This is a genomic window from Paenibacillus sp. FSL E2-0178, assembly GCF_038593005.1.
Lineage (GTDB): Bacteria > Bacillota > Bacilli > Paenibacillales > Paenibacillaceae > Paenibacillus_AQ > Paenibacillus_AQ phytohabitans.
The window spans coordinates 5989462-6047132 of sequence record NZ_CP151953.1 but is presented as its reverse complement, the minus strand read 5'-3'; the positions used below and the strand labels follow the sequence as shown (position 1 = coordinate 6047132).

Genomic DNA, 57671 nt, shown 5'->3' with positions numbered 1-57671 from the left:
TGGATTCAGCCGGAATATGCTCGAACAGCAGTCTGTACAGGCTGATGGCAAAAGCACCGACCATCGGCTGATAGACCGAACCGAGCATTCGTCCATCCACATGGCTTAGACCGAATTCGCGGGAAACGCAGTACCGATGATGTTCGGTGAAATGATGCAGGTTGCTCATACGCATCTGCGGAAAACCTCCCCCTCTTCTATACGAATTCATATAGATTTCTATTCTATCACAAAACACCCGGCCGGAAATGTAAAAAAAGGCCCAAAAAAGCTGCTTTTCCCCCTATTATCGACAGCTTTGTAACACTTGCTGATTCTAGCGGAAAAGATAAGAAAAAACGGCTTCCCCTTAGTTTTGAAGGAGATCAGCCGTTTGTTGTCTTGCCTGCTCTGCACATTCCTCAGAACATTTTGTATCCGCCCAGCCGCAGCTTCTGAATGGTCCAGCCGCTCAGTACAGCACCGGCAAGTCCGGCTATACCGGTCAGATAGTCGACTACATGAAAGGTAGAGAGATGCTCCCATAACGACATGGAGCTCCGGTCCCAGATGGAGTAGACCACTACGGGAAGAATAACGATTACGAACAGGTATGCGGGAAACCAGGTAGTCTTCATTAACATGTTAAGGATAAAGCCAATGCCAAACATCATGACAAAGAACAAAACGGCCAGAACAAACACTGGAATAAATCCCATCGTACCGCCATCCCCTCTCTCTATAAAGAACCGCACACCAAACCTTATTTAATAGTAAGTTTACTAGAAAAAATGTAGCGAAGCAATGAACATTATCGTCCAGTGGTTTGCGATCAGCGCAAATGGCCGCTGTAGAGTTTGCTCTTGGCCGTTCGCATGCGATACAATGCAAATAGCAAATGGAAACGGCTGCAGCGTCTTCATAAGAACGGTGCACGTTTCTTTTCGGAAATATGTTTGTACATATTAAACGTATGCAAATTTTAAAGGAGTGAGAACATGAACGAAGCCGCTTTGACACTGGAAGGCTGGTATGCCCTGCATGACTTCCGCTCTCTCAATTGGACTGCCTGGACGGCAGCCGATGATGAAGAACGCGCCGTTGCCCTGGAGGAGCTGCATGCTTTCATGCAGGAATGGGGGCCCGTGGAAGAAGCCAAGGAAGGCAGCTCCACCGTGTATTCCATCGTTGGCCAGAAAGCTGATTTCGTGATGATGTTTCTGCGGGAAAGCCTGGAAGCATTGAATGCGCTTGAGACTGCTTTTAACAAAATTGCCTTTGCCCAATATACTACCAAAGCCTATTCATATGTAAGTATTGTTGAACTCAGCAACTATGCCGCAGGAGGAACTGCGGGAGACGGCAGCGATCCGATGCTGAATCCGCATGTTGCCGCCCGGCTGAAGCCTATTCTGCCGCAAGCGAAGCATATCTGCTTCTATCCGATGAACAAGAAACGCGAGCTTGCGGACAACTGGTACATGCTCGACATGGACAAACGCCGTGAGCTGATGCATTCCCATGGCCTGATCGGCCGCGGATATGCCGGCAAGGTGAAGCAGATCATCTCCGGCTCCGTCGGATTCGATGACTGGGAATGGGGCGTGACCCTGTTCGCTGAAGATGCCCTGCAGTTCAAGAAGCTGGTCTATGAGATGCGCTTTGATGAAGTGAGTGCCCGCTACGGCGAGTTCGGTCCCTTCTATGTCGGCAATCTGCTGACTGAGGAATCGTTCGAAGAGATGCTGAAGCTCTAAAACAGAGAATAACCAACAGTATTTAAAGGGAAGTCTTCCTTACAGGAAAGCTTCCCTTTATTGGACTTTTGCTATAGTAACAAGAAACTTGCTTATGACGCTGCTGTCCAATATACGCAAATAGACCGCCCCCTCGCGAAGGTATGCGGTCTATTTGTCGTGTCATATTCACAAATCTATATCCTTCAATCGGACGGATTCTTACCATCAGCCTCTTCGTCCTCATCATCCTCGTCCCCATCCCGCAGACTCTCCAGATATTCAGCCGTCGCCCGGTCACGCGCGCGGCCCTTATCCTTCAGGCGCTCTATGGCCGGGAGAATGAGAATGTCGATTTCCTTCTGGATATTGTAAGCCAGATCATATCGTGTCTGATCCTCAAGATAGGAACCAACCTCAATTAGAGCATTGTAGCGGTCCAGCTCCTCACGCGTGAGCAGTCCGCGAACTTGTACGCTGCAATGGCGCATCTTAGAGGAATCTTCCCTTCTTGAGTACCAGCGGAATGCCGCCGATAATGAGCAGGTAGCGCATGTCTACAACCTTCTTCAGCTGCGCCGCTGTCCAGCCCTTATAGGTCTTATCGCCCACTACTGCAATCCCCTGGCCTTTGCCCAGCGAGGCTACGGTGCCCTTGTTGCTGAACGCAAACTTCTTCGGCTGCTGGCTGCGGATGGCCGCTACAAGATTATGCGCACAGCATTCTCCCTGCTGCATAGCAATCTGTGCCGTTGGAGGGTAAGGACGCCCTTCCGGATTAATCATAAGGGAACCGTCACCAATGATGAAGATATTCTCATGTCCTGGAGCACGCAGGTATTCGTCTACCTTCACACGTCCGCGCATGGCTTCGAAGCCGGCAGCTTCAATCAGACGGTTGCCGCGGATACCGCCGGTCCATACGATCGTGGAAGCTTTGATTTCTTCACCGGTTGCAAGGATGACACCGCCAGGCAGGCATTCCTTGATCGCCACGCCGAACTTGAAGGTTACCCCCTTCTTCGTAAGCACTGTCATGGCATGCTCGACAAGCTCCGGAGCAAAGCCAGGCAGCGCTGTAGGAGCAGCTTCAACATTATAGATGTTGACCATACTTGGATCGACATCATATTCTTTGCAGAGCGCCGGAATCCGGTCTGCCAGTTCAGCCACAAACTCAATGCCGCTGAAGCCCGCGCCGCCGACAACAAAGTTGATATGCTCTTGTGCATTATTCTCATTCTTGTATTTGGCAAATTGATACTCAATATGTTCACGGATCAGCCGCACGGAGTTAATACTGCGGATGGTCAGCGCATATTTGTCGAGTCCCGGGATTCCGAAGGTCTCAGGCTCGCCGCCAAGTGCGATTACGAGATAATCATACGAGAGGGTTCCGTCTTCCAGAATAACCTTCTTCTGCTGGGTACGGATCTCCTGTACGGAAGATTTAACAAGATCAATTTTGAATTCATCGATAAGCTTGGAGATGGATACGCGGGTATGCTCGATGCTGTCCGTTCCGGCTGCTGGCATATGCAGATGGGTCGTGAAATAATGATACTCATGGCGGTTCACCAGGGTTACATCCGCTTCATTATAATTCAAAGCTTTCTGCAGCCGCTGGGCGGTCAAGATACCTCCATATCCCGCGCCTAGGATAACAATTTTGGGAATACTGCTCATGTTCCGGCTCCTTCCAACAGGTGAATCTGTCTATGTGTTATTTTTTGTAAAAAAATTAGGTTTCTTTTGTGAATTTATACACTTAAATTCAGAAGAATTTCCAATTAAACTTAAAGGATTTCTAAAATAACCATATCCATTGTAAACCTTAGTATCGTTTTAATCAAATACAATCATACAACAAAATGTCACATTTTTCAGTGAAATCAAAGGCTTTGCAGCGGGGTGCCACAATGTTTATAATGAGTAGGTACGCAAGTATGGCAATTTGAAACTATCAACTCGGAGGTGTAATATTACGTGACACTAGAGCAATCCGTTCCTATGAGTGATCTCATCATCATAGGCGGGGGACCAGCCGGTATGTTTGCCGCTTTTTACGGCGGTATGCGCCAGGCTTCGGTAACACTTATTGAAAGTATGCCCCAATTGGGGGGGCAGCTTGCTGCTCTTTATCCCGAAAAATATATTTACGACGTAGCCGGTTTTCCCAAGATCACCGGACAGGAGCTGGTGGATAACCTTTCACGGCAGATGGAGCTCTTCCAGTCTGATATCCGTCTGGAGGAGAAGGTTGTATCTGTTGTGAAGCAGGACGAGCGCCACTTCATCGTCACCACCGATAAAGCTGAATATCACAGCAAAGCTATTATTGTCACAGCAGGTGTAGGCGCATTCGAGCCGCGGCGCCTGGAAGTACCTGATGCGCAGCGTTTCGAGAAAGCCAATCTGCATTATTTTGTAAGCGATCTGAATGCATATAAAGACAAGAAAGTGCTGATCAGCGGCGGCGGCGATTCTGCCGTAGACTGGGCACTTATGCTTGAGCCTATCGCGGAGCAGGTAACTCTGATTCACCGCCGGGATAAATTCCGCGCGCATGAGCACAGTGTCGAGAATCTGATGGCCTCCAAGGTTAATGTTATTACGCCATCCGAGATCACTGAGCTGCATGGTGAAGAGTTCATCACCAAGGTAACCCTGTCTCATATCAAGACCAAAGAAACGCAGGAAATCGAAGTAGACAGTGTCATTGTCAATTTCGGCTTTGTTTCCTCACTGGGACCGATTGCGGAATGGGGAATTGAAATCGACGGTAACTCTATTGTGGTTGACTCCCGCATGGAGACCAGCATTCCGGGTATCTTCGCCGCAGGCGATATCACCACGTATCCGGGCAAGCTGAAGCTGATTGCTGTAGGCTTCGGAGAAGCGCCGACTGCTGTGAATAACGCCAAGGTATATATTGATCCGGAAGCGAAGCTGTCCCCGGGACACAGCAGTAATCTCAAACTCTAGGATTGCGTATAACCTAAAACCTACAATAAAAGGGTATCCTTTCAGGTTGATTCCACCTCAACTTGAAAAGATACCCTATTCTGTGTTACTTGCGGTTTGATTAATTCTGGGTGCTGTAAAGGTATGCTCTGATCTTTAGTGAAGAACCGCATGAACTGGAGAGTGTAAGTTCCGTTTGCGAATTTCAGCGAGTAGCAGAGCGATGAAATCATGCTCCAATTGCAGCTCTATCGCTCTATGATAAGAGTCCAGCAGCATCTCATCCGACAATTCAACCATAACGTTCACCTACCTTTCCTTTATTTGGATCTGAATCTATCATAGCAAACTATCATTATTCGAACAAGCGTTCTCATTATCCACAAGCTACTGTGGAGATCCTGTGCATAATATGTTAGTAAGGGTTGTAATGTCAGGTACTGCACGGTGGACTATGGGGATAATAGTTATGCACAGGGCAGATATCCCGCTTATCCTTAAAAATAATTTTTAGAATGTTCATAATTGGCTGGGATATTTATGTTCATATTACCTCGGAATTGACACGACTAAACGCAATATTAGCTTATTAATGTATTTATCGTCAATTATTAAAATTTTCTTAATCAATTTCCGGTTATTTTGGTCTTGTATTTACTTCCAGAATCCATATTTTCCCCCGCTGATCCACAGCATAATCGAACCCCAGCTCACCGATGCCGGGGAAATGCCGCTCCAGCAGCTCAATGCAGACTAAAGTCAGCCGGCGCATCTCCGCTTTCTTGGCGGAGGTCCGGATTCTCGGCAGCGATCTGTTCAGTCCCTGACGGCAGCTGAGCATCGTTCCCCCTTTACAGAGATTAGTAACGAACAATCCCGGCCGGGCTACTCTGCCTACCATGGAGCGGAATTCCCAGTGATCGCCGTTCTTCACCACTTTGACCCGGTAATCAATCGGACGCCCGGAAATCCGGGCAAGGGAAATGCCTTGCTGGATCAAATATCTCCGCTTTACCTTGAAGCGGTCCAGTGCGTACCTCATCGAAGCAAAATCACGATATATACGTGTATTATGCATATACGTGAAGCCGTAACCCCGGTGATCCCGGAACACCTTGATCACCCCGTAGCCTCCGCCGCCGACAACCGGCTTAATCACAACATTCCCGTATCTTCCCAGCATCGCCAACAGTCCGGCAGCACTATATTCCCGTGTTCTCGGAATGTAACCGGCAACCCGTGAATCGCTAAGCAACGCCGCGGTCTTCAGCAACTTGCTTGCCAGTTCTCTCCCCGCCATTTTTTCGCCCTCTCCTTTCGAATTCCCAGCCTACCCTATAGATTACTCACGAAAGACCGCACCCTCCTGTATGATTGTCCGTGGTAAGGGAGTCAACAGCAAAAAAGGGCATATAGCCGCAAGGGCCGTATGTCCCGGTGTTCCGTTTATTCCAGAGCTGGAATATTCTTAAAATTCGTTGTATTATAGCCTGGAGGGGAGGGTTTCCTAATGGCACAGTTTTTTGAAATCCTGTATTGGTTTGCGATGATCGGTATGTCTGTTGTACTGGCAGGAACCACAATACTCGTCTGCGCGCTGGGCTTCAAGTTCATCAAAGACCGCCGCAGGGTTCTGGGCGCCGGCTGTATCGCCTTTTCCCTGGGGGCCGCTGCCCTGATCGTGTTCATGATTAATTTCAAATTCATCCTTCCGGCCTGAAGCAAAGCTCCCGGCAGCTATGACAAAAGACATCCGTAGAGCAGACTGCCTTTTATCATCGCTGCCTTTGAGCGGAATTACGGTTGTAAGATTCATAGATTCGCCTTCGCCTGAGATACTATATTCTATGAAACCGTGAAGGGTTGGCCTGTGCCGATGGACAGCTCCATTAGCTGAATCTCTCAAGCCTTGCAGCACCTCCGGTAACACGCCACACCTGAATTCAATTCTTGCCGTCAAAATACACCGCCAACTGCCTCGTTACCGATTCTCTCACCTCTTCGCCGGACCGTTCCAGCTCCTCTTCCTCCACATTTCCAAAGTACTCGAACACTCATATCCATCCATAATTTCACATTATCATCATTTTACACAATATACCTTATATGGTTCTATGTTAGAATTAGTAGCGTGAATACTCGAAAAAAGGAGAATATAACGTGTCGAAACCTGTATACGGCAAACAAGCGGATCCGTCCAAAATGATCGAAAAGAATTCCGGACCCGCATGGGCGCTCTGCATTGCCTTCATCCTGTTCCTGGGGTGGACCCCCTTCCAGGTTGGATTGTTCAACGGAATGAGAGTGGAATTCGAGAAGCCCATTTATGTCGCTGCCTTGCTGAGCGGTCTACTCCTGCTGGTCTGCGCTGTCCTGTACTTCAAGACCTTCAGGCTGGACGGGCAGCGCGATCTGCTTACCCTCGCCGCAATCCTGCTCCCGTTAACGTACGCCCTGTCACTGTTTGGCGCTGCCTCGCATTATATGGCTATGAACATGCTGTTCACCCAATTTACTTATGTGGCGGTCTTCATTACCAGCGTGTATCTGCTCCGCCAGAGGCAGCTCAATAATGTTATTCAGCTGGGTATCCTCGCAATCGCTTATCTGATCGTCGGTTTCGGTCTATTGAACTGGCTCGGAAGCTGGAAGCTTGCCGGCAGTCTTGTAGGCTGGTTCTCGGATACTGTGGTCAACGGCAAGTACACTGAAGCGGTGATGACCGATTCGAACGGGCTTCGCCTGACTTCCATTTTCCAGTATGCCAATACATATGCAGCGTTCCTGATGGCTTTTCTGTTCGTCGCCTTATTCGCGCTGATCCGCTCCCGGAAATGGTACGGACAGCTGATGCACGGATTTATGCTGGTTCCCTTCATTGTCTCGCTGCTGCTTACCTTATCCCGCGGCGGTCTGGTCCTGCTGCCTGTGGTATTCATTATTCTGCTGCTCTTCCTGAAGCCTGTGCAGCAGATACTCTGGATTATTAATCTCGCCATTGCCGGCGTATTGTCTCTGCTGATTACGAATCCGGTAACCAGGCTGGGCCTGGAGCTGAATACAGCCTTCACTTCCTCTGCTGCCCTTGAGGGCTGGGGATACCTGCTGGGTGCATCATTCTGCGCCGCCGCTCTTTGCTGGGTTGTCCAGCATTACTTTGCCCCTTGGCTGAGCCGCAAGCTCGGCAGCACAGAATCACGCCGCTGGAGCGGAGTATGGATTCCTGTGGTATCCGTTGCCGGTGTGTTGATTATCGCCTTCCTGTTTATCGGAACCCGTGCGCGTAATATTCTGCCGGAGAATATCGGAACACGGCTGGAGAATATCAACTTCAAGCAGCATAGTGTACTTGAACGCTTCACCTTTTACAAAGATGCCATGAAGGTGGTCAAAGATTATCCGGTACTGGGGACCGGAGGCGGGGGCTGGGCGTCACTCTATGAGCACTACCAGAACAACCCTTACCTGAGCCGCCAGGTCCACAACTTTTTCCTGCAGTACCTGATTGAAGTGGGCATTCTCGGCTTTATCGTGTTCATGGGCTTCATCCTGTTCATTTTCTGCAAGTATGTAAGAGGATACCTGAAACGCGACAAAGACGATTACAATAATGGGTTCTTCTATCTCATTATCGCGTTGTCAATTCTTGTTCACAGCCTGCTTGATTTCAATATGAGCTATGCGTTCATGGGGATTCTGGTCTTCCTCGCTCTGGGAGGGATGACCGTTGTCATGGAGAGCAGACCGCTCCGTCTCAAGTGGAACAAGCTTTGGATCAGAGCCGGGTATTTCGGGCTGCTGGGAATCGGCACCGGGTATCTGCTGTTCCTGTCTCTGGGGTATATCAGTTCCAGCTCTGAAGCCTATACCGCCAAGAAGCTGGTCAACGTCAGCCAATCCTATGAAGAGATCAAGGCCCCTCTGGTAAAAGCACTCAAAACCCGCCCGAATCATCCCGAATCGGCGGCTTATCTATCCATGCTGGATCAGCAGGTATTTACCCAAACACAGAATACACAGTTTCTGGACGAATCCTATACGGTGTTAACCCGCGCACTTGAAGGTGAGCCCTATAACAAAGATCTGCTATCCCAGCTGGCGAAATACTATGATCTGAAGGGCCAGAGTGAAGAGTCTTACCGGGTGTATCTCGATAATGCGGACAAGTTCATGTGGGATATTAACTGGTATGATCATCTGATCAGCCGGACCTCGCTCCTTGGGCTGCAGGCCTATGCGAAGCGAGATGAAGCAGGGGAACAGAAGTATTTCAACAGTGCGCTGGCTTCCTACAAGCATGTAACGGACGGCATTGAGCATTTGAAGACTCTTCCACCCGAGCAGCTTCAGGGCCGTGAATTCTTCGTTACCTCAACGATTGCTCTGAATGCAGGGCGAATCCAATCCATGTCCGGAGACGAGGAAGCTGCTGGGGCAACGGTGAAGCAAGGCTTCATCAATGGTTACGAAGACTTGACGGATACCGCTACACTCTGGACTACAGACTGGTACAGCGGAGTGATCAGCCGTTCCCAGGAGCTGGGAGCTGCAGCCTTGAAGCGGGCACTGGATGCTTATGCACTGGGCCAGACGGATCTGGGGGATCAGGAGACGGTTAATAAGGAACGGTATTTCAAAACCGGTCTGGACGCTTATGCCCATGCGGCTGCGGATGAAGAATGGTTCAGTACCCTTCCGGCTGAAGATCAGCAGGGACGGGGATCGATGATTACTTCGGCTATGCTGCTGAACACCGGTAAGATCCAATATTTGTCGAAACAATTCCAGGCCGCCGCTGCCACACTGCAGCAAGGGCTGAATGAGGATTATAACGATGCCGTCAACCGGGAAACGGCCCGCTGGTATCTCGCTGTACAGCAGAGAACACAGAGTGCCCAGGATCAGGCAGTGTATGACAAGCTGATTGCAGCTGATCCGGAAGAAGCAGTCAAGATTAACGAAGTTGCCGCTATGCCGCTCTAACTGTACTATTGCCAGACTAGAGAACAGCAAAAAGAGGCTGTCCCAAAAGCCATGAAACGGCTTCTGGGACGCCTTCTTTTTTTGCTTAAGATCAACGTGTATACTTGAATGGACGCTCCGCGAACGGGTTGTTGTTCCAATTCAGCCGCGTGCCGCCATATACTCGTCCTTCAGGATAGAGTATTGGTAAGAGTCCAGCCACTTCCCCTTATGGCGCATATGTTCTCTCAGATGTCCTTCGTATACCATTCCTATGTGTTGCATGACTCTGGCAGAGCCGATATTCTCCGGGCGGCAGGTCGCGTAGATCCGGTGAAGATCAAGGCCATTGAAGCCCCATTCCAGCAGCACGGCGGCGGCCTCACTTGCAATACCCTGTCCCCAATACAACCGGTTATAGCAATAACCGATTTCTCCCTGCCCTTCTCCGCTGATATGTATCCCGCAGCCGCCCACAAGTACATTCTCCTGCTTCAGAACGACTGCGTACTCGAACCCCTGGCGCGGCTCCTGCTGCTGCATATCCAGGGTCAGCCGGATGTAGCTCCGGGTATCCTCCAGGGAATTGGGTCCCCAAATCATATACTTGGCCACTGCCGGATCGGAGGCATACTCATGCACCTGCTGGACATCCTCAGACCTGAATTCCCGGATCAGCAGCCGGTTTGTTTCAAACTGCATGCTTGGTCACATCCTTATGCTTACTGTTGTAATCCGGGGAGGCTTCATGGCTCAGCAAGTTCAATTCTTGCATATTGTTCTGTGAAATCTTCCCCTTGGTTCAACGCTTGGATTAACTTGAGAAGCCCCTCTTCTCCTGCACGAGAGAACCACCGCGTAACTTCATAACAAGCCAAATTGTAATTCTCCCAGGCTTCCGGAGTTCCATAATTGAAGGCATCATACGAGTCTAAAAGGCCGTAATCCACAGGCTTCTTACCTTTATCCGTTACCTGTTCCCATGCCACTGTGCTATTAGACAATCTCCCGTCTACCATTGAAGCCAGACCTTCATCAAACCACACAGGTACTACATTGCGGTTGCGCAGTCGTTCCCTCAATTCAGCATGTGTGAATTCATGCGAAATCACATTTTCATTAAACCCGTCCGGGCCGATCACAATATAGTTATTCCAGGGCAGGTAATAGGTTTGTCCGGTCGGATTTTCAGTGTATTTCCCCAGACTCCTGGAAGTTAGCGCCACAATCAAATACGGAGTTGAAGTTCGCTCACCAAAAATAGCCGTGACCTTCTCTTGGGCAAGCTCAACGTAATATAGCAGCTGATCCTGCAGTTCCTTTGACATATCCGGCTCTATATAAACATCCGGTGCCACTTCAACCATGCTAGAGTAATTGACCAAGGCAGCATGCACCGGCTTGGCATAGACTCCCCAAGAGATCATCAGCAGTGCTATTAACAATATACCTGACGCAGCTATTACCTTCATTTTCCGGGTCAATTTCAGCATTTAGTTAAACAGTCCTCTGCCAATAAAGTTAGCCGTAACCGGCGGCTTCCCGATCTCCCGTGACCATACAGACAATTGACCGGTGTGATGGATCTCGTGGGCAATCAGATGCCGCATAACCTCGCCGTATTTGTGGGGTTCGTGTTCCCCTTCATCCGTGATATCAATCATGATCCGGTCTTCCAGGCTGTCATTCCAGCCGTACACGAATGGAGCCAGCTCCTCATGGCACCGCGCGGATAAATCCTTGACCTGCTGCAAGCTGGCCACTTCCTCGAATGAAGGAATCTCAATCTCCTTCTCTTGTATCCCGCCACAGATCCAGCCATACTCGACGGTCACAATGTGATAGAGCGTAGGAAGAATGTATCCTATGCCTCCAGTGCGTAATTTCATCAGCTCTTCCCCGTCCACCGTCTCACACCAGTCGAACCAGTCTTTGCGCACCTGCCAATTATACTCGAATAGCTTCAACATGCCGCTGCCTCCAATACTCGTAAATTTAATTATGCCTACTATTCATGATTCGCGATATATCCCTGTTATCCTCCCCTCGTAAACCAAGTGTCATTAACTCACATCCTTCCTCTAATTCCTTATATACTGCGGTTTGTGAAGTATTGATTATAGCTGTACTTTTCACACGTAACGTATAATCTCGTAGATCAGACTTTTACATTGATCAAATCGTTCCAATAAGGAGAGGTTTTAATCATTGTGAGAAAATCAAAACGCTTGTCAGCTATGTTTGTAATTTTCCTGCTCCTGTTCTCGTCTATTCCACTATCTCTGTCTGCAGAGGAAGTACGCCAAGAAGAACAGGTGGATCTGGGACCTTGGGCGTTCAGCGCCTTCGGACCGGGTACAGTACCAGCTACGAACCCCGAACCTATTGTTCAAGATCCAAATACAGTAATAATGAGTACGTACGGCGGAAAGATTGCTTCTGGAGAGGAGGGACTTTCCTTTTATTACAAAGAACTTCCCGTTGACACGAACTTTGAGCTCCAAGCCAAAGCTACAGTGAATTTATTTAACAGCAGATCCAGCGTCAGCACGCCTAATCAGAAATCCTTCGGACTTATGCTCAGGGATACTGTTGGAACAAATGGAGATGACAGCAAAAACATTTCTAATTATGCTGCAGTCGGTGCGTTGGATCAGGTAATGAAAGGATTTTATAAAAAAACCTCACAAATAAAGCTTCCTGCATTTAGCGGAATCAATGCCCCTGCTGCAGGCGAAGCCTATGATCTTAGCATTAAAAAATCAGGCAATACTTATCTGCTAAGCATCGGTGAGCAGACTCAAATCGTAACACTCGACGATACATTCACGGAGACGATCTTTGCCGGAATCTATGTAGCAAGAGATGCGGAAGTAACCTTCAGTGAACTAGACATCAAGGTCGAGACCAAAAGCGTATCCAGCCTAATTGCTGATACAAGCGGGATGACCAAAACCTCCTATCTGGTGGGTGAACCTCTTGATCTGACCGGACTGGCCGTTAAGGCTGTCTTTTCTGATAACAGTGAGGCCGTGTTGTCTTCCGCTGATTATATTGTTACCGGCTTTGACAGCACTAAGGCTGGAGAGAATACGATCAAGATTAATTATAACGGCGCTTCGGCAACCATCCCGCTGCAAATCATCCCGCTGACAGTGACCTCCTTATCGGTAAAATATGAGCCGGCCAAAACGGTCTATTATCCGGGAGATACGTTTGATCCGGAGGGACTTGTGGTCGTTGCTGACTATAATGATCATTACCTGATCACAGAACTGGACCGCAGTCTCTATTCGCTCTCCATCGGCGGACAGCCCGTTACTGATACATCACCGCATGTGTTTACGGATTCAGGTCCATATGAAATCCATATCACCTCCACAGAGACTCCATCCATGGCGGCTGCCTTTAACGTTGAAGTCATTGACGCTGCCCTGTCCAAGCTGGAGATTAGACATGAACCCAAACAAACCGTCTATTACATCGGTGATTCCATCCAATTAGAAGGATTAGCAGTTTATGCCCATTATTCTGATGGCACTCAGATCCGCCTGACCAAAGATGAATATACCGTCTCTCCCCTCAACACCTCGGTACCAGGAGATAAAGAAATCACAGTAACTCATAAAGCATCAACAGCAACCTTCCACGTTAAGGTCCAAATTAAAGAGCTAACCGGTATCGAAGTAACAGGCTATCCGGCAACGACCTTTTTTATAGGCGATAACTTTAACAGCGATCATCTGATCGTATCGAAAGTCTATGACAACTTGGACCGGGAAGTCCTAAGCGATTTCATCCTGGACAGCTCCAAGTTTGATAACCAAAGGGCCGGAGTATATGACATCGGGATCATCCCTGCGGATACATCCATTCAGCCGATTACGTATTCAGTCACGGTAAAAGAGAAGCTTGAACCCGTCTGGCGCAGCATTCAATTCGGCCAATCCACATCCGCTGCAAATAACAAGATGCTTCTACAAGAGGACGGAACAGTAGAGCTGATTGCCCTGGAAGGCGGCGGCAAGGTGACTGAAGACCACGATGGCATTACCTTCTATTACACAGAGCTTGATGCGTCAGAAGATAATTTCATGCTGTCTGCGGATATCTCCGTGTCGGCTTTTGCCAAAACTCCATATGACGGACAAGAGTCATTCGGCATCATGGCACGGGATGCTATTGGGACGCCTGGAAATTCCAGCGTATTCGCCTCGAATATCGCTGCTATCGGCGGCTACAGCGGCGGTACCAAAAGCGCGATCGGCACCCAGCTGTTTGTCCGGTCCGGTATTTTGAAGTCTGACGGAACCGGAAGTAAAGGCATTCAGACCATCATGCTGAGGAATGAACGGCCTGCCCCCGGCAACACGGCTCCTGCAGCTCCTTATCGTCTAACGCTCTCCAAGACGAATAGCGGCTTTAGCGGCCAGCTTAACAATGATCAGGAAGCTATCATTTTTGAGCCGGATATTCTTAACGTACAAGATTCCAAAATGTATGTCGGATTCTATGCGGCACGTCTCGCCACGATTAATATCCGCAATATCCAGTTGACGGTGACGTCAGCAGCTACAGATTCTCCTAAGGTTGAACCACCGGCAGCTCCGGTTGCCCCAAGCTTAAGCATCCTATCTCTAAGCAGGACCTCTACACCACAATATCAAATGATTGTTCGTCCTAATGTCAACGGAACCGTAACGGTAAAGCAAGGCTCTAAGGTCATCGCCCAGGATATCGAGGCTAAGGCCGATAAGCGACTTGCGGTTCCGGCGCTACTCGGTGATCAGGGGGATACGAACTTCAGCATTACTTTTGTACCAGATGATACCCAGTATTTGACCTCTTACGATAAAATCGTCCATAACTTCACAGTAACCATGAGCAGCTATGGGGAGGGAGAAAATATCTATGTATCTCCTGCGGGAACAAGTGCCGGGGATGGTACGGCTGATCTCCCGCTTGATCTCGACACCGCCATTGAATATGTCAGACCAGGTCAGCATATTATCGTGCTAGACGGCACTTATGTGCGGAAATCACCGCTTGTCATTCAGAGGTACAATGATGGAACCGCAGCCGCTAAGAAGTACCTGGAGGCAGCACCAGGGGCAAGACCCGTCATCGATTTTGACAAAAAAACAGAAGGCGTGCTGCTCAGCGGGAACTATTGGCATGTGAAGGGGCTTGATTTCACCCGGTCGGCCGGGAATACAAAGGGCTTTACGGTTGGGGGTAACTATAACATCGTAGAGAATAGCCGCTTCTACGCTAACGGGGATACGGGTCTTCAAATCAGCCGTACAGACGGAACGGCACAAGAACTCGACGAATGGCCATCCTACAACTTGATTCTGAACAGCACCTCCTTCGATAACCGCGATCCGGCAGACAATAATGCAGATGGCTTTGCCGCGAAATTAACTTCAGGTATTGGAAATATTTTCAGAGGATGCCTGGCACATAATAATATTGACGATGGCTGGGACCTGTACACCAAGGCAGGCTCAGGCGCGATCGGTCCAGTATTAATCGAGAATAGTGCAGCCTTCAATAACGGATATTTAACAGACGGAACGGTTGGCGCCGGTGATAAGAACGGATTCAAGCTGGGGGGAGAAGGCATCCACGTCCCTCATACCATCCGCAATTCCATTGCCTTCGGAAATGGCGCATATGGTTTCACCAGTAACAGTAATCCGGGTGTGATTGCTATTAACAATATCGGATTTAATAATACGCGCGGAAATATGAGCTTCACCACTTATGACCAAATCACTGCAGACTTTAGGATCGACGGCTTTGTATCCTACCAGACGGGCAGCATCGGGAAAGACCAGTATCCAGCTGCTTTGGCTGCCGACAATAACTTCATGTACGATGGTACAGCGTCAGTCAATAAGTCAGGCAAGCAGCTGACAGATGCTAACTTTGCTAGTTTGAATCCAGTAAACTCTTATACGAGGGATGCGGAGGGAAATATCATCTGGGGTGACTTCCTGAAGTTCATTCCCTTTGAGGAGCCGGGACCGGGAACTCAGCCAGAGCCAGAGCCAGAACCGGAACCAGAGATAAACCCGACACCAAGTCCTTCGGCTACTCCGGCTCCTTCTGCCACACCGGGTCCTACGGCTACACCTAGTCCCACGTCTACACCAAGTCCCGCTGCTGTACCAAACACCGGCGGTTCCGGGTCAGCCATTGGAGATTCTTCTACGACCGTACTCCTGCTGGATGGCAGCGTCAGAATTGAACTGCCCATAACGGTTGATGCAGGGAAAGCCAGCGCCTTACTGATGGATTCCTCCCTGCAAAAGATAATTGCTTTGGCCAAAGCGGATTCAACCGGTATTAAAACTATCCGGATTCCGCTTACTGTTGATCCGGCCAAGGACATCAAGGAATATGAGTTACACTTACCTGCTTCAGCATTTCGCTCAGGAGCTTCTGCCTTGCAGATAGAGGTCAGCTCGTCACTGGCCACGATTATGTTACCAGACAGTCTCTTCCCTGCAGCAATCCTCGACGGCGTGAAGACTGTAACTTTACTAGTAAGAACAGTCGATACGGAAGGAACGCTTAAAGGGAAGTTAGGAGACAGCCCGCTAATCGGGTATGAGCTTCGTTTGGATGGGATAAAGCTTCAAGCAGACAGCCTGCAATCAGCCATACAGATCGGACTTCCGCATTCACCAGCCGTTCCTGCAGCGGGCAATGCCTTTATTGTTGTGTGGCATGTCAATGACAAGGGAATCATCCAGCCTGTAGTCAGCGGGGATTATAATGCAGAGAGGCAGCAAGCGGTTTTCTCAACCACTTTCTCCTCCGGCCACTATGCAGCAGTCTATAATCACAAGACATTCCAGGATATCTCCCAATCGCATTGGGCAAAGTTTGTAGTTGAGGTCCTCACCTCCAAAGGCGTAATTAACGGTGTGTCAGCCACCGAATTCAGACCGGAGCAGGCCGTTACACATGCGGATTTCGCACTTTTACTGGTTCGGGCTTTGGGACTGAGTGGAGCAGAAGGGGACGGCTTCGCAGAGGTGTCATCCAATCCTCCGAATGAACCGCTATCCAGACAAGAGATGTTTGTCATGGCGGCTAGAGCCCTAAAGGCTACAGAAGTTTGGAATCCGGGTACGATACCTGCCTCCGGTTTAGACGGCTTTACAGATCGCCACCTAATCACCATTGATGCGGCCGATGATATTGCAGCACTGGCAGCAGCTGGTCTCATTAAGGGAGACGGCCGGCAGCAGCTCAAGCCCACTGCAAATTCCACGCGTGCCGAAGCGGCGGTGCTAATTTACCGAATTCTTATGCGCAAATAAAAGAGACCCCCAAAACCATGTTGATGTGGTTTTGGGGGTCTTTTATGCCTGAACCTTCTGCTAAGGTCATGTTTCACTTGGGTACTCCCACAATTCATAGCAGACATCTATACAACACATAATATTCAGTTTCTCTCTTATTATTTAATCCGGTAATCACCAGACCTACATTGGTTCTCCATCAAAATATATTATTTCCCCACTCAACAATACATCTTCTTTGCATCCATTTTCGAACCAATTAACGTTTCCTTTTATAATATACGCTCCCTTATTACTAAAATAGCAGATATCTTCACCTCCAGGACCGAAGAGTATGGCAATGCAATCCAAGTACTCAACTATTTCAAAAACCATTACATACATTATCCTGTTTTGAGATAAAGTATCTTCATAAAATTTATCATGCCTAAAAGTAATCCTATAGTCGTAAATAAACTCGTCTTTCAAAAATATTGTATCTATGGCATTCGCTGGATGTTCAGCGGGATACTCTCCCTTTTCTCTTACAGTAATTTGAAGTCCAATTTCCGGTTTAAAATTAGTTAGTTGATAATTTATTTCTTGATTATCACTAGTGGAAATAATCTCAATGCCTTCTTTAGAGAATAAATCCTTTACCTCTTTCAAAGTAATTTTTCTTCCTTTAATATATAAACTATATTCTACTGCCACTTATTAATCCTCCTCACTACGATTTAGGGGAAAATAGTTAAGATCGAACCATTCTTATTAATAATCATTGCTTCCTCTAAACCTTCTATTTTCCATTCCTTAAATTGATAGATTAAATCATCTATATTCCCTTCCCAATCAGCTAAGTTAATAACTACTCTTTTCGTTTGAAGATCTTCTATTTTATTTCTAATTTCACTCCAAACTCCCCTCACACTTTTCGCAGGACTTGGAGAATAACAATCAAATATTGTACCCCCTATACTAAAATCAGGTTTCTTATCCAAACCTATACCATCAGCTGGTCCTATCTTTGGATTCTGTTCAATATCATACCCATATTCCGCTAATTTTTTTGCAGCCTCGTTTTCTCTTTCTAATGCCCTGATTTTTTCTGGACTTGCATTTTTCTCGATTTTAGCCGGGTTTCCTTTGGGTACAGCATTCGCATCTGGGAGTTTATTAGGTATAGTTCGTTTAAACCCGCTGCCAGTCCCATTCGCACCGCCACCCATCTCATCCATCGCATCCATATACTGCTGCTGCACCGGCGTCCTCGGCAGTGAAGGTCCATCGGGTATCTCACCTGCCTTGAAGGCAAGCCCTTCCGGTGTCTGTAAGACCGGACCCAGCTCCGGAAGCTTCGACCTGATTCCTTTCAGGGCATCCTTCGCCGCCTGGCTGACAACGTCTTCCACCCCGCTGAACACTTTCCCGGCTTTGCCGATTTTGGTGACCTGCATTCCCGGGACAAGGAGGGAAGCTACCGAACCCAGCATCGCTGCCTTCTCTTCCGGCGTTCCTTCGTCAAATTGATGATAAGCCATCTTGGCCGCTTCCACCAGTACTTCCGGATGCTCCATGATATAAACCGCTTGATCCTTCATTTCTGTCGTTGTTTTGACCGGGTCGACCACAAGCTTGAAGGCAACCGTAGCCGTATCTGCCACGCCCATCACTACCTCTTTCACCAAGCCTTCGGTAAAGGCCAGCACCACCGCATCTGCCTGATGAACTCTTTTCTCCCATTTCGTTAACCCGTATGTATCATCCAGCCACCCCAGGTAGCTGGTATACATCGGTGTGAAATCATTAGGCACATAGACTTTGTCCACATAAAAAGCCAGCGTCGTCTCATTTTCCTTGTTGCCTGCCGTTATCGGAGTGCCATCCGGCAGTTCCAGCGGCGGACCGTTCAGCCGTCTTGCTGCTTCTATCTGCTCCTGGACCTGCCTCACAGCCTCAGCGATCCTGATCTCCTCCCGCTTCACCTCCAGCTGGCTTCGCGCGTAGTTCCCAGCAGCACTCTTCTCCATCGCCAGCCGCAGCAGCAGGAGATATTCTTCGTTATGTATCAGCGGTACACTCTCCGCCGTGATCGATGGATCATAATTGCAGGCCTTAACAGCCGGCTGCTTGAAATAGCCGCTTAGATCCTTCCCTGCTTCATATTGGACCTTGGCTACACCCAGCGAAGCCAGCTTCTGGCGTGCTTCCTCAGCCTGCGCGTGGACGGCCTCCATCTGCGTCTTGTTCCCGAACGCTTCATAGACCTTGAAGGCCATCTGCGCCTTCGCGATCCCATCCCGCGCCGCGAAGATATCCTTCAGCTTGCTTAGGGCCGCAATACCCTCTACGGTCAAAAGCCCGGACGTTTGGATGATATTCCGCAGCTTCTGCACTGCCGGATCGTTATTCAGCTCATCCTTTCCCAGCAGGACGGTAACAGAAGTGATCAGATACGCTACACTCTTCTGCACAATGGCAGGAATGGAAATCCGCCCGGCAGGACCTTGTGTCCCAAAGCTTCCGAATACACCCGCGAGAAGACTAAACTGCTGCGTGAGCTTGTCGGCCTGCCGTTTATTCTCCTCCTGGAGTCCTGCAACCCCCTTCAGGGCGGTCCGGATAATATCCTCCAATTTCTCCGCTTCTACGGTTAATTCGTTGATCATGACCTGAGCCTTCACGAGGTGGTCTCCCATGGGAATTCCGCCCCAGCCGCTGGACTGGCCCTTCAGCTGCAAATACAGCCGGTTAGTGTCCTGGCTTACCTGGCCTATTTTGGTCTGCAGGCGCTGGACTTCATCCTCGTTAAATATAAGCTTCGTTGACGCCATGTCCACCCTCCCGCTTTGTCCGCACAGCAATATTTCCTATGTAATTTATAATTAAATATATAGGATATTCTTTTTTATTATCGGATTATTTTTCCTTGAATTCTCCCCCACTTAGCTAACGCTTGAAGTGGCGGATTCTTGCGAACAGAAGAGTACCCTCTTCTTATGGAGCAAGCGATCCCTGCGTTCCCGCAGTTTTACATTTTTGACGCAAGTGAAATGTTGAATTCTATCGTTTGGTTAGGTGGCGGTTAAACCGCTACTTGTTCAATATTGTGAGCGGCGTTTTCGTCACGGTCATGGATCGTCCCGCAGGCCGTACACGTCTATTCCCGAACGGACAGGTTCTTCACCTCGGGGTGGATCGTGCCACACACATGGCAACGCTGACTGGTCGGCTCAAACGTGTCGGCGATCCGAAGATTTCGTCCATACCATTTCGCTTTATACGTCAGCTGTCGCACCCACTCGCCCCAAGACGCATCAGCAATGGATTTTGAAAGCTTGGGGTTCTGAATCATATTCGCCACACGCAGATGTTCGATACTAATCGTTTGGTTTTCACGAATCAGTCTCGTGGTCAGCTTGTGGAGGAAGTCATTTCGTTTATTGGCAATGCGTTCGTGAATACGAGCGATATGCTGCCTTGCTTTCTTCCAGTTGGAGCCGCCCGGAGTACGCCGAGCCATCCGCCGCTGCCAAAGCGCCAGCTTGTTCTCGTATTGACGGTAAAAGCGAGGATTGGCGATATGTTCCCCGTTTGAGCATACTGCATATTCTTTCAAGCCTAAGTCGATGCCAATAGGTGTATCCACTTGGGGCAGAGGGTTCTTTTGAACTTCGCAAACGAGCGAAACGAAAAATTTCCCGCTGGCGTTTTTACGAACGGTAGCGGACAATATCCGGCCTTCCAGCTTCCGGGAGTTTGCAAAACGTATCCAGCCGACTTTTGGGAGCTTCAAGCGACTGCCCTCCATGGCGATATTCCCGTTGGTGAATTTGGTCGTGTAACTTTGAATCGGATGCTTTCGGCTCTTGAAGCGTGGCGCTTGATTTTGCTTCTTAAAAAAACGATCAAAGCTATCCGCCACATGACGAGCAGCCGACTGCAAAGCGATGCTATCGACTTCTTTCAGCCAGTCGTATTGTGCTTTTAAACCGGGGAGTTGTGTTGCACAAGCGTGATAAGACAAGCCTTTTCCCGTTTCCGCATACCTTTGATTCCAAGCTCCCAAGAAGTAATTGAACACAAAACGGCAGCAGCCAAACATTCGACGAATGAGTTGCTGTTGCTCTGTATTGGGGTAGATCCGATATTTATAGGCTTGATGAACCAGGGGTTTCGAAGAAACCTCCTGCGCAGACACGAGCATGTGCAACACCTCCTTTTAGTGATCTCATTCATATTATAGCACATACGTTCGTTTCGAAATCGAAAACCGCTGATTTATCCCCACCCTATCGAGGGTGGAGTATTCTCAGCTTTTTTAGATAAATTTTATAGTTATCCATCCCTCCGGCATTTCCTTTAACCTTGATCCGTTGTCATTCCAATCTTCTTCTGCTTTTTGGCCAAATAAAAAACCTCCTGAAAAGTGTAAAGTACTTCTTACACAATTCAAGAGGTTGGGAAGCCGTGATTAACGGCTGCATATTCAGCTGTCTATATTAGATTCCAGTGCTACATCCCATCATTTACCCGTCTTAGCAAGGCTCAGCCGCCGGCTTGCCTGCATCTTCCTTCGTACGGAAAGAAGATCCGCAGCCGCACGTAGCAGTGGCGTTCGGATTGTTAATGGTGAAGCCGCCAAGACCAAGACCAGAACCAAAAACGTTGATTTATCAAGGTTTTTTGGACTTTTTGGGTATTGTTGATTGTAAAGTAGATTATGGATTGCATCTCTCCTAAATTGTGGATGATGCTAAACGGATTATACCCAAAGTCCGGGTTGTTGTAAACTGGTTTTTCATTATTTTACATTTAAAACCATATTACAATTCATTTCCTCCTTACAGAAGCGGTGCAGTTTTTCCCTAATATATGAGCTTAATACCTCACTTCATAATACAAGAGCCATAGGGAACCCCCATGACTCTTATGCATCAGCAAGAGTATCAATAAGTTATATCAGTGATTTTCATATTTTTACCATAATCATCATTTTCTAAAGTAAAATATGCTCTCTTCATTACAGATTCACCAAGTCCATTGATCGCTTGTAGATCATATAGCAACGTTAACTCATCATGTTGCAATCCCGTTTTTATGGTCATTGTATCATCATCTTCAGCAATTACCTTGCCCCCTACTCCCGCAGCTTCATATGCATGCCGATAATATTCTTTCTCCTTTTCATATGTTTTCTCTATGGTTCGTCCAACGAAAAAGTCCTTGTCCCAGTCATCCCTATCTAAATGAATAATAGTTTCAACTTTCGTTTTCGAAGCTTTTATAAATTTATAGTCAGTAACGTTGTAAAAATCGTCCACATCAATCGACCTAAAATCATATGTGGTATCTCCATTTTGGATAGCCTTTATGTAATTTGCCACCACTGATTTGGCTTCTCCTTCAAGAGTGAAGTATCTGTCATAAATGTATAGAGCGCCAAAACCCAGGATAACCAATGCAATGATGGAGATAACCCACTTAGATTTGATAAATCTTATTAAGTTGTTGTTTTCTGAAGCCTTCAAGGAAGGAGTGGGTACATCCTTTCTTTCAATATGTGAAGAGTCATGTGCTGGTGTCTCTTTATGTAATGCCTTACCACATGAATTGCAAAATTTACTCCCTGCGATTACTTCACTCCCACATTCTCTACAATATTCCATTAATATTACCTCCATAGTATTCATTGTATTCTTCAGAAAATTATTAATGATAAATTCTTGCTCGCTTTAGTAACAATATGACTATTTATCCCTCCCTTGAGTTTAGGATAGCCAAATAGTACCATAAAATGACTACTATATGTATCATTTTATATATTTTTTGACCGATAAATACGTATGTTTTGTCAGTGTTTTCTTGTCTACACTTTTAGTTGAGGTGTAGCTGATGGTAACCGCTTTGGATAAGTTGGGAAAACGTATAAGGGAAATACGTAAGGGTCGTGGACTTTCACAAGAGGCTCTTGGAGAAAAATGTGGCTTTTCTTTTTCATATATTGGTGGAATCGAAAGAGGAGAGAACAATGTATCCATTAAGAATCTTGAAAAGATAGCTGACGCTTTAAATGTGGACCTATATGAATTTTTCATTGATCATAAGGCTGAAAGACAAATCTCAAAAAAACTAGACGAATTTGATGATGTCTTGGACCTGTTACTGTCTTTGGACAGTAAGGAATTGAAAAGGGCTAGGACTATATTGAATGAGGTTTTTAAAAGCAAATAAGCAACGCAATAATCAAAGCGGTATGAAGTATCCCTAGTATTAAGTGGGAAATTCATACCGCTTCTTTTGACTGCGCTCGTTTGCAGTACTCAGGGGTATGTGGAACAAAATAATCTTTGCAGGTTTAAAATCAGCCCCTTTATGATTTTGGAAAGAACCTTCACTAGAAAGATGTCGAAAGAAAATAAAAGTATCCGACTCACAACGCCCCATTAAATAATGTGCAGGATAATTGACCTTACGGTACACAAAAAGGATAAAATTGTATAAGTAACGAATGTAGGTAAAAGACTGCGTTTATAATAGGAGGTGTATAAATGAAGACATATGAATTAATTCGAGATGACTACGAACTAATCGAAATGGCAATGAAAGTACTAGAAAAAAACTTTGATGACGGGGTTTACAACCATACAGTTGGAGGGGCTATCCGCTGTAAAAATGGCAATGTATATCTGGGCGTTAATTGTGATGGGATTCACGGCTCATGTGCGGAGTACATAGCAATCGGTGCAGCTATCACTGCTGGTGAAAGAGATTTTGATACCATAGTCGCTACTCACGATAAGGCTCATAACTATTTAGTACCTCCATGCGGGAACTGTCGCCAGATGCTCATTAATTATTGCCCTGATATCAAAGTCATCCTAAACGATGAGGAAGGAAATCCAGTAAAAGTTGATGTAAAAGATTTGTTGCCCCTTTCTTATAAACGTATAGTAGTAATGGATTGAATGATAAATTGTTAGTCAGTAAACTTGATCTACAAAAGAGAAAGGACCATCCCATGTGGTACTTTTCCAAATTTGCCGTTTAGGCAGCGCGGTGTAACGCAACATATGAGTGTGAATACGTTGAACTAACGGTAATACGTTAGTTCAACAACACCGCAGCAGGACAGAAGGCTCTTGCATCCAAATTATACGATTATGCTCTTTTCATAGTCACTTACTCTTCGGTAGAAGGTATTTGGCTTCATGTCCACTCTGCGCATTGCATCAACAGCCGTAATCCCTCCAGACTTCCACTCGTTGTACGCCTTGATAAAATCATCGTTGATTTCTTGCTTCGGTCTTCCAAACTTAACTCCCTGGCTTAAAGCAACTTCAATTCCTTCTGCCTGCCTTTGCTTCGACTTCTTCCGTTCTTGTTCCGCTACATAGCTAAGTAAGCTCAAGAATTGATCTTCCATCAATCGTCCTAAGTCACCCATGTCCTTAAACTTGCGACTATCAAATAGCGTTTCATTTTCAAGCACTACGATATCCGCATTGACTTCACGTGTGATGTACTTCCATTCCCGAATGATTCCTTCGTAGTCTCTACCTAACCTATCTAATGCGTCTATGTATATTAAATCGCCCTCACGAATCACAAGCCTCAACGCTTGATATTGAGGTCGGTTAAAATCCTTACCACTTGCCTTGTCGATAAACGTATACCGTTCCTCAATGCCCAACTCCTTCATCTTAATAATTTGACGTTGAGTGTTTTGGTCTTTTGTGGAGACTCGGACATATCCAATCTTCATTTCATCATCCTCCTTGACATAAACTATGTGTCAAATAGTATATCACAACAATGAAATGTTTCAAAACTATTTTATGTATATTTTGACATGCTTCTGAGAAGCAATATAAGACCGAACAAAAAGTATGGGTTTTGACATTGAAATCATTCAACAATTTAAATTATTCGCTTCAAAAAAAACACAAATTTTACTCAATAAAATTTTATCATCTACACTATTATTCTACACCTTTTTCAAGAAAGGGCTTAAAATAAATTGAAAAATATGTAACAATAAAGAAAATACCACAATTACAAATAGGATGGTGTAAGGTGAAGCTAAATCGAGTAGAAATAAAAAATTTTCGTTCAATTGAAAATATTACAATTACTTTCGAGCCTTCATGTAGAGTTCTTGTAGGAAAAAACGAAGTGGGCAAGTCAAATATATTAAAAGCCTTATCAATGCTTGAAAATAATAAATCTCTTGATAAAACTGACCTAAGAGAAGGTTTACCTAGTGAAGAGTTAGTCACCGAAGGTGAAATCTCCTTCGCATTCACATTAGATTTAAAAGATAGAAAAGAAATTTTCAATTCGCTAAAAAGTGAGATGTTGTCAACAAATATTCCTATACTATTAAGTAACTCAAAGGGAGAAATGACTTTAGAACAATATATTGATTCTTATTTTACAGAAGGCTTTTACCAAGTAATGATTCCAGGAAAAAAATATTCTACTTATTGGTCAACGGATGACAAAATTAGTGTTAAAGCAAGTTTAAAAAAACCAATATCTAACATTGAAGCTAAAATAAAAATAAATAATATAGATACTTCTATTTCAAAATTCAAATTAATAGATCTCGATTCTTATTCTGAGATACCAGTTGAATACCTTCAAGATGTTTCGTTTCAAGATATTGAAGATTACATTGGTAGCAAGGTATGTGATTGGGTAGATACTAATAAACCAGAAACCCTTTTATGGCAGTACAACGATAAATACCTTTTACCATCCAACATTGAAATTGACGAATTTATAGAAAACCCTGATCATTGCCTTGCTTTAAAATCTATGTTTGAATTAGCAGGAATAAATGATATTCCTGAAGCAATAAACCAAGCAACTAGCAAAAATAGACATGGTTTAAGAAATTTGCTGGAAAGGGTAGCTAAGCGAACCACTGAACATTTTAGAACAGTTTGGAATGAATATAATAATGTTGAATTTGCTTTAAGTCCAAATGGTATATGTATAGATGCAGGTATTAAGGATACCTTTAACAATTATGAGCTTTCTCAACGAAGTGATGGATTCAAACGGTTTGTTAGCTTTTTACTTTTCATTTCTGCAAAAGTAGAAAGTAAGCAGATGAAAAACACACTATTATTGTTTGATGAGCCTGATCTAGCTCTTCATCCTTCTGGACAAAAATACTTACGTGAAGAAATATTCAAAATATCTAAAAACAATTATATTGTATATAGCACTCATTCTATTTTCATGATTGACAAAAATAATATTTCAAGACATTTAATCGTTGATAAAAAAAATGAAAGAACAACTTTAACTCAAGTTGATGAATCTAACTTTGTTGATGAAGAAGTAATTTTTAATGCACTAGGGTTTTCCGTTTTTGAAACGCTTAAAAACAGTAATATAATTTTCGAGGGTTGGAAAGATAAAAAAATATTTAATCTTGCCTTATCAAGGATACCAGAAAAGTATAAAGAAATTCGAAAGCTAAAGCACATTGGGAATTGTCACGCAAGAGGAGTAAAAGATATAAAACATATTGCAAACATTTTAGAACTAGCTGGGCGGAACTATATAATTCTAAGCGATAATGATAATCCAGCAAGAGAAAAACAAGAAGAATTTGTGGAATTAAGAAAAAGTGGTGTTTGGAAAAGATATGATGAATTAGTAGATGGAATAATTGTATATACTGTAGAAGATTTTATAAAACCACGTTGTTTTGTGAAGGCAATAGATAATTTGAATAAGGAGTACTCTAATCTCCCCCTCATTAAGGAAGATTCATTTAAGAATTCGTCTAAAACTATTTTGACCACAATAAATGAAGAGTTAGTCAAAGTTTTCAAAGATAGCACAGAGCGAAAAAAAATCATAGAACACATTAAAAATGAAGTTTTTGACAATTTAAAACAAAATGATATAGAAGAAACCTATTATATGATGATCTCAAACCTAAACAAATTGATTGAGTAAAACACCAAATTATGTAGATAAAACTTGAATTTTATCTATGGCTGCGCTTCTTGTAATCCCTTATTCTTCGCTGGATTTGATTTATGAAAAAAAGTACCATTCCGTTTGTCAAAGCCTACACAATCGTTGGTGATGCTCGTTTTGTTAATTTAACGGAAACACATTATATTATTTGGTTAATTATGCTGAAAATCTCTGTAACTTCAACATTCTATGGGATTACTCTGCTTCCTTTTTGCATTGAATAGAACATATCTACCGTTAACGTATTTTGGCGAAAACGTTAAAACAAATGAAAGAGGATTTAACCGTTGAAGGATCTGAGTGTTACATTAGTGGTTTAAGTACACGGAGTCTTGCAATACATATCTGAAATATCGAAGCCGCGCTAAGTTGCAGTGCCCATGGGGTACAGAGAAACGAAAGCAGTTTTCCATGTTATAACCTACCCCCGGTATGTCGTGGAATTAGCGTTCCGCGACATGCCGAGGTGACAACATAAAACATAACTTATTTACGTTGTTTTAATGCTTATTTGTACCGACACAAAATTTTATACATATTATGTATTTTCTAAAAAAATTTCCACCTTTTACAGGTGCGATGTAGTTAATTCTATTTAACGGCGCTATATAACACCATACACATTGTTGAACACAACTTAGACTCCCCTCTCCGCTCTAGTCCATTCACTTAGCTTACCTATTCCTCTACACTTTCCAATTGCATCAACACCGAGATATCATCTATTTCTAACGCTCCAGCTATGCGCTCTAGGATTCCGATATTCAATTCCTTTAACTTATTGTTACATATATTGGATATTTTGGCTTGTGCAACATTGGACAATTCCGATAATTGCATCTGAGTCATCTTTCGCTCTTTCATTATTGATCCAAGCTTAATATGTATTTTCATCATCTGAAATCCCTCCAAAAATATTATTGACTTTATAACGATATCGTTATAAGCTGCTTTCCAGCCCCAGTATACACTATTTATTTACATTTAATCAAAATACAGGCGAATAAAAGTTTATATCGGGAGTATATAATAAGAATAGAGGGTATAAAATTGATTAATAACGAAACAAAGCTAAATATGACGTTTAAATTTCACAACGCAAGTACAGCCTATGCTTATGAAGGACTGTTGTTATACAACATAAAGAATGGAACATGGTACAAGTCTAAGCGTCTAAACATCACATTTGATAAGCAGGAAGCACTACAACATCCCAACTATCGTCTAGCTAATAGTGATGAAGTATTATGGTGGGCAGGTGCAAGTGATTGTGAAATGCCGGAGATAATTGAATGCGTGGATGGTCTATTTCGATGGATTGAGCCTGGATTTGACATTGAGGAGAGCGGATTGTTCAAAGTATAGTTTATACAAAAAGTCCGTTAACATCTTGCATAGGTTAACGGACTTAAATTTAAAAAACCATTATTTAATCAATTCACTTTTTATTTTATCATACTTTCTAACTTCACTTAAAATATAAGGAAATTGCATTGATTTATCAACGGATGTGATAGCTGAACAACACCCTCGAACAGAGTTACACAACTTATCGATTTTTTTATATCTAGCTTTTTCTAAATCAAGACTGGTTAATTGGTTAAACCTATCCATCATTTTTTTATGTAATTTATTAGGAGCTAATAACCGATTTTCTTTCAAAATAACTCCAGTGATTTTAACTCCATTAACGTTTCTCTTTAATCTGGTTTTTTTCTTATTAACTTTCAATCTATATTGTTCAACAATTTTTTCGACATCTCTTCTAAAGCTCTTGTTTATTTTAGTATCTGAAGAAAAAGTTAAGTCATCATAATAGCAAGAGAATTTAATACCATGGTCTTCTGCATATTTGTTAATTTCTTGAAACATATCTACATAGCATAAATAACTTAACACTGGGCTAGTTGGAAATCCCTGGGGCAAGCTTCTAATTTCGCTATTTTCTTTATTAGGTTCCGTCACTAATAATGTCATAACCTTAGAGATATCTACCGACATCCCCATCTTATTTCTAAAGAAGTTAAATACATAGTAGTCATTAGTTGAAGGAAAAAAATTTTCCAGATCTAAAGTCAAATAAAATAATCCATTTATATGAAATTCCGCATTTTGAACATAACTCTTTCCTTTTAATCCTCCAAACACATAATTGGGAAACTCAATTCTTTGCAAATCCCTACAAATCCTATTTAAAACTAATTTATATTCTTTGTTAGGATTATACAAAACTCTATCTTTACCTTTAGAGTCTCTCTGAGTAAATGAAGGAGAAACAAAAAATTCATCAACATTCCGAAATTTATAGGTATCAACTTTCAAAAAAAGTGACAATCTTTTTTTACTACTAAATCCATTTAATCGACATAAAGCATAATTTAACATTTAATGCTCCTATCTTGGTGGTAAAAGCGGATAGAGTTGATGAAATCTGCAATTTTGTCAAGGTATCCATTGAACGTATTAGAGTTGTGGATGAACAAATATTGCACCCAAGATACAGGTATATATTTCAATCCTTTAACAACTGCACGTCCAATTTTACGATTTCTCGCGATTCTCCTCTTCTTTCTTGCTTTTTCCAAACGATTCTTACGAGTGTCCATTTGTTTATCCCCCTATTATTATTGGTAGGCATAAATGCCCCCTCTGCATCAATAAAAAATAGTTAGTAGGGTATGGACTTTGGGACAGAATCGAATCAACTCTAACCCTTTTAGACCTCTGCTCAATCTTCAGTGAGCATTATCGCCGCGACATCAGAGGAAAATCGAATATCGGGCAGTCAACTTCTCGCCACTAGGGCAATATTGCTATTACAGAGGATGTTTCCCAATCTCGCATCTATAATATATCATTATTATACATTCTTTGACAAGAAAATTATCAATTCGCTAATTTCTAAATTAGCTACTTTACTATGGGATAAATTGAAATGTGGTATTTTTGTCTAAGTTCGCCTTTACCATCAGTTTAATCAACCAACGCAAAATTGAGTTTAGCAAACAAGGGCATCATTCCAACATACCTCCTTCGAAATTCAGGACCACAATCAATATTTTTGATTGTATATCCTATGACCAGGAATTCAAATCCATCTTGTATGATATAATCCTTTGGTAATTCCTTGTTTTGTTTACTCAGATATGAGGAGGGTCCAAAATTGGACTCTCTAAATTCATGACTACATTTAAGAGAACCCAATACGTCATTAAGATATTGGGTTTCTCTTTAATCACTGTGTAAGCTTATTTTGTTCTGCGAGTCTAAGCAGCTCCTTATCAGCCTTTACCTTAGTAAAATACGCAATAATTCTATCTTCTTCGGACATAGACAAATATTCATTTGTTTGAGCATTATAACTTCCGCTTTTACGAATAGAAGGTATAACTTCTTTGGTAATCCACTTACGAAATGTCTTAGCCACTGGTTTTTTTGACTCCAATATCACATCGTATAATCCATTTTCATTGATGGTAATCATTCGCTGCATGCCACCTGCAGTTTGAAGGGTCTCGATTGAATAATCATCGTCGTCTAGTCTACCTTTTACATCACTGGGATTTCCAATTCCTAACACTTTGCATACGTCACTCAATACAAACCACGGTTCATTATCAACCAGAATGGCTCTTACGTTATACTCTTCATTCGAAAAAATATTAGCCAGGGCTTTTGTCAACGGATTTTGAATTTGGTTATTTTTTATATTTATTTTTACATTCGCACTATTTTTCACAATTTATCATCCTTTATATATTTACAAGCTTCTCACCTTGTTTTATTACATCGCTGTCTTAAAATCCTTTGCCAATCCTTAGCCTGCCTACGGCAGGCTGGCGAAACTGGAAAGAAGGTTCAGTCACCTTGCTGCACCAATTGTTCATTCCAATCCTTTAAATCACCTGTAGGATAAAATTCATGAACAGAGTAACCTACACTCTTTTTCTCAATAAAACCAGCAATAGCTTTTCTTGCGGGTTCATCATTGTCCAAAGCCATCCATATTTCTGTAACCTCTCTGTTCTCCTCCAAGAAAGTCTCTAATGTTTCCATATCTAAACCACCTAAAGCAAGAACGTGATGTGATCTGGCTTTTGGGTAGAGTTGTAAGAAGGACATAGCATCAATCGGCGCCTCAAAAACAATCACTTTGTCTGAGGAATTGACCGGACGTATGACCCAGCCGTATTTCCCATCACTACCTTCTGCCTTGCCTTTGTAAATCTTGTCTTTATTGGTTCCTCGAATGATTGCTCCTCTCGCCTCATCTATCTTGTCATAACATGGAAATACACAGTTTGCATTTTCATCCTGGTATAGTAGCTTAAGATTAATCATCTCTCGTACTATTTTCATGGGGATTTTTCGATGCTTAGTTAGGTAGACAACACTCGCACCTATTGGAGCCTTACCCGGCAGCTCAAACCTTCTTTCCTGTTTCGCCTTCACACGCCGAAGGCGGGTGACTTCCTGTTGGTCAGCATCAAGTTCCGAACACATGAGTAACTCCTCCACAGCATCGACAAAGGGCATCCCCAATATCTTCATGCAAAAATCTATGGCACTACCTTGTTCTCCCGTTGCATTCCAGTAATAAAAATTGTCTTTGATTATCAACCCACCATATTTCGGCACTCTATAGTTGTCATAACCTTCAGCTTGAAGCATTATCCCTTGTCTTTCGCATAGCTCGACTAAACTTGACTGTCTTGCTCGTTTCTTCTGTTCCTTTGTATAGACTCTGATTTCTCCTCTCATAATAGTTCAATATCAAAGTGGGGTGTTTTTTCCCTGTGATAGTAGTAAAACACCCCACTTCTAAATTCAACTAAATTCCATATTATTCATTATATTCAATCATTTTATATCCATTGCTGGCTACTCTTATCTTTACTCCTTTATTCTCAAACGCCTCAATGATTTTCTCTCTCTTAATCTCATCGTTCCAGTTTGACTTCATCCACTCTTTTAATTTTTTTCCACCTATTGCTGATGAGTAAACACTAACTCCAAAAGGGGTATTATTTACTTTCAGTTCAGCTTTGCAATATTCAAGGCTTTTCACAGCCCATGTCTCGCAATCATTTTTAAACTTCTCCTGCACTTTGCTTCTAAGTTGAACCTTCGTCATGTTACGATTCGGTAATCCAAAATGCTCTTGTAATCGCTCAACCCATCTTTTTTGATTTGTGTACAAGAAAATGTGAACTGGCGTAGTCTCATTTATATTACGCAGCGCACATCTATGAATGATCTGTACGATATCTGCCATGAACATTTCCTCATATAAACCTTGAACCACTTCATCTTCAAACCAATTCGAAAAGTTTCCATCATTGATTCTAATGTTGGTTTCGGTTCCGAACAAAGCTATTGCATATTTCTTATAAGAAGATGGGTGTCTTATAGGCAGGTTCAATAAAGCAAGCGAATCAAAGTCACTCAATACATTTTTGCCTACCGTATTAAAAATATTTAATGGCATTTCACTGTGAGATTCCGTAAAATCACGAATCGTCTTTGTCTCAAAGAGTGAGATTTGATTCTCAGCAAAGACCTTCATATCAATGTATCTTTGGACATCACTTTTAGCCATCAAAGGCAAAACCTTACCATACTTCGTACGAAGCATAATCACATCTTCGGATATCAATTCTATGGTCTCAGGAGTTCTGCTTGAAGCCGATGTACTTATTGCTCTATGATGAAGATTGAGTCTACCCTTGTAATTATGATAATTCTTAACCTCTTTCATAATGTAGCCGCTATAGAAGCTAGGCATGAGATAACTCGTACCATCTAAAATGAGAATATTACCCATTGGTTTATAATCTATAGCCTCTGCACACATAATCTTAGTACCATACTTCGATCTTTCGAGTACTCCCACATTATCTTGTCGCAATAACTTAAGAAACCATTTGTACTTATCAACATGCTCCCGCTTTGCAGTATCCAATTTAAGCTTACTCAATATCTCATTCAGCCTAACTCCAGACTCTCCACCCTCAATATATCTGAATAAATTTTTCGTGATCTGCTCCCCACTTTCCATCTCCTTTGCAATAAGTTTGTTAATAAGAATTCTCCCGAAGTGCATATCTTCTTCGTCTAAAGAACTAACATCTCCCAAGTGGTCAAACCAATCAACTGCATTATCTTTACTTGAGATATCAAAGTCGGCATCGTTCATGAAAACGGGCGTTTCATCAATGATAAGCAATCGTTCTCTAGCTCGTTGTCCTTCTTTCGCCTCATACATAATTTTGCAAGAGTCACCATAGCCAAGACGAAGATCACGTAACCGCTGCTGAGTGATGCAGAGAACTTGATATTGATCGACTTCATCATAGACCCTAGTAAAATTATCCTCATTCAAGTATTGAATCAGGAACGGTCTGTGATGCTTACGTGCAAATTCACTAATCTCCTCGTAATAGCTATTCATGGTGTCCTTGTTATTGAACACTATGAGTAGTGGGTTTGCCGCTCGCTTCAAAGCCATTTCCTTTGTCAGTGCTTTTAATGCAGTCGTTTTCCCTTGCCCTGGTGCAGAATCGCACACCCAATGAACATCTTTTTGCTTGTTACACGCAGTCACATAACTCTTAAGTACATTTAATGTGTCCTCGTAAGCTATAGGGTGGAGGCTGCTCAGCACAGCCTCTGCCCTCTGCATTTCATGGTTGTTCAGATTGTTCAAATAATTTCCTCGCTTTCAATTTGTTTTATTTTGCACTTGAAAAAAACTATATAATTAAACTTAGTCTTTCTTCATTAAATTTATCAAACTTTGTAGAGTCTACCCTTTTCAAGAGACCTAATAATCTACATATTTCAAAATTATTCAATGTAAATGACATCATTATTTTGTTACATTCAAGTTGGTCATAAGCTACATTATGATCATCATAATAATCATGGCTATTAAATTTAATGACCCTCTCCAACTCATCATTTATGTCTTTTTTTAAATCATTCATCTCAGGAATTAATTTCCTGTTTTTTTTAATCAGTTTTTTAATTTTCTTGGCAATCTTTTTAATGCTAACATCATATTCCTCATCATCAAATGCCTCTGGATCGAAAGAGTCATACATAGAAAAATCAATTACATCGTTCATTAACACATCTCCTCTTTTTATTTTATATTGCATTTATGCAAAACAACTAAGACTAATTTCCATATAGTTGTTTTATACTTTCTTCATTTACAATTGTTTTTACCATATGCAAAGACTTAACTTTAAACTTTTCAGCTACTAATAAAAGTTGCTCTTTTCCTAATTGTCCTTGCTCTTCCCTCAAGCATTTCCCATAATAAATCATCCCACTTCTTACTATATTCTTAATATTCAGTTCAGTAAGTCCAAAGCACTCTGCTATTATTGCGACTCGTCTATATATCACGTATTTGTTAACGGGTCCTAATTCAAATGTTTTAGTTATAGAAGAACGAATTACATAATCATTATCAATCAAATCAGTATGATCTCTAACATTATCCGTCTGTATCATCATTCCATTTTTCTTTATATATATTTTTTGCTTCGATGCACTTATCGCTTCTTTAATACATTTATCTGAGAGTTTAATCGTTCTTTGGCTTCCATCCGCATCTGTTAAAAGTATTGTGTTATCTTCAACATTCAAATCAGATTTTTTAATGTTCCGCATTTCAGCATTTTCTCGTCCTGTAACTCCTTCAAAGGCAAACAATAAAATCACACCATCTTGAGCATTTTCGCACATATCACATATTCTAATAATATCACTATATGTCCATCTTATCGGAATTTTACTACTATCGATAAATTGCTCAAACCATTCTGTTTTGTACTCACTAAGCGGATTAGGACCTTCTATAATATTATGATCAATACACCAATTAATGTATGAAGAAATTATCGTACCGTAAGATCGCGCAACACCAACATATATAATAGAAAAACTTCTCATTAGCTCTTCGATGTCATTAATATCAAACTTATTCAAGTCCTTACCTTTTATTAATTCCATCGTTGAGACTTTTTCAAAAAAGTGTTTATAAACTATTTGTGTAGATACGGGATAGTTATTAAGAAAAGAGACTTTTATTTTATTTAATGAGTCTTTCGTCATAAATAACATCCTTTTAATTTATTTTACACTTGTTAAGATGTCGTTATTATACAATAAAATTTCTTAATTGTCAACATATTATTAATTAGCACTCCCCCCCCTACACCGTTACCATGAAGTTCTACGCTCCTAGAACATTTAAAAAAAGGCTCAATTTCTGAGCCTTTTACTTCATCCGCAATATCCTTTTTTTAGTTTCGATTTAGTTCATCGTATGGAACCCCGACCATGTAAATCTTAGCGACTTACTATATTTTCTCTCTCCCTTCCTACACCATTTTCATTAATATATCAATGAACTCAATCGTAGCTTTGACCACTTTAGGGTGCAACGCCTCATCCAGCAGCACTTTCTCGTCCTTAATTATTCTAATGATATGTTGGCAGGTCTTACGCTGCCATTCCATATCATCCAAGCCTAGTTTATCCCCTCGCTCCATGTTCTTCGCCTCACTTCATTTAAATGCCACTCTGACGCAACCAGATGTACCTAGTAGAGCCTTGTCGTGTTCTAGGCACAATTCCTTACTCCTTACTAATCGGGCTTGTTATAGCCTTATACTCGTCCTTTTGCCCCTACCAGCTTATTTATTGGTGAATGATCATCATGACTCTTCCTGATATCGCTAGTATCCATTTGAATGTAGCGCCGCACAGTACGAATATCTGACCAGCCCCCCATCTTTTGAAGTGAAAACGGGTCTGCACCAGATAAAGTCATGTTTTTAGCCCAAGTATGTCTATATACATGAGCTGTCATCTTCTTACCGCTAACCCCAGCCTTTTCACCATAGTATTTCAAGCGCTTATTGAATTGATTTGCTCCCAAGGGTTGACCAAAACATGATAAGAAAACGCGATCCGTGCTGAAGTGTTGTTTGTTCTCCGAGATCAATTGGAGCAGCAATTTAGAAGTGTAGCTGGAGAAAGGGATTAAGCGTGGCTTTCTGTTCTTGCTCACTTCCCCAACTATTGTGAAGAACCTTGCCTGGAAATCAATATCTCCCGCCCTTAGACTCAATAATTCCTGAATCCGTAATCCAGAATCAAGCATAGTCACCATTCCAACGTAATCCCTGAACCCTACAAAATCACGTTGGTTAGGTTGATTCAATATGGCTTTGACCTCTTCATCTGCAAGACAGTTTGTTAAATCAATGTCCTGACGAAGCAAGTTGACGGATTCAAAGGGATTAATTTCAATAAGTTTGTCCCTACGAAGTTGGTTGAAAATCGCCTTTAATGTCCTAAGACGAATATTGACCGTAGTATCAGATAATCCAATTGTCTGTTTTTCCGAATTAATGTACTTATGCTTAGCGTATCGCTTGGCATCGTATCTCATATAGTTGATGTGGTCACGGATAATGGTAGGTGTAAGTTCATCGATGAATTGCATTTCGGAGTAACTTTCGGTTAGCCATGTAAAAAAATACCCAAAGTGCTTATTGTAGTCCTTTAGCGTTCGATCTCTAAGCCCCTCCGCTCGTTTGGCATTAATCGCATAATCAAGTCCTTGCAAAAAACCAATCCTTGGAAACTCCTCTTGGTCAGGTCGTCTTCCAATGGGCGCTCTCCTTTGTTTCTTGGTCAACATAAAAAAACCTCCTGAAAGTGTAGTTTGCATTATACACAATTCAAGAGGTTTCGGAAGCCGCAATCCTCGCAAGATCATTTTAGGGTTGTTAACACACAAAATGATAATTGCGGTGTGCTTAATTTCCTATGCAATTCACAACCTACGCTTACTTTACCAACAAGTTCATCCCAAAAGCATCGGTTTAGCTCATTAAGCTAAAAACCAGTGCTACATCCCATCATTTACCCGTCTTAGCAAGGCTCAGCCGCCGGCTTGCCTGCATCTTCCTTCGTACGGAAAGAAGATCCGCAGCCGCACGTAGCAGTGGCGTTCGGATTGTTAATGGTGAAGCCGCCGGTCATGCCGGATTCTTCGAAGTCGATCTCCAGGCCGTCGAGGTAACGGATATCGTCTTTGCTTACGACTACCTTCAAGCCCTCAATGTCCATATACACGTCTTGCTCGCTTTCGTTATCATCGAAGCCCATGGCGTAAGAGAATCCGCTGCAGCCCCCGGGTGTTACGCCCAGACGGAGAAACATATCAGGTACCTCCTGCTCAGCAAGCATGGTCTTCAATTGGCCTGCTGCTAATTCACTAATGTTAATCATAACTTTAACCTCCCAAAAGTTTTGTGAGCATACTTCTGCAATAGCTTTTATCAACCAGCCCTAAGGCCTCAGGTAATGTTCAAATAATTTGCACTTCTATAATTTAAATTAAGTATACTCCACTATTCTCTTAGCCTCAAGTCGCAAACGTACCGCAGTTATGCATTTCATGCCGGGTTCCCTTAAGTTTTCTGGCGGTTGCTCCCCCTCCGGGAGAGGTTTATAATAGGAAAAGCGATATACGTAAAAATTCGGAAATTTGTCACGAGGTTACATCTAACCTCTATTTCATGCCGGTCTGCTGCCGGCTCATTTCATTAGCTCACGATTCTGCGATGCAGTTGCCTCGCCAACCTTCAGGAGGAAATTATATGTCTACCCTTATAACACCCCACATGGATGCCCGGATGGCGAACATCATTGAGAAGGTCCGCGGCGGAGAAAGATTAAATTTGGAAGATGGCGTTTATTTATATGAGAGCAATGATTTATTAACGATCGGGCAATTAGCCAATGAGGTTAACCAGCGAAAAAACGGGAATAAAGTATATTTTATCGAAAACATGAGTCTATATTTCACCAATGTCTGCGAATCCCGCTGCGCATTCTGCAATTTCCGCAAGGATGAGGGAGAAGACGGCGCTTATACCCTTTCCGGCGAGGAAATGGTGCAATATGTGCAGCAGCATATCCATCCCGGCGTACGCGAGTTCCACATTGTCGGAGGCCATAATGATAACGTACCCTTCCAGTACTATGTTGATTCGCTAAAAGCTTTGAACGAGCACTTCCCTGACGTCACTCTCAAGGCCTACACCGCAGCAGAGATTGACTTCTTCACCCGCATCAGCGGCCTTAGCATCCGTGAAGTACTGGAGCAACTGCGCGCCGCCGGACTGAAGACCCTTACCGGGGGAGGGGCAGAGATTCTGTCCGACCAGTACCGCAAAAAAATGCGTGTGGACAAAGCCAATGTTGAGGAATATCTGGAGGTTCACCGCACTGCTCATAATATCGGTATGAGAACACATACGACTATGCTGTACGGCTCCATTGAGTCCCGCGAGGACCGCATCCGCCACATGCTGCAAATCCGCGAGCTGCAGGACGAAACGGGCGGATTCATGGTGTTCATTCCGCTCTCCATGCAGCCTAAGAACAAGAATGCTGGCATTATGCGCCGGAACTCTGCTTACGAGGATCTTAAGACGATTGCAGTAAGCCGTCTGATGCTGGATAACTTTGACCATATCAAAGCCTACTTCATTAATATCGGGGCACAGCTGACCCAGGTCGCCCTCAGCTTCGGAGCTTCAGATGTACATGGCACGATTCTCAAAGAACGGATCAGCCATGCTGCAGGCGCATTGACCCCGGAAGGTCTGACACGTGAAGAGCTGATCTGGCTCGTCAAAGGGGCCGGACGGATTCCGGTTGAACGGGATACTTTCTACAACGAGATTAAAGTATACGAGTAACAACTAACCGCACCAGCCTATAATCCTGCGGAACTGCCTTGCCCATCTCGCACCATACCTGAAAGGAAGATCGGTTCGCATGAGAACTCTACTTGTCCTGGGCGGCGGCTACGGCGGTCTTGCCCTCATTCAGCAGCTACTTAACAACCATCTCCCCCATGATGTGGAAATCGTCCTGGTTGACCGGATGCCGTATCAGGGAATTAAGACGGAATATTATGCACTGGCCGCAGGAACTGTAACGGATTATCATCTGCGGATTCAATTCCCGGTTCATCCCCGCTTAACGATCCGCTATGGTCAGGTGGGCTCCATCGATCTGGAGAGCCGGGTGATATTCCTCGATACCGGGGAGCCGATATCTTATGATATTCTCGCGATAGCGCTCGGCTGCACCGATAATTACCATAACATTCCCGGAGCCGAGCACTATGCCTGCAGTATTCAGAGCTTTGCCGGGACCCGCGAAACCTACCGCCGGCTGAACGATGTGAAGCCTTACGGAACGGTCAACATTGTAGGCGGAGGACTGAGCGGAGTTGAGATTGCCTCAGAACTGCGGGAGAGCCGGCCTGATCTGAACATCTCCATTCTGGACCGCGGGGAACGGGTATTGTCTTCTTTCCCGGCCAAGCTGTCACAGTATGTGGAGGAATGGTTTAATGAGCATCATGTGGAGACCATAGGACGGGTATCCGTCTCCCATGTAGAAAAGGATGCCATCTTCAATGGCACCCAGGCAATTCCTGCTGATGTTACGGTCTGGACTGCCGGCATTCAGCCGGTGCAGGTGGTCCAGCAGCTTGAACTCCCCAAAGACCGTGGAGGACGGATCATTGTGGGCAATTATTACAATGTGGCCGACTATCCGGAGGTATACGTGATTGGGGATTGCGCCAGCCTGCCCTTCGCACCAAGCGCACAAGCCGCAGGTGCCCAGGGAGAACAGGTGGGGCAGATTATTCAGGCCCTATGGCGGGGTGAGACGCCGAAGCTGCACAAGATCAAGCTTAAGGGCACTCTCGGTTCACTGGGTAAAAATGCCGGCTTCGGCCTGATGGGCCGCCGCTCCGTCATGGGCCGTGTTCCGCGCCTGCTCAAAAGCGGTGTGCTCTGGATGTCTAAGCGCCATTTCGGGTAGGACAACCAAACCACGGCTGCGGTTTAGTCGATTTCAAGGCTATCCCATGCCTCAGCCTCTTTAATGGCTGCCTCAATCGCCTCTTCAAGTCCGTCGGCGGATTCGGCTTCAATAATCTCCCCGTCGACCATGGCGAAGGGCTGCAGATAACATTGTCCGCAGTTGTTCAGACAGCCGTACTCCACCACATCGTATTCGGGGTTTTGCTCCAGCTTATTTTTGAGCTTTTCTGTACCATGTCCGATATTACTGGCACAAAATTCTATAATTGGTCTCATGATGATCTCCCTATTCTGCGCTAACCATTTTATTTTTTAACTTTTTGTACTATAATAAACATACGAAAGGAGTGATTGAGAAATGAGTGAGAATGTACAAAGTGCAACCATGTACGATGAAGTATTGGAAGTGCTCGATAAACTTCGTCCGTTCCTGCAGCGCGATGGCGGTGACGTCGAACTGATCGATGTAGAAGACGGCATCGTTAAGTTGAAGCTTATGGGTGCCTGCGGCAGTTGCCCAAGCTCCACGATCACGCTGAAAGCCGGGATCGAACGCGCTCTTGTTGAAGAAGTAGAAGGCGTGGAAGAAGTTATTCAAGTATTCTAATCCCGTATCATAGATCATCCCGGCCTCCGTTGAGAAGGCCGGGATTTTTTTTATTATAGTGGATTTCACAGGCAGGATCAACCCGCCGCGTTCCCGGTAAACTTACCCATCCCTCCCAAAGGCCAGAAATGCCCTGTTAACCGTTCCCGGCTGACAGGGCATTTCTGGTCTTCTCTTTAGTTGTTCAGCTTAAGTTTTAGGCTTAGAATGCAGGAATAATTGCACCTTCATATTTCTCTTCGATGAAGGCTTTGGCTTCAGCAGAGTTCAGGGCCGCAGCCAGCTTCTGGATCGCATCGGAATCTTTGTTGTCCGGACGGGCTACCAGCAGGTTGGCGTAAGGGGAATCTGCTCCCTCGATGAACAAAGCATCCTTGGTTGGAACCAGGCCGGCTTCCAGCGCATAGTTGGTGTTAATCAGCGCCAGATCTACCTCGTCCAGCTGACGCGGCAGCATTGCTGCATCCAGCTCAATGATTTCAAGCTTCTTAGTGTTCTCAGTGATATCAGCTTTGGTGGAAGTGATGTTGGTGTCATCCTTCAGTTTGATCAGACCGTTCTTAGCCAGCAGGATCAATGCGCGTCCGCCGTTGGTGGCATCATTCGGGATAGCAACCTTGGCACCGTCAGCCAGTTCGCTGATCGCTTTGATCTTTTTGGAATACGCGCCGAAAGGCTCAACGTGAACCGCGGTTACAGATACAAGATCCGTGCCGTTCTTGGCATTCTGGTCATCCAGGTAAGGTTTGTGCTGGAAGAAGTTCGCATCCAGCCCCTTCTCGGCAAGCTGTGTATTCGGAAGGATATAGTCCGTGAATTCTTTGATCTCAAGCGTAATGCCTTGTGCTTCAAGCAGCGGAGCAATAGCTTTCAGAATTTCCGCATGCGGTACAGGAGAAGCTCCAATGACCAGGGTTACCGGTTCTGCAGCAGGTTCAGTGGTCGGTTCTGCAGCAGCAGCTTCCGTTGGCGCCGTTGTAGCCGCAGAGTTTGCCGCGTTATTCGCAGCGTTATTGTTGCCGCAAGCTGCAAGCACCAATATCATGGTCAAGCTGAAGAATGTGAGCAGTACTTTTTTCATCTGTAAATCCCCCTCTAATCAATAATTTGTATGAATAAGGCTCTATATGGACATACCTTATTTCCGTGTAAAATGTCTTACCAGCCGGTCACCGGCCATTTGCAGCAGCTGCACCAGAATAACCATCAGGGCCACCGAGATAATCATGACTTCCTTCTCATAACGGTAATAGCCGTAACGGATCGCCAGGTCACCCAGACCGCCGCCGCCTATCATCCCCGACATTGCGGTATACGAGACGAGGGTAACAATCGTAATCGTAACACCGGCCAGCAGACCCGGACGAGCCTCCGGCAGCAACACACGCATTACAATCTGTCCCGTGGATGCTCCCATACCCTGCGCCGCTTCGATGATCCCACGGTCAACCTCCCGCAGTGCGGTCTCTACCAGTCTGGCGAAGAATGGAGCCGCGCCGATCACCAGCGCCGGAATCGTTCCAAGTACGCCTATCGAGGTACCCATAATCGACTTGCTGAACGGAATCAGGGCAACCATCAGAATAATAAAGGGAACCGAACGCAGAATATTTACGACGAATGATAATACCGAGTAAACAACCCTGATAATAGTGTTATTAGACTTGCCCCATAAATATAACACAATTCCGAGCGGTAAACCAAGGATAATTGTGAATATTCCTGAAAAAGCTAACATTTTTAAAGTTGCGACCGTAGCATCAAGCATTTCTTCCCAGTTAATCGCGCTAAAATCCAGTCCGCCCATTAAGAAATCACCTCCACATCAAGGCCTTCAGCCGCAAGCTCGGAAAGTGTTGCTTCCACGGCTTCGGATGGCCCTTCAAACCGGACGATCAGCTGACCATACGGGACGTCCTTGATAGTAGAAATGGTTCCCTGCAGAATGGCGAAGTTAACTCCGGTTCCCTGAGCCACATGGGAAAGGGTCGATTCGTACGTCTTTTGCCCGAGAAAAGTAATTTTGACCGCCTTAGTATATCCGGCATGTACAGCATCAATCGCTTGCCGCAGCGGTCCGTCTGCCTGAGTTTCACTGCGGATGAATTCTTTCGTAACCTCATGCCTCGGTTTCAGAAAAACCTGGGCAACGTCGCCCTGCTCCACAATCCCGCCCCCATGAATGACAGCCACCCGGTCGCAAATGCTCTGAATAACATGCATCTCATGCGTAATCAGCACAATCGTCAAGTGAAATTTCCGGTTAATATCCAGCAGCAGGCGCAGAATTGAGTCCGTTGTCTGCGGGTCCAGCGCTGAAGTCGCTTCATCGCACAGCAGAACATCAGGATCGCTCGCCAGAGCACGGGCGATTCCGACCCGCTGTTTCTGGCCTCCGGACAGCTGAGCCGGATATTTGTTCCGGTGCTCCTCAAGTCCTACTAGAGCCAGCAGATCCTGAACCTTCCGCTCAATCTCCGTCTTGGAGGTTCCGGCCAGCCGCAGCGGAAAGGCGATATTGTCATAGACGGTTGCGGAGGAGAGCAGATTGAAATGCTGAAAGATCATCCCGATCTTGCGCCGCTGCTCCTGCAGCTGTCCCTGGCTGAGTGCGGTCAATTCCACCCCATCCACCCATACTTCACCCTCGCTCGGACGTTCCAGCAGATTAATGCAGCGGATCAGCGTGCTTTTGCCGGCACCGGAGTGGCCGATCACACCGAATATCTCCCCCTTCTTAATCGACAGGCTTAGTCCGGAAAGCGCCGTTGCGGCCTTGCTTCCCTTACCGTATACTTTCGTTAAATCTTTCAGCTCTATCAATCGCCCCGTCCTCCTTCTTCCATGCAATTTATAACAAAAAAAGACCTCTTACGATCCGTGCAGATCGGAAGAGGCCGTGTGTGTGAAGTAAACAATGCCGTCTCATCTGCCAAGACCGCAAACCTAGCGGCATTGTAGGAATTAGCACCATGACATTTGCAGCCAGCAGCTAAGCTGTGTACAAATCGGTTGCCGGGCTTCATCGGGCCTATCCCTCCGCCGCTCTCGATAAGATTATAGTATGAAGTTATATATGCCGTTTCATGTTAGAAGTAAATACTTGCATAAGTATATTAAGTTTCCGGTTCTTTGTCAAAGGTAAGTTTTTACGGCTGTCGGTGCTCTGAACGCTGGCTGGATGCAGCTTTATTCTTGTGCCACTGCTCATTGCTGTACCTGAAGGCTGCCGCCAAAGATTTGCACACCATCTCCAGGCTCTGCCTCAAATCCTCCAGATGGCTGTCGAGATCCTCCAGTTGGATTTTGTCATGCAGCCCCTGATGGCGCTGCCAGAGATCATCCGTCATCTCAGCGTTCATGTAGTGAATCTCGGCATTGCGCCGTTTGCGCAGATTCTCCACCGGTTCGCGGTAAGAGCTCCTGATCTTCTCCAGCTCATGGGCCAGCGGGTTGTGCGCCTGAAGCAGTTGAAATTGGCGAAGCACTGTGAAGTAAGAGAAATGTGCTTTGACTTTACCTGTATTCAGATCATACAGACTGTTCAGGACCGTACCCAGCTTGTCCAGCAGGGAGAACACCCGGATGAAGCCATCCTTATAGAAATACACATACCTGGCGTACTCTCCCTGCTCCGTGGGCGACATATCATCCATATAACCGGCAACCACCGACTTCCGGTAAAAGGCGGCGGCGAACCAGCTCTGCTCCAGCTCGTCCAGCGATGAGATCAGACCGCGTGTCCATATCTCCAGCTTGCGGTATTCATGGTCACGGTCTTGATGTGTGTTCATCTCCTTGCGCAGCATGGAGGCAACCTTCGCCATATTGTCCATGGCTTCGGCCAGTACCCCACTGTTCTCGCGGGGCGGCTCTCCCAGTAATGTCCGCAGCATATTTGTCCTCCTCAGAATACTTAAGATCTATACAAGAGGGAAATAACGGTTCCAGTTCCGGTTCACCAGTTCAACCGTGTCCTCATGCGGAACCAGCTCCTCCGGGTACCCCGGCTTCATCCGGGCATCTATTACAATCGGCAGGGAATAGCTGATTGCGTTACGCAGTACATGGGTCTCCGCATAGATATCATCCGCCGGATTAAACCGGGTGAACACTGTCCACAGGAAGGAGGTTTGTGTGCGCACCGCTTCTGCAGTATCGTCCACCAGAACAATCAGCGGCCAGGCTGTACTCTTCTCCTTGAAGGAAGCGGCCAGCCTGACGGGAAGCTCAGGGTCTTCTATATAGGATGCTCCGGAAACGGCTAAACATCCGCCGCAATAGGGCACGGCGCCGGTGATTGCTGGAAGCAGGCCCTCCGTATAGGTTCTGGGCAGCTCACGCACCGGGTTGCCGGTGCCCATCATCACAGCCTTACTACCATGATTCAGCTTACGGCCGGTATAATCAAGGGTATCCATGGAGGTGTTAGCGAAGATCACCAGATCGGATGCCGGATTAAAGCGTTCAAGCACGGTTTCCAGCAGTTTGGGGAAATCCGTAAGCTCAACCGGTTCATTCGTCAGGAGCAGGAATTTCGTTAAGGAGAGCTGGCCTTCCCCCAGGATACGGAAAGCCGAAGCCAGTCCCTCACGCGGATAGCTCTCCCTGACAACAGCCGAAGCCAAGGCGTTTGAGCCGGATTCGGAGTACGCCCACAGAGCTTTTACTGAAGGCATCATCAGCGGATAGGCCGGAGCCAGCAGCCGCTGCAGATAATCCTTCAGATAATAATCCTCCTGGCGGGGTTTACCGGTAATCGTGGCCGGAAATATCGCGTCCTTGCGGTGCCACATCCGCTGCACATGCATCACAGGAAAATCATGCTGCAGCGAATAATAGCCGGATTGACTGCCATAAGGGCCTTCCGGTCTCCGCTCAAACGGAGACACCCGCCCGCGGATGGAGAATTCGGCTTCTGATGGAATGCGGTGACCGCCCAGCGGGTCCTGCACCATAGGAAGCTTACCGCCCAGCATAAGGGATGCCAGCATCAATTCAGGAAGCCGCTCTGAAACCGGGGCAACAGCAGCTGCAATCAGGGCAGGAGGCCCGCCGATAAAGACAGAGACCGGAAGGGTCTCCCCTAGCAGTTCAGCCTGGCGGTGATGGAAGCCGCCCCCTTTATGGATTTGCCAATGAATGCCGGTCGTGCTGTCATCATGAATCTGGACCCGGTACATCCCGAGATTATGGTCTTTGGGGTTGGTTATGCTCTCTGTATAGACCAGAGGAAGGGTGATGAACGGCCCTCCGTCCTTAGGCCAGCTGGTAATTCGGGGTAATTCCTGTAGCGGATTACTGCTGCGGCAGATGCCTAGTACCGGTGCTTCACCTTGCGGTATATTCTTGGTTCCTGCTCGGATCAGGTCAAGCAGCAGGCCCTTTTCTCTCCATAGTCCGGCAGCTGATGGCGGAATCATCGTTTCCATAGCTGCCGTCATGGATTTCACTAACTGTTCCGGGCGGGTCCCGAAGGCCTTGTTCACCCGGCGGACAGTACCGAACAGATTGGTTGCAACCGGGAACGGCGTTCCTTGTACATTAGTAAACAGCAGCGCCGGGCCTTCCTCACCGGCCACCCGGCGGTGAATCTCGGCCAGCTCCAGATGCGGATCAACCGGAGCATCAATCACAGCAAGATCCTTGTCTCTGCGGAGCTGTTCGATCCATTGTCGCAAATTACCGTATCCCACTAAGCGTTCCTCCTCGAACCGGGCCCGAACCTTGTCCCCATGCCCTTAACGGTAATCTTATCGCTTCTTGTCCGTTCCGCTTAACTGCCAGACACGGACACTCATATAACATAGAACCCCAAACAAACCGGCAATCAGCAAAATATGCGACAACGCGGTAAATATGTACAGTCGTTCATTATACAGCGTATGAACCACAGCAGCTCCACTGAATACCTGCATCAGGCAGAGCAGCACTGCAGCAAGACCCAGAGCCCTCAGCTCCAGCAGCTCTTTGTATTTCCAGAAAGCCAGATGTCCCAGAATAGCAGTCAGCAGGAACAGCAGCGCCGCTGCAACCCGGTGTATGAACACAATGCCCACCCCGCCAGACAGCTCGGGAATCCATTCCCCGTTGCACAGCGGCCAGCCTGAACAGCCCCCCTGTGAATCGGTATGACTTACATAAGCTCCAATATACACGACCATATAAGAATATAACGCAGTAAACCAGGTTAAGTTACGGAAGCCCCTGCTAACTTTCGATTCTGCAGTGCTATTCTCTTCCCCAGAAAGGTAGATCCGTCTGGCTCCAAGCGCAAGCATCAGTGAGCTGGCGAACGCAATCAGCGAGAATCCCATATGTAGAGCCATTACTGCAGCAGACTGCGACTTGATTACCGCAAGCGCTCCCATTCCGCCTTGCACCACTACGAATATAAGGGTTAACAAGGCATAGGTAAGCAGATCCCTGCGCTTACGGGCATAACGCCAGAACGCAAACATGGAAGCCAGTGACATTAGACCCGCAAGTCCGCTGAACAGGCGATGGGTATATTCAATCAGGGAGCCTACGGTATAAGCCGGAATCAGCTTTCCGTGACACAGCGGCCATTCATTCCCGCATTCCAGTCCCGAACCTGTCTTGGTAACCACCGCTCCGCCGAGCAGCGCCAGAAACATAACGAGGCAGGTTATATAGCTAAGCCATTTTAATTGAAGGGTCGTCAATGTTATCACCCGCATTTTTATAGGAATGAATTAGTATAATGATTGCGCCCGCAGACCATTCTAGAAAAAAAACACCGCTTCTGCTCGGGTAGGGCGAAAGCGGTGCTGCTTCATTACTTGTGGATACTAAGGTAAACATCCAGCGCCGTATTCAGGAAATTCTCAATTTCCTCACGGGACTTACGAAGCTTATTCACGAATCTGACCAGTTCCCGTCCATCGGTATACGCGACAAAGCTCGGAATGCCCAGAATATTCTGTTCCTGGCTGACGTCGCCTACTGCATCGACATCCACTTCAACGAGTGTAAGGCGGTCACTATATTTCTGTTCCACATCCGGCATGAACGGATCAATGAATTTGCAATCCGAGCACCAATCCGCCTTGAATACCGCCACCGTTAAGCGCGGAGATTGTATTGACACCTGAAACTCAGCAGGAGAACTAATTTTGTCCATCTATTATCCATCCTTTCTCATCTAACCGTTACCCATGATTCTCTTCTCTTTAAGTGAAGCAAAATGTACGGAATAAGTCAAATAAAAAAGACAAAATAAGACAATGATCACAGCTTTATTCGTTTGCACGCACGTGCGCAGGCTGCAGCTTCATTAAAGGATTCAGCAGTTTGCGCAGCGGACGCGGGTAACCTGCGATTTCCTGGCTGCTCAGTACACCCAGAACAATCAACAGCACCAGGTAAATGATAACCACGGCAGCTCCAACGACCAGACATGTAATCAGGAATGCCAGTCTTGCCGGCATCAGATGAGTCAGCATAATCCCCGCTTCATTGAGGCCATAACCGATTCCGGCCGATGCGAGTACAGCGATTGAGAATCCGCCCCAGCGTTTGCCGAGAATTTCGAAGGGAATGATCTTTTTGAGCATCCGCAGATTAAGCAGCGTAATGACAATGAAGCACAGGGCCGTAGAGCCGATGATGCCATAAATGCCGAACAGCTGGCTGAACAGGAAGTTGGAAGCGAACTTCACGATAATCCCGGCTAGCACGTAATACATTGAAATCCGCGATTTGCCCATTCCGAGCAGAATAGAGTTCGTAGTCATCATAGTGATTTGAAAAATAGTGCCCAGCGTCAGCATCGCTACAATCCCGCTGCCGTCCAGACTGCTGAAGATCAGTCCATTGACAGAATATGCCGCCACAACGAGAGAGAGTACAATCGGTGTGCCGGTAAGAATGGAAATACGCATGGCCAGGGTAACCTGGCGTTTCAGATGCTGTTCATCTTTGCGGGCGTACGCCGCTGAAATAATCGGAATGAGCGACGTACTAAGCGCGATGGAGAGCACCGGCGGAATACCCGCTATACTCTGTGCACGGCTGCCGAAGATCCCCAGAGCCCGGGTAGCTTCCTCCATTCCGATCCGTCCGCTGAGCAGCGGTACAATAAAGGAAGTATCGATAAAGTTCACAACAGGTACTGTGATCGAAGATAATACAATTGGAATGGACAGCTTAAAAATATCTTTATAAATTCCAAGTAACGGAAGGCGTGCCTCATTCGATTCATAAAGAGCAATCTGCTCCTCGCTGCGGCGCATCTTCATTGCGTAATACAGCATGACACCGAAAGCGCCGACGCTCCCGAGCACACTGCCGAAAGAAGCGCCTGCAGCCATCCATGTGTTGCTGTAGCCTTGGCGCAGCAGAATAAAAGCCAGCAGAATTGCAGTAGATACCCGGGCAATCTGCTCAATAATCTGCGAGATACCTCCGGCCATCATATTATTGCGCCCCTGGAAGTAACCGCGCATCATCGCGATTGCGGGGAACAGCAGCAGCGCCGGGGCAATCGCCCGGATTGCCAGCGTACTCTCAGGAACTTTGGTGTACTCCGCATAATACGGAGCGGCTATGTACAGTATTGTACTCATTACAACACCTACAACAGCTGCAAAAATAAGGGCGGCACGGTATACCTGCTGCGCTTCATGCGGACGGTTCAGAGCATAACGCTCTGATACCATTTTGCTCAGCGTGCTGGGTATTCCGGCGGTCGCCAGCGGAAGGAGCAGGAGATACACATTGTTAGCCTGTGTAAAGGATGCATTCCCGATATCATTGAATAGATGTTCCAGCGGAACCCGCTGGGCAAGTCCAAGGATGCGGGCCACAAGTGCGGCCGCAGCCAGAATAAGCGTGCCTTTAACAAAAGATTCTTTCTTGGTGGACAAGCTGTTTCGCCTTCTTCACAATAAATTTAATACCGTCCGATCCAGATAAAGAAGAGGACGACCATAACAATCTGCAAAATGATCTTGACTACGGTACTGCTGAACAGCCCCAGCAAGGAGCCGAAGCTGACCTTGACCGCCTTGCCGGGCTTCGAGCCGGCAATCAGTTCGCCGACAAAGGCCCCGAGGAACGGGCCGATCAGCAGACCAAAGGCCGGAATAAGAAAGGGGCCAATAATCAAGCCGATCGTGCTGCCGATGACGGATGCCCGTGAGCCGCCGAACTTTTTGACTCCCCAGGCCCCGACCACATAATCGGCAACGAACAGGACCACTACAATCAGTGTCTGGATAATCCAGAACCAGGCGCCGAAGGAGTGGAAGGAAAAGAACCAGCCGTATACGAAGAAGGCCAAATAAATCGCCAGCGCGCCCGGCAGGATTGGATATACCGCTCCTGCCAGCCCTACTGCAAACAAAGCAATGATCAGAATCCAACCCAGGATCGTCAATTCCTTCAACTCCTCAAGTTTTGATAGCAATAAAAGAACTCCAAAAGGTGTCGCTCGTAACTGCGGTGAATGTTTGAGCTTCCGGCCGCTGTTGTCCCCAGATTTCTTGATCTATACCGCTCCTACAGCTCAAACTTCCTCTCCGTTACTCCCACTAGTCATTATCTTTTCAGTTCATGTATTAGGTTAAACCTTTCCAAACCACCTTACTCGCCTCACAGCCTAAGCCTGCTTAGAAATCCTACCGGCCGAGGTTCCGGCCTCCGCCAGAATATACTTCTGGATCACTTCCGCGATCCCGTCATTATTGTTCGTAGCCACAACAGCATCGGCTTCCTGCTTAACGGTCTCCTGGGCATTGCCCATCGCTACACCGAATCCGGCCTGCTGGATGGCCGCCAGATCATTCAGACTGTCGCCGACAGCCACAACCTGGGACATGTTAATGCCAAGCAGCTTGCAGACTTCCAGAATGCCGGATGCCTTGTTGACGCCAAGCGGATTAATCTCCAGATTGAACGGCGAGGAATTGGTGATCTCCAGCCCGCCCAGCTCCTGCAGACGCATCAGCAGCTTATGGCGGATATCATTATCCTCGGTAGAATAACCGAACTTCAGCCATTCCCTGCTGTCAATTTCGCCGTCCCAGGTGTCGCGGTTGTATACTTCATCCACGGAATATGCCCAGAACCAGATATCGAACTCTTCGGCAATCTTATGCATCTGTTTGACCAGTTCCACATCCATCAGGGACCGGCGGTATAGCTCTCCCGGTGCGCGCCAGACTTCACTTCCGTTTACCATAATCATCGGGGTCTCGAGGCCAAGCTGCACGGCATAAGGCATCGCACTCCGGGACGAACGTCCGGTAGACAGGCAGACATGTACGCCGGCATTCATCGCTTTTTTGATCCATTCCACCGTTTTGGGGGTAATTTTCTGTTCATCATTCAGTAGGGTTCCATCCATATCCAATGCAAGCAGGCGGTATTTGGCAATCATTTGCCACCCCTCCATTCTTGTATGTCTCCCGGTCGGGAGCAGCTGTGTATTTGTCAATCAGGCTACGGCGGTTCGTCAGTTTGTTCCTGTCGTTCCGGCAGTTCCTGCCGCATTATCTGCTCCTTCCGAAGTAGTTTCAGCATCTCCGTTGGCCGGATCTGCAGTTTTTACATTTTTCTTCGGGTTGCCATCCAGCCCGTACTCCCAGTCATACGCATCGAATATTTTACGCGCGACCGGCGCGGCACTGTTGGAACCAAATCCGCCTTCAGGGATGACCACAGCAACTGCTAACTTAGGATTATTACGCGGGGCAAAAGCAATAAATACCCCGTTATCACGCAATTCACCTTTCCCCAGCTGCTGGGAGGTACCTGTCTTACGGGCAAAATCATAAGGGAAATCCGTAAATGCAGTAACCTTACTGTTCATGCCCTGTTTGATTTCTCTCCAGAAGGACGGGTCAAAGGTCGTTACTTCATCCAGCACCTCGCGCTCAAACTTTTTGACCACATTGCCTTCAGAGTCGGTGATCTTGCTGACCAGCTGCGGCTTGATGCGCACACCTTCATTGGCAAGAGTTGAAGCGTACTGTGCCAGCTGCAGCACCGTATAACGGCCCTGCTGTCCGAAGGAGGCATAGACCAGTGCGGCTTGCGCACTGCCCGCTGCCTTGATATCGGTATAGTTAATCTGTCCCAGATACTCATTGGGAAGCCCGCTCTGTGTGGAGACACCGAGGCCGAACTCCTTCATATACTTATCCCAAACTTCAATCCCCTTGCCCTTATATTGCTCATAAAGCTTCTTGCCGACCATATCCACCATGAATACGTTGGAGGAATCCTCAATCGCTTTGGCCGGGTCCATCGAACCGTAGACATGTCCGGAGGAATTGCGTACGGAGGATTTGTCATCCTTACCGAAATAAGCGATCCCTTTATCATTGTACCGGTAAGAGGTGCTGAAGAATCCTTCGTTCAAGCCCACAAGCACACTCAGCGGCTTAATGGTTGAACCCAGCAATACGGTTGAACCGAATCCATGGCCCGACATCCCCGAAGAATACGGAGTAATCGTCCCATTCTGATAGTTACCCATAATTTTATTCCAAGTATCGGAATCCAGCTTCTCCGCCGTCCAGACATTGGTATCATAATCCGGCATACTGGCCATGGCAACAATATTGCCTGTATCCACTTCCATAGCTACGGCATAACCCGTGAGTGCATCGGGGTGGGTTTTGCCCTGAACGGCATGACTGTGCAGCCAGCTGATCTGCTCCGTAATGGCCTCTTCCGTCTTGAGCTGGACGTTCTTATTAATCGTCATCCAGACATCATTACCCTTGACCGGCGGCACAACCTCTTCAACCTTCTCGGCCATATTCTGCGGATTCACTGAAATGACCTGATAACCATTCTTGCCGCGCAGCTCCCGCTGATATTGCAGCTCCAGACCGTCAAAGCCGACAAACTCATCATCTTTATAGTTCAGGCCGGGATCGGCATCGATCTTCTTCATTGCGTTCTGTATGTTCTTATAGATATTAAGTGTACTGGACGATTTGAAGGGCTTGATATACCCGACTGTCTGCACAGCAACTGTGTCCTTGTCATAATGCCGCACGCCTTCTTCAACAATCTCAAGACCGGGGAACTCGCTTTTATGCTCCATGAAATAAGCAACTTCCTGGGTGGTAAGACCGGACTTGATCTTGCGTGCCATATAACCCGAATATTTTTTGAAATATAAATCCAATGAAGTAATTACATTATTCACCGTCAGCTTCTCGCCGTCCGGATCACCATGTTTATCGAATTCCTCGACCAGCCGGGTTGCCAGCGCATAGGCGTTAGCTCTAGATTCCGGCTTCAGTGCACTGATTCCAGTCTCCTTATCCACGGCTTTGGCCGTATATTCCTTCGTCAGGGTGATATACAGCGATTGAACGGAGGTCGAATAGGCAATTTCTTCTCCTCCGGCTGCGCGAATCGCACCACGGATGGACGCGAGCGGTACACTTTTGGTATCCCGGCTGGTCTCCACCTCGGTCAGCTTAGGTCCTTCCACAAACTGCACAACAGCCAGACGGATAATAATTACGCAAAAGATTACAAACGTGCTGAAGAAAAACACGTTGAGCCGCAGGCCAAGCGAACTCTTGCTGTCCTTCTCGTCCGGGGGAGAGGCCTGCTTTCGGAAAACACTCACAGTTTTTCACTCCTCTACATCTCAAGTGGAAACGGCTTGGCTGCCCTTGATAAGGACAGCACCGTTTCAGCGGGAAAAATAATATAAACCTCTTAGTTCACAGTTGACTCTTGTTTCTCCGCTACTGGCGGAAGATTTTTTTTGGGGACTCCATCGAGCCCGTATTCTGAGTCATAGGCTTCAAATATTTTGCGGGCCACCGGTGCAGCACTGTTCGATCCAAAGCCGCCTTCCGGAATGATCACCGCTACAGCAAGCTTGGGATGCTCGCGCGGAGCATAAGCAATGAAGACTCCGTTGTCACGGACCGCACCGTACGCATCCATTTCAGAGGTCCCTGTCTTGCGGGCGAAGTCATACGGGAATCCGTCAAACACCTTAACCGACGTGTTCATCCCCTGCTTGATCTCCTTCCAGTACGAAGGATCAAACGTAATTTTGTCCAGCACTTCCCGTCCGAATTCCTTAACCGTATGGCCTTCGGCATCTGTAATCCTGCTGACCAGCTGCGGCTTGATCCGTTCCCCTTCATTGGCAAGCGTCGCTGTATACTGGGCAAGCTGCAGTGCGGTATATTTACCTTTCTGACCGAAGGAGGCAAAGACTAACGCCGCCTGGACAGAACCCGCTTGCTTCGTGTTAATATAATCGGCAACTCCGGCACTCTCACCCGGCAGTCCGCTTTGTGTCGACACCCCAAGTCCGAAGGCTTTCATATACTTGTCCCATACCGCGATTCCTTCACTCTGATACTTCTTATAGAGCGCATTGCCGACCCAGTCTACCATAAAAGCATTGGATGACTCCTGGATCGCCTTGGCCGGATCAAGCGGCCCCAGAACGTGACCGGAGGAATTGCTCACTGAGGAACTGTCATCTTTGCCGAAATATGCGATTCCCTTGTCCGTATACGTATCGGTGGTGGTGAACAATCCTTCATTTAGACCAATTAACACACTTAACGGTTTGATCGTGGAACCCAGGAAAATCAAGGACTTCAGCCCATTGCCTGAGAAGCCGGAGATATTCTCATTAATCGTCCCGTTCTGGTAATTATCCTTGATCTTATCGTACACTTCCGGCAGCAGCTTCTCGGCATTCCAGACATTCGTATCATAGTCAGGCATACTGGCCATGGCTACCACATTGCCTGTATCCACTTCCATCGCAACCGCATACCCGGTTAGGGCATCCGGATGATACTTACCCTGTACCGGATTGGTATGCAGCCAGCGGATCTGATCCATAATCGCCTGCTCTGTCTTCATTTGCACGCTTTTATTGATCGTCATCCAGATATCGTTGCCCTTGACAGGCGGAACCGATGCAATGACTTCCTCAGCCATGTTCTGCGGATTAACGGAGAGGGTCTGATAACCGTTCTTGCCTCTAAGCTCGCGCTGATATTGCTGTTCGAGACCATAGATACCGACAAATTCATCTTCCCTGTAAGTCAGGCCGGGATCAGCACCCGTTTGTTTCATGGCATTACGGATATTCTTGTATATATTATAGTCCTCTGTAGAACGGAACAGCTTCATATAACCTACCGTCTGAACTGCCACTGTATCCTTGTCATAATGGCGGACGCTTTCTTCCACAACAGCTACCCCAGGATAGCTTTCCTTGTTCTCCATGAAATGAGCGATTTCCTTCACTGTCAGTCCCGTCTTGATTTTGCGCGGGACATAACCAAGCGATTTCTTATAATCAAGATCCAGCAGAGCAAGGATATCCTCCTGTGAGAGTTTTTTTGCGGAAGGATCACCATATTCATTAAAAACTGACGTGAGCCGCGCCACCAGTGACTTCGTCCTTGCCTTGGCTTGAGCAGTGAAGTCGTATACTCCGGTGTCCTTATTCTTGACTTTGGCTGTATATTCTTTGGTTAAAGTGATATATAACGACTGAATGGATGTGGAATAAGCAAGTTTCTCACCGCCGGCAGCATGAATAATTCCCCGGATCGCCGCAAGCGGCACATCCTTGGTCTCCCGGCTGGCCTCGACCTCAGTAAGCTCAGTACTCTCCACAAACTGCAGCCCTGCAAGGCGGATAATAATGATGCAGAAAATAAAAAAAGTGCCGAAGAAAAACAGATTTATGCGTAAACTCAGGTAGTTTCGGGCAGAACCTCCATCCGGGCGGGAGCCCGGCTTACCGAACCATCTCACAGCATGTCCTCTCCTTGTATGTTATGCAAAACCGTGTATCCGGCAGTCCACAGGCAGAGCTCTTCTTACACGCTGTTATTGTACCATAGATGGAGGAGCTCCCGCTTCTTGTCAGAGGATGTTTTCCTTGATATGCGTTGAATCGAAATCCTTGGTATTGAACCAATTACCGCTGCTGGCCCAGGTAGAATCCAGCGGAATCCAGGCTTCCCTGCTGCTGATATAGACCTCATTCCAGGCATGGGGGCCATAACCGCCCTGCCCGTCATAGCCCCTGCCGGTTACAACCCGCACCTGAAGGCCCTGCGAACGGGCCATCATGGCATAGAGGCGGGCATAATCTATACATACCCCCAGCCGGGTATCAAAGGTATCCTGCGGAGTCTGCTCATGCCAGATCCGTTTCTGCTCATAGTTCTCTGCCTTGGTATAGTCATAGGTGATGCGTGAGCCGATCCAATCATAGAGCAGCTTAGCCTTCTCTTCATCCCCGTCAGCCTGTCCGGCAATATCTGCGGCTGCACCGGCGATGTCCGCGGAGATATCATGGTCAATCACTTCATATTTGCGCCGCAAAATATCATTCATCTCGGCGGCTACCGCCTTGGTCAGCACCGGAAGCTTACCCCGGACCTGTTCACCGGCCAGCGGCTCAAATACCGCTGCCGCACTCTGGCTGTAGATCGGCGAGGACTCCACGTAGCGGCTGAAGCCGCTGTCCGGATTCAGCCCTACGCCGATGTAGAGCGCGAAGACCAGGACAAGTGCGCGGGCAAGCCCTGCAGCAAAGCCGAGAACGGCACCGCTCAGGCGGCTGGCCCCCGTAATCTTCCCTGTAGTCCTTGAAGAAAATCGCGGCAGCCGGAAAGGCAGAAGCAGGAACAGCAGACCCAGCATTAGGCGGATCAGACTGTAGGACAGAAGGAGCAGGAGCAGGAACCGCACAAGCGGAGAGTTCGCCAGCACCGATACTGCTGTGTAATACACCTGCTGCCACTGGCTCAGCCGGATGTCAGGGAGAACAACGCCTGATGCCCACTCCCCGGCTAGTGGCGAGAGGTATACAGCGGCCGGAACCGCCATGATCAGGGCCGCGATCGCCATTATTCCTGAGCCGAGTAGTCCAAACAGCCCTCCGGCTGCTCTTTTGAAGCCCCGGCCCCAACCCTGCAGTACGGAGAACAGCACGACCACCAGCAGGACGATCGAGATGATATTGGCCTCACTAAGACTATCTATCCAGCTGTTTAGCATCTCTCTCGCTCCTCCTTCTGCGGCTATATAGTCCTTGGTTCAGCTGCACTTTTATTTGCCGGCCTGTTTCCGGGCTTCATCGATAAATGTTTTGGTGGTATCCGTTACACTCCACTTTCCAAGACTGACCCCGCGGAAGATTACTTCAACCTTATCCTCTGCTGCTGAGCCCTTCACTTCCAGGTTCGGAGTAGTGATCGTAAAAGTACCGTCACCGCCGGAGGTATACACCGCATCCTGCGCTTCCTTAAGCATGACTTCCTGCGCTTCGTTCTTCAGTGTGCTGACCGTCCCGTCCGCCACTTTGTTAACAGCATTACCTATCTGATCCATGGTCACCCCGCTGTAGATGAACAGGCCTGCAACGATAATGATAACAATTGCCCATTTCAGTACAGTCTTAACGAGATTAATTACTGCAAACAGCAGGACAAGCGCAATAACGATAACAAGCCAATTCTCTCTGATAAATTGTGACCACACTGCCGGATCCATCAATTTCACAACACCCCTATCGCAAATTTCGCCACTCCGGGACTCCTGTCCCGTCAGACATTTCAATAATAATCATTATTATACATGAATGCCTCTTATAATTCATGGTTCCCGGGCTGCAGAAGCGCATACAGAGTTTGGCCAAGAAAATGGTATAAGCCCCCTCCGGCGCACGTAAAGTACAAGTAGGCCGTTTCTTCCAAGTGAATTCCGTTCCATTACTCATCGGCTGGCCACCAATCTGGAGGTGTTACCCGTGAAAACCGCGCTGTGGCTGTATCTGTTTCTGTTCCTGGCCTTCTTTGACCTGCATGCCCAGTATCCCATTCTGACGCCGTTTGCCATGTCTTTGGGAGCTGGGCCGGCCTTCATCGGCTGGATGATGGGGATGTATTCGCTGACCCACCTCCCCGGCAACCTGCTGGCCGGTGTACTGGTTGACCGCAACGGCAGCCGCCGTTACATTGTCTTTGCCCTTACAGCAGCCGGGCTTATTCTGCTGCTGCAGGCCCATGCCCAGCTGCCCTGGCATCTGCTGCTGCTGCGCGCAGCAAGCGGCTTCGCGCTGGCCTTCCTCTCGCCTGCCTGCATGACCCTGCTGGCCTCCCTCTCCTCTGACCCGGCTACCCAGGGCAAGTACATGTCAGGCCAC

51 protein-coding genes, 1 pseudogene and 1 riboswitch (2 of these 53 only partly in view) are annotated in these 57671 nt (G+C 46.2%); of the genes and pseudogenes, 13 read left to right on the top strand and 39 right to left on the bottom strand.

The window, feature by feature from the left end:
- Both MHI42_RS26430 and MHI42_RS26425 read right to left on the bottom strand, forming a co-directional pair.
- Positions 1-175 carry the 5' end (the start) of a helicase DnaB gene (locus tag MHI42_RS26430; protein ID WP_171718356.1) on the bottom strand. Its footprint begins 1376 nt before the window's first position, so only the first 175 of its 1551 coding nucleotides appear in the window; the start codon lies at positions 173-175; the stop codon falls past the left edge of the window.
- 226 nt (positions 176-401) lie between these two features.
- Positions 402-698 carry a YuiB family protein gene (locus MHI42_RS26425; protein WP_039306983.1) on the bottom strand — a complete coding sequence of 99 codons (297 nt, stop codon included), beginning with the start codon at positions 696-698 and terminating at the stop codon, positions 402-404.
- A gap of 279 nt (positions 699-977) precedes the next feature.
- Between MHI42_RS26425 and hemQ the strand changes: the two genes are divergently transcribed.
- The gene (hemQ, locus tag MHI42_RS26420) at positions 978-1736 is read left to right on the top strand and encodes a hydrogen peroxide-dependent heme synthase (RefSeq protein ID WP_171718207.1); all 759 of its coding nucleotides are present in this window, start codon (positions 978-980) and stop codon (positions 1734-1736) included.
- Between the two features lie 185 nt (positions 1737-1921).
- Here the strand turns inward: hemQ and MHI42_RS26415 are convergent, their stop codons facing one another.
- On the bottom strand, positions 1922-2206 hold the full coding sequence (locus MHI42_RS26415; RefSeq protein WP_340985443.1) for a hypothetical protein: 285 nt from the start codon (positions 2204-2206) through the stop codon (positions 1922-1924).
- 1 nt (position 2207) lies between these two features.
- Positions 2208-3401, bottom strand: coding sequence for an NAD(P)/FAD-dependent oxidoreductase (locus MHI42_RS26410; protein WP_039306992.1), 1194 nt, complete (start codon positions 3399-3401; stop codon positions 2208-2210).
- Positions 3402-3725: 324 nt separating this feature from the next.
- Between MHI42_RS26410 and MHI42_RS26405 the strand changes: the two genes are divergently transcribed.
- On the top strand, positions 3726-4700 hold the full coding sequence (locus MHI42_RS26405) for an NAD(P)/FAD-dependent oxidoreductase (RefSeq protein WP_171718209.1): 975 nt from the start codon (positions 3726-3728) through the stop codon (positions 4698-4700).
- A gap of 135 nt (positions 4701-4835) precedes the next feature.
- Here the strand turns inward: MHI42_RS26405 and sda are convergent, their stop codons facing one another.
- Both sda and MHI42_RS26395 read right to left on the bottom strand, forming a co-directional pair.
- Positions 4836-4979, bottom strand: a complete 144-nt coding sequence (gene sda, locus MHI42_RS26400) for a sporulation histidine kinase inhibitor Sda (RefSeq protein WP_042217282.1) — start codon at positions 4977-4979, stop codon at positions 4836-4838.
- Between the two features lie 337 nt (positions 4980-5316).
- The gene (locus tag MHI42_RS26395) at positions 5317-5979 is read right to left on the bottom strand and encodes a YheC/YheD family protein (RefSeq protein WP_042139804.1); all 663 of its coding nucleotides are present in this window, start codon (positions 5977-5979) and stop codon (positions 5317-5319) included.
- 210 nt (positions 5980-6189) lie between these two features.
- Between MHI42_RS26395 and MHI42_RS26390 the strand changes: the two genes are divergently transcribed.
- Entirely contained in the window at positions 6190-6399 is a 210-nt protein-coding gene (locus tag MHI42_RS26390; RefSeq protein ID WP_039307001.1) for a hypothetical protein, read from the top strand.
- A 440-nt stretch (positions 6400-6839) separates the two neighbouring features.
- Positions 6840-9662: an O-antigen ligase family protein gene (locus MHI42_RS26385; RefSeq protein WP_342421118.1), complete on the top strand. Its 2823-nt coding sequence runs from the start codon at positions 6840-6842 to the stop codon at positions 9660-9662.
- Positions 9663-9803: 141 nt separating this feature from the next.
- Here MHI42_RS26385 and MHI42_RS26380 read toward each other — a convergent pair whose 3' ends face one another.
- From MHI42_RS26380 to MHI42_RS26370, 3 genes are read right to left on the bottom strand one after another with little or no spacing between them, the layout of a single operon-like run.
- Positions 9804-10343, bottom strand: a complete 540-nt coding sequence (locus tag MHI42_RS26380) for a GNAT family protein (RefSeq protein ID WP_342421117.1) — start codon at positions 10341-10343, stop codon at positions 9804-9806.
- A gap of 44 nt (positions 10344-10387) precedes the next feature.
- The gene (locus MHI42_RS26375) at positions 10388-11134 is read right to left on the bottom strand and encodes a hypothetical protein (protein WP_342421116.1); all 747 of its coding nucleotides are present in this window, start codon (positions 11132-11134) and stop codon (positions 10388-10390) included.
- Positions 11135-11611: a DinB family protein gene (locus MHI42_RS26370; protein WP_171718202.1), complete on the bottom strand. Its 477-nt coding sequence runs from the start codon at positions 11609-11611 to the stop codon at positions 11135-11137.
- Positions 11612-11851: 240 nt separating this feature from the next.
- Here MHI42_RS26370 and MHI42_RS26365 point away from each other — a divergent pair, with 240 nt between their 5' ends.
- The gene (locus MHI42_RS26365; RefSeq protein ID WP_342421115.1) at positions 11852-16975 is read left to right on the top strand and encodes a bacterial Ig-like domain-containing protein; all 5124 of its coding nucleotides are present in this window, start codon (positions 11852-11854) and stop codon (positions 16973-16975) included.
- Between the two features lie 165 nt (positions 16976-17140).
- On the opposite strand, the gene MHI42_RS26360 is transcribed toward MHI42_RS26365, so the two are convergent.
- From MHI42_RS26360 to MHI42_RS26345, 4 genes and pseudogenes are all read right to left on the bottom strand, one after another.
- Positions 17141-17650 (bottom strand): hypothetical protein, encoded by a 510-nt coding sequence (locus MHI42_RS26360; protein WP_342421114.1) that lies wholly within the window; start codon positions 17648-17650, stop codon positions 17141-17143.
- 23 nt (positions 17651-17673) lie between these two features.
- On the bottom strand, positions 17674-19770 hold the full coding sequence (locus tag MHI42_RS26355; protein WP_342421113.1) for a hypothetical protein: 2097 nt from the start codon (positions 19768-19770) through the stop codon (positions 17674-17676).
- A 251-nt stretch (positions 19771-20021) separates the two neighbouring features.
- Positions 20022-21143, bottom strand: a pseudogene (gene tnpB, locus MHI42_RS26350) (IS200/IS605 family element RNA-guided endonuclease TnpB).
- A 742-nt stretch (positions 21144-21885) separates the two neighbouring features.
- Positions 21886-22629 carry a zinc-ribbon domain-containing protein gene (locus tag MHI42_RS26345; protein WP_342421112.1) on the bottom strand — a complete coding sequence of 248 codons (744 nt, stop codon included), beginning with the start codon at positions 22627-22629 and terminating at the stop codon, positions 21886-21888.
- A 214-nt stretch (positions 22630-22843) separates the two neighbouring features.
- Between MHI42_RS26345 and MHI42_RS26340 the strand changes: the two genes are divergently transcribed.
- Both MHI42_RS26340 and MHI42_RS26335 read left to right on the top strand, forming a co-directional pair.
- A complete protein-coding gene (locus MHI42_RS26340; RefSeq protein ID WP_342421111.1) occupies positions 22844-23170 on the top strand; it encodes a helix-turn-helix transcriptional regulator in 327 nt (108 codons plus the stop codon).
- A gap of 317 nt (positions 23171-23487) precedes the next feature.
- A complete protein-coding gene (locus MHI42_RS26335) occupies positions 23488-23904 on the top strand; it encodes a cytidine deaminase (RefSeq protein ID WP_342421110.1) in 417 nt (138 codons plus the stop codon).
- Positions 23905-24089: 185 nt separating this feature from the next.
- On the opposite strand, the gene MHI42_RS26330 is transcribed toward MHI42_RS26335, so the two are convergent.
- Positions 24090-24701 (bottom strand): recombinase family protein, encoded by a 612-nt coding sequence (locus MHI42_RS26330; protein WP_342421109.1) that lies wholly within the window; start codon positions 24699-24701, stop codon positions 24090-24092.
- Between the two features lie 311 nt (positions 24702-25012).
- Here MHI42_RS26330 and MHI42_RS26325 point away from each other — a divergent pair, with 311 nt between their 5' ends.
- The gene (locus tag MHI42_RS26325) at positions 25013-26914 is read left to right on the top strand and encodes an AAA family ATPase (RefSeq protein WP_342421108.1); all 1902 of its coding nucleotides are present in this window, start codon (positions 25013-25015) and stop codon (positions 26912-26914) included.
- A 702-nt stretch (positions 26915-27616) separates the two neighbouring features.
- Here the strand turns inward: MHI42_RS26325 and MHI42_RS26320 are convergent.
- The gene (locus MHI42_RS26320) at positions 27617-27835 is read right to left on the bottom strand and encodes a helix-turn-helix transcriptional regulator (protein ID WP_342421107.1); all 219 of its coding nucleotides are present in this window, start codon (positions 27833-27835) and stop codon (positions 27617-27619) included.
- 153 nt (positions 27836-27988) lie between these two features.
- Between MHI42_RS26320 and MHI42_RS26315 the strand changes: the two genes are divergently transcribed.
- Positions 27989-28303, top strand: a complete 315-nt coding sequence (locus MHI42_RS26315) for a hypothetical protein (RefSeq protein WP_342421106.1) — start codon at positions 27989-27991, stop codon at positions 28301-28303.
- A gap of 60 nt (positions 28304-28363) precedes the next feature.
- Here the strand turns inward: MHI42_RS26315 and MHI42_RS26310 are convergent, their stop codons facing one another.
- The 9 genes from MHI42_RS26310 to MHI42_RS26270 form a co-directional block, all read right to left on the bottom strand.
- A complete protein-coding gene (locus MHI42_RS26310; RefSeq protein WP_342421105.1) occupies positions 28364-29323 on the bottom strand; it encodes a reverse transcriptase family protein in 960 nt (319 codons plus the stop codon).
- Positions 29324-30173: 850 nt separating this feature from the next.
- Positions 30174-30677: a BRO family protein gene (locus MHI42_RS26305; protein WP_342421104.1), complete on the bottom strand. Its 504-nt coding sequence runs from the start codon at positions 30675-30677 to the stop codon at positions 30174-30176.
- A gap of 119 nt (positions 30678-30796) precedes the next feature.
- A complete protein-coding gene (locus MHI42_RS26300) occupies positions 30797-31699 on the bottom strand; it encodes a DUF3991 domain-containing protein (protein WP_342421103.1) in 903 nt (300 codons plus the stop codon).
- A gap of 82 nt (positions 31700-31781) precedes the next feature.
- Entirely contained in the window at positions 31782-33644 is a 1863-nt protein-coding gene (locus MHI42_RS26295) for a DEAD/DEAH box helicase family protein (protein WP_342421102.1), read from the bottom strand.
- Between the two features lie 46 nt (positions 33645-33690).
- Positions 33691-34065: a hypothetical protein gene (locus MHI42_RS26290; RefSeq protein ID WP_342421101.1), complete on the bottom strand. Its 375-nt coding sequence runs from the start codon at positions 34063-34065 to the stop codon at positions 33691-33693.
- 52 nt (positions 34066-34117) lie between these two features.
- Positions 34118-35062 (bottom strand): hypothetical protein, encoded by a 945-nt coding sequence (locus tag MHI42_RS26285; RefSeq protein ID WP_342421100.1) that lies wholly within the window; start codon positions 35060-35062, stop codon positions 34118-34120.
- Positions 35063-35331: 269 nt separating this feature from the next.
- The gene (locus MHI42_RS26280; protein ID WP_342421099.1) at positions 35332-35502 is read right to left on the bottom strand and encodes a hypothetical protein; all 171 of its coding nucleotides are present in this window, start codon (positions 35500-35502) and stop codon (positions 35332-35334) included.
- 116 nt (positions 35503-35618) lie between these two features.
- Positions 35619-36659 (bottom strand): tyrosine-type recombinase/integrase, encoded by a 1041-nt coding sequence (locus tag MHI42_RS26275; protein ID WP_342421098.1) that lies wholly within the window; start codon positions 36657-36659, stop codon positions 35619-35621.
- Between the two features lie 233 nt (positions 36660-36892).
- On the bottom strand, positions 36893-37252 hold the full coding sequence (locus tag MHI42_RS26270) for an iron-sulfur cluster assembly accessory protein (protein ID WP_039307246.1): 360 nt from the start codon (positions 37250-37252) through the stop codon (positions 36893-36895).
- A 371-nt stretch (positions 37253-37623) separates the two neighbouring features.
- Here MHI42_RS26270 and mqnE point away from each other — a divergent pair, with 371 nt between their 5' ends.
- Positions 37624-38730 carry an aminofutalosine synthase MqnE gene (gene mqnE / locus MHI42_RS26265; RefSeq protein ID WP_039307245.1) on the top strand — a complete coding sequence of 369 codons (1107 nt, stop codon included), beginning with the start codon at positions 37624-37626 and terminating at the stop codon, positions 38728-38730.
- Positions 38731-38809: 79 nt separating this feature from the next.
- Positions 38810-39871 carry an NAD(P)/FAD-dependent oxidoreductase gene (locus MHI42_RS26260; RefSeq protein WP_042139820.1) on the top strand — a complete coding sequence of 354 codons (1062 nt, stop codon included), beginning with the start codon at positions 38810-38812 and terminating at the stop codon, positions 39869-39871.
- 23 nt (positions 39872-39894) lie between these two features.
- On the opposite strand, the gene MHI42_RS26255 is transcribed toward MHI42_RS26260, so the two are convergent.
- A complete protein-coding gene (locus MHI42_RS26255; protein ID WP_039307242.1) occupies positions 39895-40149 on the bottom strand; it encodes a YuzB family protein in 255 nt (84 codons plus the stop codon).
- 82 nt (positions 40150-40231) lie between these two features.
- Between MHI42_RS26255 and MHI42_RS26250 the strand changes: the two genes are divergently transcribed.
- Positions 40232-40480 (top strand): NifU family protein, encoded by a 249-nt coding sequence (locus MHI42_RS26250; protein WP_039307240.1) that lies wholly within the window; start codon positions 40232-40234, stop codon positions 40478-40480.
- A gap of 202 nt (positions 40481-40682) precedes the next feature.
- Here MHI42_RS26250 and MHI42_RS26245 read toward each other — a convergent pair whose 3' ends face one another.
- The 14 genes from MHI42_RS26245 to MHI42_RS26180 all read right to left on the bottom strand — a co-directional run bounded on the left by MHI42_RS26245 (position 40683) and on the right by MHI42_RS26180 (position 57019).
- Positions 40683-41561, bottom strand: coding sequence for a MetQ/NlpA family ABC transporter substrate-binding protein (locus MHI42_RS26245; RefSeq protein WP_171720119.1), 879 nt, complete (start codon positions 41559-41561; stop codon positions 40683-40685).
- 57 nt (positions 41562-41618) lie between these two features.
- Positions 41619-42287 (bottom strand): methionine ABC transporter permease, encoded by a 669-nt coding sequence (locus tag MHI42_RS26240; RefSeq protein WP_039307238.1) that lies wholly within the window; start codon positions 42285-42287, stop codon positions 41619-41621.
- Entirely contained in the window at positions 42287-43303 is a 1017-nt protein-coding gene (locus MHI42_RS26235; protein WP_042139824.1) for a methionine ABC transporter ATP-binding protein, read from the bottom strand. Before MHI42_RS26235 ends, MHI42_RS26240 begins: the two co-directional genes overlap by 1 nt.
- A gap of 99 nt (positions 43304-43402) precedes the next feature.
- Positions 43403-43538, bottom strand: a riboswitch (SAM riboswitch).
- A 91-nt stretch (positions 43539-43629) separates the two neighbouring features.
- Positions 43630-44376, bottom strand: a complete 747-nt coding sequence (locus MHI42_RS26230) for a Cthe_2314 family HEPN domain-containing protein (protein ID WP_171720120.1) — start codon at positions 44374-44376, stop codon at positions 43630-43632.
- A 27-nt stretch (positions 44377-44403) separates the two neighbouring features.
- The gene (locus MHI42_RS26225) at positions 44404-46176 is read right to left on the bottom strand and encodes a UbiD family decarboxylase (RefSeq protein ID WP_171720121.1); all 1773 of its coding nucleotides are present in this window, start codon (positions 46174-46176) and stop codon (positions 44404-44406) included.
- Positions 46177-46233: 57 nt separating this feature from the next.
- Positions 46234-47166, bottom strand: coding sequence for a COX15/CtaA family protein (locus MHI42_RS26220; RefSeq protein ID WP_342421097.1), 933 nt, complete (start codon positions 47164-47166; stop codon positions 46234-46236).
- 113 nt (positions 47167-47279) lie between these two features.
- The gene (locus MHI42_RS26215; RefSeq protein ID WP_039307230.1) at positions 47280-47624 is read right to left on the bottom strand and encodes a thioredoxin family protein; all 345 of its coding nucleotides are present in this window, start codon (positions 47622-47624) and stop codon (positions 47280-47282) included.
- 115 nt (positions 47625-47739) lie between these two features.
- Complete coding sequence (locus MHI42_RS26210) at positions 47740-49368, bottom strand: polysaccharide biosynthesis protein (protein WP_042139829.1); 1629 nt, start codon at positions 49366-49368, stop codon at positions 47740-47742.
- Between the two features lie 26 nt (positions 49369-49394).
- Positions 49395-49880 carry a DUF456 family protein gene (locus MHI42_RS26205; protein ID WP_042139830.1) on the bottom strand — a complete coding sequence of 162 codons (486 nt, stop codon included), beginning with the start codon at positions 49878-49880 and terminating at the stop codon, positions 49395-49397.
- A gap of 222 nt (positions 49881-50102) precedes the next feature.
- Positions 50103-50882, bottom strand: coding sequence for a Cof-type HAD-IIB family hydrolase (locus MHI42_RS26200; RefSeq protein WP_076248166.1), 780 nt, complete (start codon positions 50880-50882; stop codon positions 50103-50105).
- 75 nt (positions 50883-50957) lie between these two features.
- Positions 50958-53096, bottom strand: a complete 2139-nt coding sequence (locus MHI42_RS26195; RefSeq protein WP_171720123.1) for a penicillin-binding transpeptidase domain-containing protein — start codon at positions 53094-53096, stop codon at positions 50958-50960.
- A gap of 92 nt (positions 53097-53188) precedes the next feature.
- Complete coding sequence (locus tag MHI42_RS26190) at positions 53189-55270, bottom strand: penicillin-binding protein 2 (RefSeq protein ID WP_342421096.1); 2082 nt, start codon at positions 55268-55270, stop codon at positions 53189-53191.
- Between the two features lie 111 nt (positions 55271-55381).
- A complete protein-coding gene (locus MHI42_RS26185; protein WP_039307218.1) occupies positions 55382-56524 on the bottom strand; it encodes a transglutaminase-like domain-containing protein in 1143 nt (380 codons plus the stop codon).
- 51 nt (positions 56525-56575) lie between these two features.
- Complete coding sequence (locus MHI42_RS26180; protein WP_042139835.1) at positions 56576-57019, bottom strand: hypothetical protein; 444 nt, start codon at positions 57017-57019, stop codon at positions 56576-56578.
- A gap of 256 nt (positions 57020-57275) precedes the next feature.
- On the opposite strand from MHI42_RS26180, the gene MHI42_RS26175 reads away from it, so the two are divergent.
- Positions 57276-57671, top strand: partial view of an MFS transporter gene (locus tag MHI42_RS26175; protein ID WP_340985424.1) — the 5' end (the start) only. It continues 780 nt past the right edge of the window; 396 of the gene's 1176 nt are visible here — the first part of the coding sequence; it begins with the start codon at positions 57276-57278; the stop codon falls past the right edge of the window.

Excerpts from the sequence above, each read along its gene's own strand:
- MHI42_RS26425 (WP_039306983.1), bottom strand. The coding sequence starts at position 698 with ATGGGATTTATTCCAGTGTTTGTTCTGGCCGTTTTGTTCTTTGTCATG.
- hemQ (WP_171718207.1), top strand. The coding sequence starts at position 978 with ATGAACGAAGCCGCTTTGACACTGGAAGGCTGGTATGCCCTGCATGAC.
- MHI42_RS26415 (WP_340985443.1), bottom strand. The coding sequence starts at position 2,206 with ATGCGCCATTGCAGCGTACAAGTTCGCGGACTGCTCACGCGTGAGGAG.
- MHI42_RS26410 (WP_039306992.1), bottom strand. The coding sequence starts at position 3,401 with ATGAGCAGTATTCCCAAAATTGTTATCCTAGGCGCGGGATATGGAGGT.
- MHI42_RS26405 (WP_171718209.1), top strand. The coding sequence starts at position 3,726 with ATGAGTGATCTCATCATCATAGGCGGGGGACCAGCCGGTATGTTTGCC.
- sda (WP_042217282.1), bottom strand. The coding sequence starts at position 4,979 with ATGGTTGAATTGTCGGATGAGATGCTGCTGGACTCTTATCATAGAGCG.
- MHI42_RS26395 (WP_042139804.1), bottom strand. The coding sequence starts at position 5,979 with ATGGCGGGGAGAGAACTGGCAAGCAAGTTGCTGAAGACCGCGGCGTTG.
- MHI42_RS26390 (WP_039307001.1), top strand. The coding sequence starts at position 6,190 with ATGGCACAGTTTTTTGAAATCCTGTATTGGTTTGCGATGATCGGTATG.
- MHI42_RS26380 (WP_342421117.1), bottom strand. The coding sequence starts at position 10,343 with ATGCAGTTTGAAACAAACCGGCTGCTGATCCGGGAATTCAGGTCTGAG.
- MHI42_RS26375 (WP_342421116.1), bottom strand. The coding sequence starts at position 11,134 with ATGCTGAAATTGACCCGGAAAATGAAGGTAATAGCTGCGTCAGGTATA.
- MHI42_RS26370 (WP_171718202.1), bottom strand. The coding sequence starts at position 11,611 with ATGTTGAAGCTATTCGAGTATAATTGGCAGGTGCGCAAAGACTGGTTC.
- MHI42_RS26355 (WP_342421113.1), bottom strand. The coding sequence starts at position 19,770 with ATGGCGTCAACGAAGCTTATATTTAACGAGGATGAAGTCCAGCGCCTG.
- MHI42_RS26345 (WP_342421112.1), bottom strand. The coding sequence starts at position 22,629 with ATGAATACTATGGAGGTAATATTAATGGAATATTGTAGAGAATGTGGG.
- MHI42_RS26335 (WP_342421110.1), top strand. The coding sequence starts at position 23,488 with ATGAAGACATATGAATTAATTCGAGATGACTACGAACTAATCGAAATG.
- MHI42_RS26330 (WP_342421109.1), bottom strand. The coding sequence starts at position 24,701 with ATGAAGATTGGATATGTCCGAGTCTCCACAAAAGACCAAAACACTCAA.
- MHI42_RS26320 (WP_342421107.1), bottom strand. The coding sequence starts at position 27,835 with ATGATGAAAATACATATTAAGCTTGGATCAATAATGAAAGAGCGAAAG.
- MHI42_RS26310 (WP_342421105.1), bottom strand. The coding sequence starts at position 29,323 with ATGTTAAATTATGCTTTATGTCGATTAAATGGATTTAGTAGTAAAAAA.
- MHI42_RS26300 (WP_342421103.1), bottom strand. The coding sequence starts at position 31,699 with ATGAGAGGAGAAATCAGAGTCTATACAAAGGAACAGAAGAAACGAGCA.
- MHI42_RS26290 (WP_342421101.1), bottom strand. The coding sequence starts at position 34,065 with ATGAACGATGTAATTGATTTTTCTATGTATGACTCTTTCGATCCAGAG.
- MHI42_RS26285 (WP_342421100.1), bottom strand. The coding sequence starts at position 35,062 with ATGACGAAAGACTCATTAAATAAAATAAAAGTCTCTTTTCTTAATAAC.
- MHI42_RS26280 (WP_342421099.1), bottom strand. The coding sequence starts at position 35,502 with ATGGAGCGAGGGGATAAACTAGGCTTGGATGATATGGAATGGCAGCGT.
- MHI42_RS26275 (WP_342421098.1), bottom strand. The coding sequence starts at position 36,659 with ATGTTGACCAAGAAACAAAGGAGAGCGCCCATTGGAAGACGACCTGAC.
- MHI42_RS26270 (WP_039307246.1), bottom strand. The coding sequence starts at position 37,252 with ATGATTAACATTAGTGAATTAGCAGCAGGCCAATTGAAGACCATGCTT.
- mqnE (WP_039307245.1), top strand. The coding sequence starts at position 37,624 with ATGTCTACCCTTATAACACCCCACATGGATGCCCGGATGGCGAACATC.
- MHI42_RS26260 (WP_042139820.1), top strand. The coding sequence starts at position 38,810 with ATGAGAACTCTACTTGTCCTGGGCGGCGGCTACGGCGGTCTTGCCCTC.
- MHI42_RS26255 (WP_039307242.1), bottom strand. The coding sequence starts at position 40,149 with ATGAGACCAATTATAGAATTTTGTGCCAGTAATATCGGACATGGTACA.
- MHI42_RS26250 (WP_039307240.1), top strand. The coding sequence starts at position 40,232 with ATGAGTGAGAATGTACAAAGTGCAACCATGTACGATGAAGTATTGGAA.
- MHI42_RS26245 (WP_171720119.1), bottom strand. The coding sequence starts at position 41,561 with ATGAAAAAAGTACTGCTCACATTCTTCAGCTTGACCATGATATTGGTG.
- MHI42_RS26240 (WP_039307238.1), bottom strand. The coding sequence starts at position 42,287 with ATGGGCGGACTGGATTTTAGCGCGATTAACTGGGAAGAAATGCTTGAT.
- MHI42_RS26230 (WP_171720120.1), bottom strand. The coding sequence starts at position 44,376 with ATGCTGCGGACATTACTGGGAGAGCCGCCCCGCGAGAACAGTGGGGTA.
- MHI42_RS26215 (WP_039307230.1), bottom strand. The coding sequence starts at position 47,624 with ATGGACAAAATTAGTTCTCCTGCTGAGTTTCAGGTGTCAATACAATCT.
- MHI42_RS26200 (WP_076248166.1), bottom strand. The coding sequence starts at position 50,882 with ATGATTGCCAAATACCGCCTGCTTGCATTGGATATGGATGGAACCCTA.
- MHI42_RS26185 (WP_039307218.1), bottom strand. The coding sequence starts at position 56,524 with ATGCTAAACAGCTGGATAGATAGTCTTAGTGAGGCCAATATCATCTCG.
- MHI42_RS26180 (WP_042139835.1), bottom strand. The coding sequence starts at position 57,019 with ATGGATCCGGCAGTGTGGTCACAATTTATCAGAGAGAATTGGCTTGTT.